Here is a 56,617-nt window from a genome sequence, read left to right as displayed (position 1 = left end):
CGCTCGGCGAAGAGGCGCACGTCGGTCGCATCGTCGAGGGCGCGCACCGCGGCGGCGGCGGACTCGACCTTCGGCCGTCCGATGGCGGATGGCGTGTGGATGGCCTGCCGCGGCAGGTTGCTGGGCTCGACGCGGTCGTCGTCGACGATCCCGATCGTCCCGAAGCCGGCCGAGGCGAGCAGCGGGAGCACGGCCGACCCGAGGCCGCCGGCGCCGACCACGAGCACCCGTGCGGCCTGAAGGCGGCGCTGTGCGACCGGCCCGAAGCCGGGCAGCTGTGTCGTGCGGGCGTAGCGCGCCGTGCGCTCCGGGGTGAGGGCGGGACCGGGTTCGACCAGCGGCGGAAGGGCCATGCCCTCAGCCAATCACACGCGCGGCCACGGTCACACCACCGTCACCTGGACCGTGTGCAGCCCGGTCGCTCCGTCGGGCACCACGTCGCGCTCGGCGGAGGTCTGCACCTTCCCGTTCGCGTCGGTGGCCCGCACCCGCAGGGTGTGGGAGCCGGGCGTCGCGTCCCAGGCGAACTTCCACTGCCGCCAGGTGTCCGCCGAGATCGCGTCGGCGAGCGTCGCATCCTGCCAGGGCCCGTCGTCGACCCGGACCTGCACCGCCTTCACTCCGACGTGCTGCGACCAGGCGACCCCGGCCACGGCGACCGTGCCCGCCTTCACCTGCCGTCCGGCCGCGGGCACGTCGATGCGGGACGACAGTTTCACCGGTCCGTGGTCCGACCAGCCGCGCGAGGTCCAGTACGCCGTGTGCTTGTCGAACCGGGTGACCTCCAGCGACACCACCCACTTGGTGGCGGACACGTAGCCGTAGAGCCCGGGGACGACCATCCGCACCGGGTAGCCGTGCTCCAGGGGCAGCGGCTGCCCGTTCATCCCGACCGCGAGGATGGCGTTGCGCTCGTCGGTGAGTGTCTCGATGGGCGTGCTCGCGGTCCAGCCGTCCTGGCTCGTGGAGAACACCATGTCGGCGTCGGCCGACGGCTTCGCGCGAGCCAGCAGGTGACGGATCGGGTAGCCGAGCCAGGTCGCGTTGCCGATCAGGTCGCCGCCGACCTCGTTGGAGACGCAGGTGAGCGTCGTCGTCGACTCCTCGAGCGGGAGGTCCAGGAGTTGGGCGAAGGTCAGTTCCACCTCGTTCTCCACCATCCCGAAGATGTGCAGCTTCCAGTCGTTGGGCTCGATGCCGGGGATCTGCAGCGCGGTGTCGATGCGGTAGAAGTCGGCGTTCGGCGTGACGATCGGCGAGAGCCCGGGAACGTCGAAGGAGGCGCCCGGCGGGATCGGGGGAGCCGTGGTCTGCGGCGCCGGGAGCTTGACGGCCGCCCGCGCGGCCGTGGCGGCGCGGAAGCCGCCCGCGACCATCTGACCGATGAGGAGCGCGAGCGCGCCGCCCGCCGCCGTGGCCGCGGTCGAGCCGACGAAGCGGCGCCGGCTCACCCGTCCGCGCGGAGCGGCCCGCGTCGGCTCGGTGTCGCGCAGCATCCCGATCAGCCAGCCGAGCAGCAGGACGGCCACCAGAGCGGCCAGGGCGGAGGGAATCGCATCCACGATCCCGTTGCCCGCCCGCGTGAGCGCCGCCAGCACGCCGACAGCGCCGCCGATCCCGATCAGGATGCGACCGAACGGCGGCCGCACCCGCTCCAGCCACCCGGCGAGACCGGCGCCGACGAGCACCACGACCGCGAGCGAGACGATGAGGAACGCCTTGTCGCCCGTCCCGAACAGGCCGATCACGGCCTCCTTCAGCCACGGGGGCGCCAGGTCGATCAGCAGCGAGCCGACGGTGAGGACAGGGCTGCCGTTCTGCACGAGGAAGGCGCTCACCAGTTCGGCGGCGCCGACGCCCGCGACGACGCTCGCGACGCCGGCCCCGACCGGCCGCCAGAAGTCCGACATGCCGCAAACCTAGGGCCGCCGCCTGTGCGCGCGCCAATAGCGGACGCCGCGAGACGACGCCGGGACGTGGGAGGCTGGACGCATCATGTCCGACACCACCGCGTCCACCGACCGACGCCTCCGCCTCGAGGACATCCCCGGATGGTCCGGCCCCGGCTCCGTCAGCGAGGACGACGTGTACGACACCTTCGTCGCCTGGGTGGAGGCGGGCGGCATCCGGCTCTACCCGGCGCAGGACGAATCGGTCATCGAGGTCGTCGGCGGGTCGAACCTGATCCTGAGCACTCCCACAGGCACCGGCAAGTCCCTGGTGGCCGTCGGAGCGCACTTCGCGGCGCTCGCCCGCGGGGAACGCACGTACTACACCGCCCCGATCAAAGCGCTCGTGTCGGAGAAGTTCTTCGCGCTGGTCGACATCTTCGGGGCCGAGAACGTCGGCATGACGACCGGCGACTCCGCCGTGAACGCCGACGCGCCGATCGTCTGCGCGACGGCGGAGATCCTCGCCAACGTGGCTCTGCGGCACGGCGACGAGACGCCGGTCGGGCAGGTCGTCATGGACGAGTTCCACTTCTACTCCGACCCGGACCGGGGCTGGGCGTGGCAGGTCCCGCTGCTGACGCTGCCGCACACGCAGTTCGTGCTCATGTCGGCGACGCTCGGCGACGTGACGGCGCTCGCCGACGACCTCGAGCGGCGCACCGGCAGGCCGACTGCCACGGTGACGGGCGTCGAGCGGCCGGTGCCGCTGCACTACTACTACGAGCTCACGCCGGTGCACGAGACGATCGAGGACCTGCTCAGCACGGGGCAGGCCCCCGTCTACGTCGTCCACTTCTCGCAGCTGGCGGCGCTGGAGCGCGCGCAGTCGCTGTCCAGCGCCAAGATCGCCAGCCGGGAGCAGCGGGATGCGATCGCCGAGCTGATCGGCGACTTCCGGTTCACCACCGCGTTCGGCAAGACGCTCTCGCGCCTCCTCCGGCAGGGGATCGGCGTGCACCACGCGGGGATGCTGCCCAAGTACCGGCGCCTGGTCGAGCAGCTGGCGCAGCGGGGGATGCTGCGCGTCATCTGCGGCACGGACACGCTGGGTGTCGGCATCAACGTCCCCATCCGCACGGTGCTGCTCACCGCGCTCACCAAGTTCGACGGCACGCGGATGCGGCAGCTGAACGCGCGCGAGTTCCACCAGATCGCCGGCCGCGCAGGCCGGGCGGGCTACGACACCGCCGGAACGGTGGTGGCGCAGGCGCCCGAGCACGAGTCCGAGAATCTGAAGGCGATCGAGAAGGCCGGCGACGACCCGAAGAAGCGGCGCAAGATCGTGCGCAAGAAGGCCCCGGAGGGGTTCGTGTCGTGGGGCGAGCCGTCGTTCCGCAAGCTGATCGAGGCGGAGCCGGAGACCCTGACCTCCTCCATGCAGATCACCAGCGCCATGCTCATCAACGTGATCGGGCGCGGGGGAGACGTGTACGGGCACGTCCGCGCCCTCGTCTTCGACAACCACGAGCCCTGGAAGCGGCAGCTGGCGCTCGCCCGGCGCGCGATCGAACTGTACCGGTCGCTCCTCACCGCGGGCGTGGTGGAGGCCGTGCGCACCGGCGACGATGTGGAGGTCCGGCTCACCGTCGATCTGCAGCCGAACTTCGCGCTCAATCAGCCGCTGTCCCCGTTCGCGCTCGCCGCCTTCGAGCTGTTCGACATCGAGTCGCCCGTCTACGCCCTCGACATCGTGTCCGTCGTCGAGGCGACCCTCGACGACCCGCGCCCGGTGCTCTCCTCGCAGCAGTTCCAGGCGCGCGGCGAGGCCGTCGCCGCGATGAAGGCGGAAGGGATCGAGTACGAGGAGCGGATGGAGGCGCTCGAAGAGGTGACGCATCCCAAGCCCCACGACCTGCTGCTGCACGAGGCCTTCGCCACCTACGCCTCCAGCCAGCCGTGGGTCGCGGACTTCGAACTGCGCCCCAAGTCGGTCGTGCGCGACCTGTACGAGCGGGCCATGACCTTCGGCGAGTTCGTCGCCTTCTACCGGCTCGCGCGGTCAGAAGGCGTCGTGCTCCGCTACCTCTCCGACGCATACCGCGCGCTCAACCAGACCGTTCCCCTCGAAGCGCGCACCGAAGACCTCCGCGACATCATCGAGTGGCTGGGGGAGCTGGTCCGCCAGGTCGACTCCAGCCTCCTCGACGAGTGGGAGGAGCTGGTCCATCCCGACGCCGCCAAGCACGCGGCCGAGTCGGGGGAGCTGGCGCCGCCCGCCCCGCGCAACGTCACCACCAACCGCCGGGCCTTCTTCGTGCTGGTGCGCAACGAGCTGTTCCGCCGTGTGCAGCTGGCGGCGCTCGACCGGGTGGACGAGCTCGGGGCCTTGGAGGCAGAGGCGGCGACACTGGCCGGCGGCGTCTCTCCCTCGCTCACCGCGGCGCAGTGGGATGCGGCGCTGGAGGACTACTACGCGGAGCACGACGAGATCCTGACCGACGCCTCCGCTCGTTCCGCATCCATGATCCTGGTCGACGAGAAGCCGGAGGGGGCGGAGGGCGTCTGGCGCGTGCGCCAGATCATCGCCGACCCGGAGGGCGACCACGACTGGGGGATCACCGCCGACGTGCTGCTGGAGGACTCGGCGCGCGAGGGGGTCGCGGTCATCCGGGTCACGGCGGTCGGCATGCTGGGCGAGGCGTGATCCGATCGGTTTGACCGACGCACCGTGGCGTGTGAGTATCGTCACGGTGTCTGAACAGCGCCAGGTCCCTTGCGTGAACCCCCGATGAAGTATTCGGTCGGGAGGGACGCATCCGACGACACGAGAAAGTAAACGGTGGACCTCCCCCTCATCGTCGTGCTGGTCATTCTGCTGGCGCTCTTCTTCGACTTCACGAACGGCTTCCACGACACCGCGAACGCGATGGCGACGCCGATCGCGACCGGCGCGATGCGGCCGAAAGTGGCCGTGGCGCTCGCCGCGGTGCTCAACCTGGTCGGTGCCTTCCTGTCCACCGAGGTGGCGAAGACCATCTCCGGCGGCATTATCAAGGAAGGGGACGGCGGGGTCCAGATCACGCCGGTGCTCATCTTCGCCGGGCTCGTAGGCGCGATCGTCTGGAACATGGTGACCTGGCTGTTCGGACTGCCGTCGTCGTCGAGTCATGCGCTGTTCGGCGGACTGATCGGTGCGGCCATCGTCGGCGCGGGCATCCAATCCGTCGACTTCCTGGTGGTGCTCGACAAGGTGATCCTGCCCGCGGTCATCGCGCCGTTCACTGCCGGGCTGGTCGCCTGGAGCGCCACGAAACTGGCCTACTGGATCACCCGCCGCTATGACGGGCGGCCCGACGGCCGCGGCGGTTTCCGCTACGGCCAGATCTTCTCCTCCTCGCTGGTCGCCCTCTCCCACGGCACCAACGACGCCCAGAAGACCATGGGCGTCATCACGCTCACCCTCATCTCGGCGGGCCTGCAGCCGCTCGGCTCCGGTCCGGAGATCTGGGTGGTCATCGCCTGCGCGCTCGCCATCGCCCTCGGCACGTATTCGGGCGGCTGGCGGATCATCCGCACCCTCGGGCGCGGCCTGACCGAGGTGAAGCCGGCGCAGGGCTTCGCGGCGGAGACCAGCACCGCCGCCACCATCCTCGCCTCCAGCCACCTCGGCTTCGCCCTGTCGACGACGCAGGTGGCCTCCGGCTCGGTCATCGGGTCGGGGCTGGGCCGTCGCGGCGCATCCGTCCGCTGGGGAACCGCGGGCCGCATCGCCGTCGGCTGGCTGCTGACCCTCCCGTCGGCCGCGATCGTCGGCGCCGTCGCCGCCCTGATCGCCGACATCGGCCCCGTCGGGGTCCTCATCGACACGGTCATCGGCGCGGCCGTCGTGACCTACATCTTCTGGCGCGCCCGCCGCAACCGCGTCAGCAGCGAGAACGCAGTCCGCCCCGTGCCGCTGCAGGGCAAGAGCGAGGTCGCCGCCTCCGGCAAGGCGGTCAAGATCGCCAAGGTCAAGCCGCTGCGGCGCGACCGGCCCCGGAAGGAGTCCGCATGATCGACTGGGCAGCCTTCGTGCTGGTCTTCGCCACCTCGCTGCTGGGCGCCTGCTTCGTCGTGGCGTTCTACGCCCTGGGCACGCGGCTCCTGGCCGTCGCCGGGCGCGCGCTGTTCGTCGAGCCGGTGGAGTTCACGGATGCGATCACCGTCCTCACGCCCGAGAGGGCGGCGAAGCTGCAGCGCAAGGCCGAGAAGGCGCAGCGCAAGAGCCCGCTGACCGCGGCACAGAAGCGCCTCGCCCTGACCGGCGCCTATGCGTGCTTCACCGCCTGCGGACTGGCGGTCCTCTACGGCCTGTACCTGATCATCCCGTACTTCCACCAGTAGCCACTGGCGCTGCGTCGGCACCGCGCAGATTTGCGCCAATTCATCGTAATGCGGCGCGTTTACCCGAGATTTGGCGCAAATCGTCGGGGCTCAGGCGGTGCCGCGCACCCGCGAGATCGCGTTCATCACGTGGTAGACCACGATCGCGGCGATCGCGCCCAGGGCGATCCCGTTGAACGTCAGCTGCCCGAGGTTCAGCGTGAAGTCTCCGATGCCGATGATCAGCGCGGTCGCGGCCGTGAACTGGTTCGTCGGCTTGGAGAAGTCGACCTTGTTGTCGAGCCAGATCTTGACGCCGATGATCCCGATGAGGCCGTACAGCGCCGTCGTCACACCGCCGAGCACGCCCGCCGGGATCGTGTTGATGACGGCGCCGACCTTGGGCGAGAGGCCGAGCAGGATGGCGACGATGCCGGCCACCCAGTAGGCGGCGGTCGAGTAGACGCGCGTCGCAGCCATCACGCCGATGTTCTCGCCGTACGTCGTCGTCCCGGACCCGCCGAAGAAGCCGGCGATCGTGGTCGCGAGCCCGTCGGCGAAGAGCGCACGCCCGGTGAGGCGGTTCACCGACGGGTCGGTGAGCTGCGCGACGCCGCGGATGTGGCCGACGTTCTCGGCGATGAGCACCAGGACGACGGGAAGGAACGCCGGCAGGATGCCCCAGGTCGAGGCGGGGGACGTGAACGGGTTGGCGGGCAGGGTGAACTGCGGCAGGCCGATCCACGCCGCCTTGGCGACACCGCTGAAGTCCACCTGGCCGACGATCACGGCGAAGACGTAGCCGACGGCGACGCCGAGGAAGATGGACAGCCTCCCGAGCATCCCGCGGAAGAACACCGTGCACAGGATGACGGCGGCGAGCGTCACGAGTGCCGTGACCGGGGCCTTGGCGAAGTTCGCGCCGGCCGCCGGGGCCAGGTTGAAGCCGATCAAGGCGACGATGGCGCCGGCGACGATCGGGGGCATCAGGCCGTCGATCCAGCGGGTCCCGGTCGCGACGACGATGAGCCCGACGACGGCGAGGAGGATGCCGGTGACCACGATGCCGAACAGAGCGGACGGCATCCCGTTCGCCTTCGTCGCGGCGACGATCGGGACGATGAAGGCGAACGACGAACCGAGGTAGCTCGGCAGCCGGTTGCCGGTGATGACGAGGAACAGCAGCGTGCCGACGCCCGAGAACAGCAGCGTCGTCGCCGGCGGGAAGCCGGTCAGCAGTGGGACGAGGAACGTCGCGCCGAACATCGCCACGACGTGCTGGGCGCCGAGCCCGATGGTGCGCGGCCAGGTCAGCCGTTCGCCGGGCAGCACGATCTCGTGAGCGCCGACCTTTTTTCCATCGCCGTGCAGCGTCCAGGGCAGAGCCATTCGTGTCCTTCGGAGGTCTCGAGTCGGAATAAACTTGGTGCTGCGCATTCGCGCATTACTCGACGGACCTGAGTCTTCGCCGTCCACCGCCCACCGATCTTACGGGAGTCACCATTTCCGCTTCGACCAGCGCGCCCCCCACCTCCAAAGGGCGCCTCGACCGCTTCTTCGAGATCAGCGCCCGTGGCACGACGTGGGGGACGGAGGTGCGCGGCGGCGTCCTGACGTTCGTCACCATGGCGTACATCGTCATCCTGAACCCGCTCATCCTCGGCGGGACCAAGGACGTCGTGGGTCACACGCTCGGCACCTCGCAGGTCGCCGCGGTGACCGCCCTCAGCGCCGGCGTGATGACCGTGCTGTTCGGACTCGTCGCTCGGCTGCCCTTCGCGTTCGCGGCCGGCCTCGGGATCAACTCGTTCCTCGCCGTCAACGTGGTCAAGGTGCTGACCTGGCAGGAGGCGATGGGTCTCGTCGTCATCAACGGCATCATCATCGTGCTGCTGTCGGCGACCGGGCTCCGGAAGCTGATCTTCAACGCCGTCCCGGCGCCGCTGAAGACGGCGATCACCGTCGGCATCGGTCTGTTCATCGCGTTCATCGGATTCGTGGACAGCGGTTTTGTCCGTACGACTACCCTCTCGTCGCCGCCCGTGCAGCTCGGTGAGGCCGGCTCCATCGCAACGCTCCCGACGATCACCTTCCTGGTCGCGCTGATCATCATGGGCGTGCTGATGGCTCGCAAGGTGAAGGGCGCGCTGCTCATCGGCATCGTCGCGGCCACCGTCGTCGCGATCATCGGAGAGGCCATCTGGCACGTCGGCCCGTCGATGGGGAAGAACCCGGCGGGCTGGAACCTCACGGTCCCGCAGCTGCCCACCTCGCTCGTGTCGCTGCCCGACCTCAGCCTGGTCGGCAACGTCGACCTGTTCGGCGCCTTCGGACGCATCGGCGCCCTCGCGGCGACGATGCTCATCTTCACCCTCGTCTTCACCAACTTCTTCGACGCCATGGGCTCGATGACCGGTCTGGCGCGCAGCGCGGGACTGTCGAACGAGGACGGCACGTTCCCGCGCCTCCAGTCGGCCCTGATCGTCGAGGGTGTCGGCGCCATCGTCGGCGGTGGCACCTCGGCGTCGTCCAATACGGTGTTCGTCGAGTCGGCCTCCGGCATCGGGGAGGGCGCCAAGACCGGCTTCGCGAGCGTCGTCACCGGCGCGCTGTTCCTGCTGGCGATGTTCTTCACGCCGCTCACCCAGGTGGTCCCGCTCGAGGTCGCCGCGGCCGCGCTCGTCATCGTCGGTGCGCTGATGGTGGTGCAGATCCGTCACATCGACTTCAGCGAGTTCTCGGTGGTGCTGCCGGTGTTCCTGACGATCATCGTCATGCCGCTCACCTACTCGATCGCCAACGGGATCGGCGTCGGCTTCATCAGCTGGGTGCTCATCCGCTCGCTCGCCGGCAAGGGTCGGCAGATCAGCCCGCTGCTGTGGATCGTCGCGGCCGGCTTCCTGATCTACTTCGCCCGTGGTCCGATCGAGGGGCTGCTCGGGCAGGTCTGAGCCCCCTCCCCTCTTCGCGATTCGTGCCGAATGTGCGCTATTCGTGACGAATAGCGCACATTCGGCACGAATCCTTGAGTGGTGGGTGGGCCTCAGGGTCGAATCGGGGGTTATCCGGATACCGGGCGATGGCGCGTGCCGCTTGACTGGATCCATGACCACCACCACTGAAACGTCCTACTCCACCGTCGCACCCGTCCGCACGCTCAGCATCACCAGCCTCGCGCTGGGCATCGCCTCGATCGTGTTCGGGTGGACCCTCGTCGCACCCGTCGCCGGCCTCGTCGTCGGCATCCTGGCGCTCAAGCAGGAGCCGCTCGGCAAGACCTACGCCGTGTGGGGCATCGTCCTGAACGCGGTGATGCTCGTCGGCATCGCGTTCGTCGCGCTGCTCACGCTGGTCGGCATCGGGATCGGGTTCGCCGCGCTGCCGTTCGCATTCAACTGATCTCCACCGCGCTGCGACAATAGAGGGATGGAACCATCCCCGCTCGTCCGGCCCCGCAGTTTCGTCGTCCGCGGGCGCAAGACCGAGGCACAGTCCCGCGCGATCGACGAGCTGTGGCCCACTTTCGGCATCGACTTCGACGGCTCGCCGCTCGACCTCGACGCCGCCTTCGGGCGGACAGCTCCGCGGGTCGTCGAGATCGGCTTCGGCAACGGCGAGAATCTGCTCACGCTCGCCGAGCGTCACCCCGACCGCGACTTCCTCGGGATCGAGGTGCACGGCGCCGGCATCGGCCGGGTGCTGGGCGGGATGCGGGATCGCGGGCTCCACAACATCCGGATCATCCGCCACGACGCCGTCGAGGTCTTCGAGCGGGGACTGGCTGAGCGCTCGGTGGACGAGATCCTCGTCTTCTTCCCGGACCCGTGGCCGAAGGCCCGGCATCACCGCCGGCGGCTCATCCAGCCGGAGGTCGGCCGGCTGCTCGCCGCAGCGCTCGCGGACGACGGCGTGCTGCGGCTCGCTACCGACTGGGAGCCCTACGCCGAGCACATGATCGAGGTGCTGGATGCGGAGCCGGGGCTCACGAACGTGGCCGGCGACGCGCACTTCGTCCCCCGCCCCGACGACCGCCCCGTCACCAAGTTCGAGCGCCGGGGCGAGCGCCTCGGCCACGCCATCTTCGATCTGGCGTACCGCCCCGCGCGCTGACCGCAGCGGTCGTTCGTAGGATGGGCGCATGACGCATGCCCGTACCGTCGACGCCCTCCGCTCCGCGTTCGATCGCGGCACCACGAAGCCGCTGGCCTGGCGCCTGGCGCAGCTGAAGGCTCTGCGGAGGATGCTCACCGAGCGGGCCGCCGACTTCGAGGATGCGCTGCTCGCCGACCTCGCCAAGAACCCCACCGAGTCGCAGATCGCCGAACTCGGGTTCGTCGTGGGCGAGATCGACCACACGCTGAAGCACCTGCGCCGCTGGCTGCGGCCGCGCCGCGTTCCGGTTCCCGGCGCGCTGATGCCGGCCCGCGCATCCACGATCCTCGAGCCGGTCGGGGTGGTGCTCGTCATCGCACCATGGAACTACCCGGTCCAGCTGCTCCTCGCACCGCTCGTCGGCGCGCTCGCGGCGGGGAACGCCGTCGTGCTCAAGCCCAGCGAACTCGCCCCGGCCACGTCGGCGGCGATGGCCCGCTTCATCCCGCAGTACCTGGATGCCCGGGCGGTCGCGGTCGTCGAGGGCGGGGTGGAGGAGACCACCGACCTGCTCGCGCAGCGCTTCGACCACATCTTCTACACCGGCAACGGCCGGGTCGGACGGATCGTGGCGGCGGCGGCCGTCGAGCACCTCACGCCTGTGACCTTGGAGCTGGGCGGCAAGTCGCCCGTCTACGTCGACGGCACCGTCGACGTCGCGGCCGCCGCGCGGCGCATCGCCTGGGGCAAGTTCATGAACGCCGGCCAGACCTGCGTCGCACCCGACTACGTCCTCGCCGACCGCTCCGTCGTGCCGCGCCTCACCGACGCACTCCGGGACGCCGTGCGCGACCTCTACGGCGACGACCCGGCGCAGAGCCCCGACTACGGCCGGATCGTCAACGACCGCCAGTTCGACCGCCTGACCGGGATGCTCGGCTCCGGCACCGCAGCCGTCGGCGGCGGGCACGACGCCACCGGCCGCTACCTGGCGCCGACCGTCCTGACCGAGGTCGCGCCGGACTCGCCCGTCATGGCGGAGGAGATCTTCGGCCCGATCCTGCCGATCCTCCCGGTCGACCGGCTCGACGACGCCATCCGTTTCATCCGCGCCGGGGACAAGCCGCTCGCGCTGTACGTCTTCACCTCGAGCGCGACGGTACGCCGCCGCATCCTCACCGAGACGAGCTCCGGCGCGGTCGGCTTCGGCGTCCCCGCGGCGCACCTGGCGGTGGCGGGACTGCCGTTCGGCGGCGTGGGGGAGAGCGGCGCCGGCGCGTACCACGGCGAGCGTTCGCTGCGCACGTTCAGCCACGAGAAGGCAGTGCTCAGCAAGGCGCTCAGCCCGGACACGCTGCGCCTGATCTACCCGCCGTACACCGAGGCGAAGGACCGCTTCGCGCGCGGGCTGCTGCGCAAGCTGGGCTGATCGACACCGTGTCGAAGCGGCGGCCTGACGCGGTACAGGGTGTCCACCGGGCCTCCGATGCCCAGGGGTAGGCTCGGCACTGCCGGAGGCCACGAACATCCGGCGCGAACGCATGCCAACGCACAACGAGAGGCAACGGTGCCAACCGTGAACCCGACAGCAACCATGGACGAGTCGAAGACAGCCCCCATCCCCGTCGTCACCGCCGAGGTGACCGACGCGTCCGAGAACGTCTCCGACGTCCCGACCCCCAGCGCCGACGGCCGCGCCACGCGCACCGAGACCGACTCCCTCGGCAGCCGCGAGATCCCCGCCGACGCCTACTGGGGCGTCCACACCTCGCGGGCGCTCGAGAACTTCCCGATCGCCAAGCGCCCCATCTCCGTCTACCCGGACCTCATCGTCGCGCTGGCCGCCGTCAAGCAGGCCGCCGCCCGGGCGAACCTCGAGATCGGCGTGCTCGAACCGCACAAGGCCGACCTGATCGACCAGGCCTGCCAGCTCATCATCGACGGCCGCTTCCACGACCAGTTCGTCGTCGGCGTCATGCAGGGCGGCGCGGGCACCTCGACCAACATGAACGCCAACGAGGTCATCGCCAACATCGCGCTCGAGCTCGACGGCCACCCCAAGGGCGACTACGCGCACATCCATCCGATCGACGACGTCAACCGCAGCCAGAGCACCAACGACACGTACCCGACCGCCATCAAGATCGGACTCACCTTCGCGCTCGGCCACCTGCTCGACGAGCTCGCCCTGCTGCGCGACTCGTTCGCGCACAAGGCGGAGGAGTTCCGCAACATCCTCAAGGTCGGCCGCACCCAGTTGCAGGACGCCGTGCCGATGACGCTCGGGCAGGAGTTCCACGGCTTCGCGACGACCCTCACCGAGGATCACGCACGCCTCACCGAGACGAAGTGGCTCCTCGCCGAGATCAACCTCGGCGCGACCGCGATCGGAACCGGGATCACCGCGGACCCCGGCTACGCGGCCGCCGCGGTCCGGCACCTCAACGTGATCACCGGGCTCAACCTCGAGACCGCCCCCGACCTCATCGAGTCGACCAGCGACGCCGGCGCCTTCATGTCGTTCTCCGGCTCGCTGAAGCGCAGCGCGATCAAGCTGTCCAAGATCTGCAACGACCTCCGGCTGCTCTCCTCGGGACCGCAGGCCGGTCTCGGCGAGATCAATCTCCCGCCGCGCCAGGCGGGCTCCAGCATCATGCCCGGCAAGGTCAACCCGGTCATCCCCGAGGTCGTCAACCAGGTCGCCTTCTCGGTGGCCGGCGCGGATGTGACGGTCACCATGGCGGCGGAGGGCGGCCAGCTGCAGCTCAACGCCTTCGAACCGGTCATCGCCCACTCCCTGCTGCAGAGCATCACCTGGATGGCGCAGGCGTTCCACACCCTCCGCATCAACTGCGTCGACGGCATCACCGCGAACGAGGAGCGCCTCGGGGCGATGGTCGGCTCGTCGGTGGGCGTCATCACCGCTCTCACCCCGCACATCGGCTACGCGGCCGCGGCGGCGCTGGCGAAGTCCGCCCTGCTCACCGGGCACAACGTCGCCGACCTGGTCGTGGATGCGAAGCTCATGAGCCGCGAGGAGGTCACGCGCCTGCTGTCGCCCGCCCGCCTGAGCGGACTCGAGGTCATCACGACCGCGATCCCGGTCATCGAGTCGGATGCGGTGCTCGAGGCGCGGGTCGACGGCGACGAGCAGCCGACGCACTACTAGGCAATTGGCCCATCGGGCGCGAGACTGGTCCCGGGCCTCCACAGAGGTCGTCACGCCTGACGTGACGACAAGGGAGCCGGCGCGTTGAGTCTCGCTGCACCGAGCGCCGGCACCCGCCCGGCCCGGCCGGGCGGGTGCTCAGCGCCCAGCGGAGGTCACTGGAACGGGGCCCACTCCTCGAGGTCGTACTCGAGTTCGATCCCGGAGTAGAGGCGGACGCGCCAGACGTGGCCGTTGCCCCCTAGGAACTGCCCGCGGGCGGTCTGCATGGCCCATTCGCCGTCGCCGGTGCGCTGCCAGCGGATCATCCCGACGTGTTCGCGCAGACGCGGGGGGTGAGGCGGGTGAATGAAGTCGTCTTCCTGCATTTCCGCATCCGTCCTCCTCGCTGCCCGGTCATTCTGCGTCGGCCGGTAGGAGCGGGACTATCCCCCCAAACGGGGGACGGGCCCGGGTGGGATGCGGCGCCTCATTACGCGCGCCCCTCCGCCTCCCGGAACAGCGCGATCATGTCGCGCCCGAGCTGGTGCGGCGCGGTCTCGCAGGGGCTGTGGCCGGTGCGGTAGACCGCCAGCCGGGCGCCGAGCGCCTGCGCGTTCGCGGCGTGCATGTGCGTGGGCCAGAGGTCGTGGTCGCCGGTGGCGACCAGCACCGGGACGCCGCTGCGGGCGACGCGGGACCGGACATCCGGCACCCGCTTCATGAGCCCCACGATGTCGTCGACGCTCGAGCGGCGCGTCAGCGCGAAGCGCGCGCGGACGAAGGCCAGCCGACTGTCCGACACGCGGTTCTTGTTCGTCGTGATGCCCCAGATCATCAGCCCCGCTCCCTGATGCGCGGTCGTCAGCCAGCTCAGCCAGCCGATGACGCGTACCCCGCGGAACGCCTGCCCGGGCTCCGGCGGCGCGGTAAGCAGCGTGAGCGAGCGGAACAGCTCGGGATGCTCCACCAGAGCCAGCTCGGAGAGGATGCCCGCGAACGAGTAGCCGAGCACATGGGCCGGTCCGCCGTCGCGGAGGAAGGCGAGGACGTCGGCGACCAGCAGTCCGTAGGTGTAGCGTCCGCCCGGGACAGGCCCGGCGGCGGCCGATTCGTACTGCCCCGCCATGTCGAAGCTCTGCACGTAGTAGCCGGCCGCGACCAGGATGGGCGCGAGCAGGTAGAAGTCCTCTTTCGATCCCGTCACGCCGGGGATGAGGACGACCCGCGGGTCGGCCGGGTCGCCGAGCGAGGCGACCGCCAGCTCGCCGCTCGGGGCACGGAAGCGGGAGAACACGGTCCCGACCGGCGCGATGGACCAGTCGATATCGGGCAGCGCGGCGTCGAGGCGTGCAGCCTCGTCGTCCCCGCCCGTGACCGGACGCCGCTCCCCGATGGACACGAAGGTACGATAGCCCACCTCGGGCCGGGACGTCGTCAGGTGACGCGGCAGTACGTGGTGAGGTAGCCGATCCCGCCGATCGACACGGTCACGATGGAGCGGTCGCGGAGGAACACCGGCGGGGTGCGCGAGTATCCCGCACCGCCCGGGCTGCCCGTCGAGATCAGCGTCCCGGGCGGGATGGTCGCGGAGCGCGACAGGAACTCGATCAGCTCGGGGACACTGCGCACCATGTCGGCCGTGGACGCATCCTGCAGGATCGCGCCGTCGACGTTGGTGGTCAGCCACAGGTCCTGCGGGTCGGGGATCTCGTCGGCGGTGACGACGACGGGACCGGTGGGGGTGAAGCCGTCGAACGACTTGCAGCGGGACCACTGCGCCTCGGAGAACTGCAGGTCGCGCGCCGTGATGTCGTTGACGACCGTGTAGCCCCAGACGTGATCGAGCGCGTCGCGCACCGAGACGTTGCGGGCGGGCTTGCCGATGATCACGCCGAGCTCGGCCTCGTAGTCGACCTGGGTGGAGAGGTCGGCCGGCCAGGTGGTGGTGCCGCCGTGACCCGCGAGCGAGTTCGGCCAGAGGTTGAAGACGGTGGCGGCCTTCTCGCTGCGCAGCTTCAGCTCGGAGGCGTGCGCGGCGTAGTTGGCGCCGATCGCGATGACGTGCGGTGGACGCAGCACCGCGGAGGCGTGACGCAGTTCGTGGACGGGCGGCAGTTCGCGGCCGTCGGCCTCGGCCTCCGCGACGACACCGCGAACCTCGGCGAGCCCCTCATCGCCCCGCTCGATCAGTTCCTGCAGGTCCCGTGGCGGCTGGGCCATCACCTCGTCGAGGAAGAGTGCTCCGTCTGCGATGACGGCGGCCAGGCGGGGCCCGGGATCTGCGGCGGTGCTGAGGTGCGAGAATCTCACGCTCCCAGGCTATCGGGCCAGCGGCGCGCGACCGAACCGGAGGCGGGTGGCGCGCAACCCTCTCAGTCGGTGCTGGTCAGGCGACGCCCGGGACGTCGCGCTCCTGCTCATGTGCGCGCCGCCGGCGGTCGACCCGGCGCCGCCACGGCGACTGCTCGGGCAGGTGCATGGCCAGCGTCGTGTACGCCCATCCCAGCCGGCGGCCGAAGCCGCGCCAGGTGGAGAAGGGACGCGCGGAGATGCCGACGGTCAGGCGCTCGTCGTAGCGGACGATGACGTCGAGGCCCAGGTGGAAGGAGAGGTCGAGGTCGTCGTGGATGTCGCTGCGATCACGGTGCACGCGGCTCCGGGCGTCCAGCCACACCTCCCGCCGCATGGCGAAGTTGGAGCCGAAGACCGGCGCGTTCCCGAGCCACAGCCCCATCGACCAGAAGTACCCGCCGATGTAGAGCACCTGGCCGAGACCCGCGACGACGGTGCTCCCGTCGTAGAAGACGCCGGGGCCGGTCAGCACGCCGACCTCCGGGGCGTCGAGGAGCTCGGCCTCGATGTGGAGCAGCCAGTCGGCGGGCGGGCGCGAGTCCGCATCCAATCGGGCGATGATGTCGCCGGTGGCGGCGTCGTACCCGGTGGATGCGGCGGGCCAGATGCCGCGCCGGGGCTGCTCGACCACGCGGGCGCCTGCCGCGCGCGCGACGGCCGCAGTGTCGTCCGTGCTGCCGTTGTCGACCACGATGATCTCCTCGGCCGGCCGCAACTGCGCCGCCAGCGCAGTCAGGCACTGCGAGAGCATCTCCGCGTCGTCGAGAGCGGGGATCACGACCGAGACGGTGGGCACGTGGTGATCGTACCCTTTCAGCTCCTCCACAAGTGGAGGCCCGCGTAGCTGCGCCACGGCGCCCATCGAGTCCCGTACTCGGCCAGCGCGCGCGGCTCGGACGGCAGGCCGAGCCGCGTGGCTCCCTGCCGCAGGGCGAGGTCGCCGGTGAGCAGCACGTCGGGGCTGCCGAGCACCCGGAGGGCGATGTACCCGGCGGTCCACGGCCCGACGCCGGGGAGGGCGAGCAGCCGCTGCTCGAGGTCGTCGCGCGACTCCCCGACGTCGATCACGAGCCGTCCCTCCGCGAGTTCGGTGGCGACGCCGATGATCGCGTCGACCCGCCGCGCGGGGCCGCGCAGCACCTCCCGGCCGCGCTCGGCGATGGCAGCGGCGGTCGGGAAGAGCCGGGTGAACGTGCCGTCGCCTCCCGGGACGGGGAGGGCGATGGGTTCGCCCAGCGCGTCGGTGAGCCGGGTGAGCGCGGTCCGCGCCGCCGCCACGGACACCTGCTGCCCGATGAGCGCGCGGAACACGATCTCCTCCGCATCCACCGCGCCGGGGAGGCGCAGCCCGGGCGACGCCGCGACGCGGGGGGCGAGGGCGGGGTCGGAGGCGAGCACCGCGTCGATCGCCTCCGCGTCGGCGTCCAGGTCGAGCAGCCGGCGCACGCGTGCGACGAGCGGCGCGAGGTCGGCGATGTCGGCGAGCGCCGCCTCGCACTGGACCGCCGGTACGGCGGGAGTGCCGGTCAGGGTGAGCCGCACGGCCGCCGGCCCGTGCGGCAGGCGCAGGGCGCGTGCGTACTCGGCGCCGGCGGTGCCGGACGACTCCATCCCCTCGATGGCGCGCGCGCCCAGGAACCCGAGGACCGACGCTCCGTCGAACGGCGCCCGCGCCGGGAGCCGCAGGCTGAGCGTCACCGCCCCCGGTCCGCGGTGCGCGGCCGCCGGCGAGCGGCGCGCGGCCGTGCGGATGGCGCCGGGCGTCAACCGGTAGACCTCGGCCATCGTCTCGTTGAACTGGCGGACGCTGCTGAAGCCCGCGGCGAAGGCCACATCGGTGATCGGCAGATCGGTGCCCGTGAGCAGCAGGCGCGCCGTCTGGGCCCGGTGCGCTCGAGCGAGAGCGAGCGGACCCGCACCCAGCTCGGCGGTGAGCACGCGGTTCAGGTGCCGCGGCGTGTAGCCGAGCCGCCGCGCGAGGCCGGGGACGCCCTCCCGTTCGACCGTGCCGTCGGCGATGAGGCGCATGGCGCGGGCGGCGAGGTCGTCGCGGATGTTCCACTCGGGCGAGCCGGGAACGGCATCCGGGAGGCATCGCTTGCAGGCGCGCAGGCCGGCCTCGTGCGCGGCGGCAGCCGTGAGGTAGAAGCTGACGTTGCCGGGCTTCGGGGTGACGGCCGGGCAGCTGGGCCGGCAGTAGATCCCGGTGGAGTGCACGCCGGTGATGAACTGCCCGTCGAAGCGCGCATCCCTGGCACTCATCGCCCGGTACCGCTCCGCGAATACGGGGTCGGCGGAAACGGGCTCGGTGACGTCATGGCGGGCGGTGCTCATGCCTCCACCCTGCCACCCGCCACCGACCCCTGATAGCGGAAATCGGACACGACCGCGCGCCCTTGCGACGTCCCCCCTCGACGATTTGCGCCAAATCGTGGCTATCGCGGCCGCTTTCCCGAGATTTGGCGCAAATCTTCGGCCGCGGGCGGGGGAGGGAGACGTCGTGAGGCCCGTCGGTAGCCTGGACGCATGGATGTTCTCGACTGGCTCACCGCCGCGCTCGGCGAGGAGGCGCTCGCCGCGGGCGTGCTCACGACCGACCCCGCCCTCCTCGAGGCGGCCCGCACCGACCGCTCGGGCTGGGTCGCGGACGGGACGCCCCTCGCGATCGTCACCGCGCGGTCGGTGGAGCACGTGCAGGCGACGCTCCGGGCGGCGAGCGAGTTCCGCGTCCCCGTCGTCCCCCGCGGCGCGGGCACCGGTCTCGCGGGCGGAGCGAACGGGACGGACGGGTCGATCGTGCTCGACGTGTCGGGGATGAACCGCATCGTCGAGATCTCCGCCGAGGACCAGCTCGCCGTCGTCGAGCCCGGCGTCGTGAACAGCGACCTGAACGCGGCGCTGGAGCCGTACGGCCTCTTCTTCGCGCCGGACCCAGCCAGCAAGGCGATCTCGACCGTCGGCGGCAACATCGCGACGAACGCCGGCGGCCTGCTGTGCGCGAAGTACGGCGTGACCCGGGAGGCGGTGCTCGGCCTCGAGGTCGTCCTCGCGGACGGACGCCTCCTGCGAACCGGGCACCGCACCGTCAAGGGTGTAACCGGCTACGACCTGACGGCGCTGTTCGTCGGGTCGGAGGGCACCCTCGGCGTCATCGTCGGCGCCACCGTGCGCGCGCAGCCCATCCCGCCGGGCGAACCGGTCACCCTGGGCGCGCTCTTCGCCGACGTGCGGGCAGCCGCGGCCGCAGCCGCCCGGATCACGGCGGCGCAGTTGCGCCCCGCGGTCATGGAGCTGCTCGACGCGCCCGCGCTCGAACGCATCTCCGCCTACCTGGGCCGTGAGCAGATCGCCGAGGCGTTCGGCGCCACCGAAGGCGCCGCGTATCTGCTGGTGCAGTTCGACGGCCCGACGGCCTCCGCGGACGCCGACGCCGCTGGCCGGCTGGTCGCCGAGACCGGCGGCACCGTCCGCGTCGCCGCCGACGCCGAGCAGGGGGAGCGGCTGCTCGCCCTGCGCCGCGCCTTCCACCCGGCCCTCGCCTCGACCGGTGAGGTGCTGATCGAGGATGTCGCGGTTCCGCGATCCCGCATGCCGGAGATGTTCGAGGCGATCGAGCGCATCTCGCAGAAGTACGGCATCCCGATCCCGACCGTCGCCCATGCCGGGGACGGCAACCTGCATCCCAACTTCGTCTACAGCGGGGACACGGTGCCGGACGCGGTGTGGGATGCGGCGAACGACTTGTTCCGCACGGCGATCGAGCTGGGCGGCACGCTCACCGGCGAGCACGGCGTCGGCGTGCTCAAGCGGCGCTGGCTCGCGGACGAACTGGGACCGGACTCCTACGAGCTCCAGGTGAAGCTGAAGTCGGTGTTCGACCCGCTCGGGATCCTCAACCCCGGCAAGGTCTTCGGGGGCCGTTAACTGACTCGACCCCCGGTGGTGCGGCGATGCCTGCAGCGCTCCCGGGGGATCGAGTTATGCGTCAAGGATGCCCCCGCCGCGCGGCGAGCGCAACCCCTGAATCCGCCGGCCGGCGAATCGCCGGCGCACGAGGCCCGTCTCCGGCTGCGCGGTGAGCGAACGGGCTTTGACGCCGAACCCCCGCACCGGTTGGATGGACGCATGGCAGAGAACACCAACCAGAAGCCCGAAGTCGACGCCCCCGAGGGCCCGGCTCCCGAGACGCTCGAGATCGTCGACATCGTCGAGGGCACCGGCCCGGAAGCCTCCGCCGGCTCGAAGGTCGACGTGCACTACCTCGGCGTCGAGTACGAGACCGGCGAGGAGTTCGACTCGTCCTGGAGCCGCGGCCAGTCGATCAACTTCCCGCTGAACAACCTCATCAAGGGCTGGCAGGAGGGCATCCCCGGCATGAAGGTCGGCGGACGCCGCAAGCTGACGGTCCCGCCGGCGCTCGCCTACGGTCCGGCCGGTGGCGGTCACCCGCTGTCGGGCAAGACCCTGATCTTCGTGATCGACCTGCTCGGCGTGAGCTGAGCCTCCCGACCCGCACGACCTGAAGCGCTCCCTCGGCCGACGCCGGGGGAGCGCTTCGTCGTGTGTGGCGGGCGGTCAGAGGCTCGGCGGCTGCATGTGCGTCGGGATGGCGATCCGGTTCCACACGTTGATGGTCGCGATGGCGAGCAGGAGGTTCGACAGTCCCTCCTCGCCGAACTCGGCCAGCGCACGCTGGTAGAGATCGTCGGAGACGCCGCCCTGGTGGATGAGCGTCACCGCCTCGGTGAGCTCGAGGGCGGTGCGCTCGCGGTCGGTGAACCACGGCGACTCGCGCCAGGCCGAGACGGCGAACACCTTCCGCAGCGGCATCCCGCGACCCTGGAGGTCGACGGAGTGCATGTCGACGCAGTAGGTGCAGCCGTTGATCTGGGATGCCCGGAGCTTGATCAGGTCGCCGAGGGGTTCCTCGATCTTCGTGCCGACGTAGCCGTCGAGGTTGATCACCTTGCGGTAGCCCTCGGGGACGAGCGTGGGGAGCTGGATGCGTTCTGTCATGTCCTCCACGCTAGGGAGGCGATTGGTCCTGGGTAAGATCCATTCCACGTGATTCCGATCAGGCCATTCGGGAGGACCCGTGGAACTGCACGTCGCGATCGACGGGCGCGGCGACCGCGCCGAGCGCATCTACCGGCAGCTGCGCGATGCGATCGTCGACGGCCGCCTGCGCCGGGGCGAGCGTCTCCCGGCCACCCGCGAGTTCGCCGACCAGCTGCAGGTCTCCCGGACGACCGTCTCGACCGCGTACGAGCGCCTGACCGCGGAGGGGTACCTCGCGGCCCGCGTCGGCGCCGGGACCTTCGTCGCCTACACCGGCGCTTCGCACGCCGCCGCGCCGTCCAGCAGGCGGGGAGGCGCCGCACAACCGACCGCCCTCTGGCGCGACCTCGACGACCCGCTGTGGACCGAGCCGCGGCCGGTCGCCTTCGACTTCAGCATCGGCTCCCCGGATCCCATGCTGTTCCCGCTGGACACCTGGCGCCGCTACGTGACCGCCGAGCTGCGCGGCGGCTTCGTCCGTTCCGCCCACTACGCCGACCCGGCGGGGGTGGAGCGGCTCCGGGAGGGGATCGCCCGCCACCTGGGGCTCGCCCGGTCCGTCGAGGCCGGTCCCGATGACGTGCTCGTGACCAGTGGCGCCCAGCAGGCGTTCGACCTCATCGCGCGGGTGCTGCTGCGCCCCGGCGACACGGTCGTCGTGGAGGACCCGGGCTATCCGCCCGTCCGGCAGCTGTTCGAGACCACGGGCGCCCGCGTCGTCCCCGTCCCGGTGGACGAGCACGGCCTGCGGGTCGACGAACTTCCGCCGGCCAGGCTGGTCTACCTGACGCCGTCGCACCAGTTCCCGCTCGGAGGCGTGCTCCCGCTCGAGCGCCGGGTCGCGCTGCTCGAGTGGGCGGCGCGCCACGACGCCGTCGTCATCGAGGACGACTACGACAGCGAGTACCGCTTCGGTGCGCGGGCGCTCGACCCGTTGCAGCGACTGGATGCGGACGGCCGCGTCGTCTACGTCGGCACCTTCTCGAAGACCATGGCCCCGGCGCTCCGTCTCGGCTTCCTGGTCGCGCCGCCGGCCCTGCTGCCCGCGCTGCGGAACGCCAAGCGGCTGACCGACTGGCACAACGACGTGGTGACGCAGCGGGCGATGGCGCGGTTCCTGGACACGGGAGGTTTCGCTCGTCACGTGCGGGTCGCCACCCGCGCCTACGAGGAGCGTCACCGCGTCCTGACGGAGGCGGTCGGCGGGATGCTCCCGGGGCTGTCGCTGGTGCCGTCCGCCGCCGGCCTCCATCTCGCGCTCCTGGCCGACGGGACGGCCGCTACCGGCTTCGACGGCCGGCGCGTGGCGGAGCGGGCAGCCGTTGCCGGCGTCTCGGTGCAGCCGGTCTCGCGGTTCCGGGTGCGGCCGGGACCGGACGGCCTGCTCCTGGGCTTCGGCGGCATCCCCGCCGAGCAGATCCCGGACGGCCTGCGCATCCTGGCCGAGGCCGTCGAACGCGAGCGCACCTCGCACCCGGCCGATCCGGTGCCATGATCGGAGGATGACTCCGCCCGAGCCCTCCGCCGCCCCGCGCCGTCGGGGACGCCCGACGGACGTCGACCCCGAGCGGGTGGCGCTCCTCGCGCTGCGCCACTTCGACGAGCACGGCTACGAGCAGACGACGATGGACGACATCGCCCGCGTCGCCGGGATCGGGCGGAGGACGCTGTTCCGGTACTTCCCGAGCAAGCCGGCGCTGGTGTGGGGTGGGCTGGAGCCGGTGGTCGGCCGCATGAACGACGTGCTCGAAGCGGCCGGCGACGACGAACCGGTGCGCGACGTGCTCGCCCGGGCCGTCGGCGAGTCGCTGACGCTGACGCCGGAGGCGGAGGAGGCGACCCGCCGCAGGCTCGCGCTGATGGGCACGCATCCCGCGCTCATCGGGTTCGGCCTGACCGCGATCGCCGCGAACCGGGACATCCTAGCCGGCTTCCTCGCCCGGCGCCTCGGAGCGGATGTGCAGAGCCTCCGCGTCCAGGTGCTCTCCGACGCCATCGGGTCCGCCGACTTCTCCGCCCTGCTCTGGTGGGCGCGCAACGGCGGCGGGTCGCCGGCCGAGGTCGTCGTCACCGCGATGGACGAGGTGCTGCGGGGCGTCTGACCGGGCGCATCCGCTCTAGAACCGCGACACCGGCGGCGAGTAGCGTGTGGCCATGCCGATCGAAGACGCATTCCCGCAGGGCACGCCGGTCTGGATCGACCTCCAGAGCGCCGATCAGCCCGCCGCCGCCACCTACTACCGTTCGCTGTTCGGGTGGGATGTGGGACCGGCGCTCGCCGAGACGGGCGGCTTCTCGCTGGCGTCCGCCCGCGGTGTGCCCGTGACCGCGCTCGGCCCGCTGCCGTTCGAGGACGCTCCGACGGTGTGGACCGTCTACTTCTCGGTCGACGACCTGGAGGCGACGGCCGCCGCGGTGACCTCCGCCGGCGGCTCGGTGCTCCTGGAGCCGGGGGAGCCGGTGCCGGGCATCCGCCTCGCCATCGTCGCCGACCCGGCCGGCGCCGTCTTCGGCCTGTGGCAGCGGCGCGAGCACGGCGACCCGTGGCTGCGCGACGAGCCCGGCGCGGTGGACTGGCTGGAGCTGGTGGCGGAGGATCCCGCATCCACCTTCCCGTTCTACGAGTCCGTGCTCGGTGTCGGCATCAGCGAGATGCGCGTCGGCGACGAGCCGTACGGCCTGTTCGACGTGGGGGAGACCAGCGTGGCGGGCGCCTACCGCTCCGACGGGACCGAACCCGCGCACTGGCTGGTGTACTTCAACGTCGCCGACTTGGATGCCGCGGTCGTGCGGGCCACGGAGCTCGGCGGCACGCTGCGCACCGAGCCGCAGTCGGCTCCGGGGGTCGGCCGCTGGGCCGAGATCCTCGACCCGCAGGGCGCCGGTTTCGCGCTCCTGGAGCCGGAGCCCGAGCCCGCCTGACGCCTGCCCGCGCGGGAAGTCCGCCCCGGTGCTTCTGGTAGACTCTTCCAGTTGCCGTCTAACGGCCGCGGATCAAGAGAGCCCAGGCATTCGGCCCCGGGCACCGCGCAACGAGCAGGAAGGGGATCCCTCTATGGCGCTGGATGCAGACACCAAGAAGGCGATCATCGAAGAATACGCAACCCACCCGGGTGACACCGGATCCCCCGAGGTGCAGGTCGCGATCCTCACCAAGCGGATCAAGGACCTCACCGAGCACCTCAAGGAGCACAAGCACGACCACCACTCGCGTCGTGGCCTGCTTCTGCTCGTGGGTCAGCGTCGCCGTCTGCTGGGTTACCTGGCCGACATCGACATCAGCCGTTACCGCTCGCTCATCGAGCGTCTCGGCCTGCGTCGCTAACTTCGAGCGACACCGCGAACTTCTTGACGAACGGGTCGTCACCTCCGGGTGGCGGCCCGTTCCGTCGTTGACGTCCATCGACCGGGATCCGGTGTATTCCGCACGGCCCCCTCCCGGAGGCACGATGTCCGCGAGAGGTCGGCCGCCGGGGCGGACCCAGGGACGAAAGCGGGCAGCACCATGGCAGCGGACAAGAACCTCATCCTGGTCGTCGGGACGTACGCCGACGCCGCGGCGGCATCGAGCGACTATGCGGTGCTCAAGTCCGGCGAGGACGACGGCGACTACAAGGTGGACGGCGCCGTCGTGATCAGCCGCGACGCGGAGGGCAAGGTCTCCGTCCACGAGCACGACACCGGCAAGGTGGGCCGCGGCGTGGGGATCGGCGCGGGCGCCGGCATCGTCGTCGGCCTGTTCGCGCCTCCACTGCTCCTCGCCACGGCGCTCGGCGCGGGCATCGGTGCGGGTATCGGTGCGCTGCAGAAGCGACACGACGAGAAGAAGCTGGGCCTCGACGTGGACGAGTACCTGCCGCCGGGATCGTCGGCAGTCGTCGCAGTGGTGGACGACACGTGGGCCGACAAGGTGGAGGCGGCCCTCGTGAAGGCGGACAAGCGCATCGCCAAGGCCATCGACGAGGACGACTACGAGGAGCTGCAACAGGCCGTCGCGAAGTCGGAGGACGAGGTCTCGAAGGCTGCCGGCTCGTAGCGGAAGTCTTCTCTTCGGCTTTACAGCGCTGTAGCGTGTGACGCACGTCACGACTCGAAGGGGAGCTGCGGTCATGCGTCATGCGTTCAAGGGGTTCATCTCGGCGGTTACAGCGCTGGCGCTCGGCGTCGCGGTACCCGCGGTCATCGCGCCCGCATCCACGGCGGCGACGGTGCCGCAGGCCGCGGCGGCCACGTACTCGAACCCGCTGAAACTCGACCTGGGCGGGGGCCGCACCGCCGAGCAGTGCGCCGATCCTGACGTCATCCGCTCGCACGACGCGGCGGATCCCGCCTGGTACCTGTACTGCACGCGCGACGTCATCGACTCGTCGCTGCGCAACCCGGACGGATCGCTCGTATTCTCCAGCATCCCGTCGTACCGCTCCACCGACCTGGTGCACTGGTCCTTCGTCGGGGAGGCGCTGCCCACCCGGCCGGCGTGGATCGGCAGCGGCGACATGTGGGCGCCCGACGTCGCGTACGTCGGCGGTCGCTACCTGCTCTACTACACCGCCACCAACACCATCACGCCGGGCGGCGGGTCCGCGATCGGGGTCGCCACCAGCAGCAGCCCCGCCGGGCCCTGGGTCGACTCGGGCGGACCGGTCGTCGAGCCGATGCCGACGCCCGGCAGCACCGATCCCAACGACCGCCGCTGGGTCTACGATCCCGAGCTGCTGACGGTCGGCGGCCAGAACTACCTCTACTTCGGCAGCTACTACGGCGGCCTGTCCGTGCGTCGCGTGAGCGCCGACGGCCTGCACTCCGACCCGGCGAGCCAGGTGCAGGTCGCCATCCCGAACCGTTACGAGGGCACGCACATCATCCGGCACGGCGGGTACTTCTACCTGCTCGGCTCCGCGACCAACTGCTGCAACGGGCCGCTGACGGGGTACGGCGTCTTCGCCGGTCGTTCCACCTCGCCGACGGGTCCGTTCGTCGACCGCACCGGTGCCTCGCTGCTCGACTCCCGGGTCGGCGGCACCCCCGTGCTGCACCAGAACGGCAACCGGTGGGTCGGACCGGGCCACGTCACCAGCACCGTCGACGCGACCGGCCAGGAGTGGATGCTGTACCACGCGGTCGACCGCACCGACCCGTATGTGGCGGGCGCCGGGACGTACACCAAGCGCCCGGTGCTGATGGACCCGCTCGACTGGAAGGACGGCTGGCCGGTGGTCCGCGGAGGAGCCGGACCCTCGGACAGCCCGCAGCCCGCGCCGACGGTCGTGGCCGGGCCGCCGCCCGCCTACCGCCCCGCCTTCGTTCAGCTCCCCGCCCGCGGACCGAAGCTGCCGGGCTACTCCGACGAGTTCGGCGGCCACCGGATGGACGCGGCCTGGACCTGGCTGCGCGACCCGGGCGCATCCACCCGGTCGGTCTCCGGCGGCGCGCTGCACTGGCAGATGCAGCAGGCCGACCTCGGGCCGGACGCGGGTGCCGCCGGGCTGCCGCTGCGGGCGCTGCCGAGCGGCGACTACACCGTCGAGACCCGCGTCTCGACGACGGTGCCGCGCTCCGGATGCTGTCAGAACTACGCCCAGGGCGGCCTGGTGATCTACCAGGACGACGCGAACTTCGTGAAGCTCGCCGTGACCTCCATCTGGGAGACCCGGCAGACCGAGTTCGGCAAGCGCGAGACCCCGGAAGCCCCCGGCTACCCCAGCTACGGCAACTCCGTCGGCGGCCCGGTCGCCGAGTGGACGACGCTCCGGCTGGTGAGGACGCACACCGCCACGGAGAACCTCTACACCGCCTACACCAGCGTGGACGACGGCGCGACGTGGGACCAGGCCGGAACCTGGACGACGCCGCTCTCGGCGACCCCGCCCCGGCTGGGGCTGGTCTCGATGGCGGCCGCCGGGTTCACCTCGAACTTCGATTACGTGCGCGTGTACGGGGCGCCCCGCGGCCACGGCGGTTGACGACGGTCAGCGGTGCTCCGGGTCGGTGCCCGGACGCACCGCTGCGTCGGCGCGCAGGTCGATGCGGCGGCGGCCGTCGTCCCCCTCGCTGACGTCGATGCGCGGATCCGCATCGCTCTCGTCGGCGGCGGGCGCGGTGGTCAGCTGGTCGGCGCGGTCGTCACGGTGGCTCATGCGTCGACTCTCCCGCGGGGCGCGGCGGCGGGCAAGGGGCTCGGGATGACGGTGTCGGTGTCAGGACGCGGCGTCGCCGGTGACGGCGGCGGCCTTGCGCCCGGCGATCGACTGGTCGAGCAGTGTGAACGCCACGAGGGCGGCCGCCACCAGCGCGATCCCGATGGTCACCCCGACCAGCCCGATCGCCGGTGAGGCGAGAGGGAGGAGCAGCACCAGCAGCAGGGCGGCCCCGGTCTTGAGCGGCCGCACCACCACCTCCTCCACCAGCGGTGCGTGCAGCACGTAGAGCATGAGCAGGAACACCGCCAAGGGCACGGCGATCGCGTACTCGACCGCCGTGTTCGACGCCTCGGTGTGCGCCGCGCCTGCCTGCACCGCGACCTCGAGACCGGCGCCGAGTGCTGCCAGCGACGCGAACACGAAGTAGTGCCCGTAGCCCCAGTAGAACGACAGCTGGCGGCGTGTCCTCAGGCCCTCGGCCGCAGGCTCCAGGAAGTACAGCCACCACAGCGCGAACAGCAGCACCAGGCCCGCAACTGCGATCCACACCAGCGCTGCCGAGAAGCCGGACTGCGCGAGGGCGCTCTGCACCCCGATCGCCGACGCGGACACCGACTCACCGAGCACGATGATCGTGAACAGGCCGTAGCGTTCGGCGATGTGGTGCGGATGCCAGCTCGTCATCCCCGGCCGCTCCGCCCAGAGCGGCACGGCGAGTTCGAGGGCGGCGCCGAGCACGAACGTGGCGACTGCAAGCTGCGGCGGGAGGAATCCCCACGCCACCCACAGCACCTGCACCGCCGCGATCCCGACGGCATACCGGAGCGCGGTCTTACGGCCTTCCGGGTGCTCCACCGCAGCGCGGATCCACTGGCCGATGAGCGCCAGCCGCATGATCAGGTAGCCGACGATGATCGCCGTGAAGCTCTCGTGCTCGAACGCGGCGGGCACGCCCGCCGTGAGCACAAGGACCCCGCCCATCTGGATGAGCGTCATCAGCCGGTAGGGCACGTCGTCGGTGTCGTACGCCGAGGCGAACCACGTGAAGTTCATCCACGCCCACCAGATCGCGAAGAACACCATGAGGTACAGCGGCAAACGGTCGATCACGTGCCCCTGCTCCTCCGCATGCGCCAGCTGCCCGGCGACCTGCGCGATGGCGACGACGAATGTCAGGTCGAACAGCAGTTCCAGGGGGCTGGAGACCCGGTGCCGCTCATCGAGGGATCGTCCGGTCATCGGGATGCGGAACGCACTGGCCATGTGCGCCAGCATAGGAGGATGCGCCGACGTGTCGTGCTCCCTGCCCTGATCGTGGTGTACTTGGCCGTCGTCGCCTACATCACGCTCAACCCGGCCCCGGCGAACCCGGCAGGGAACCCGCTGCTGCGTTCCCTGCTCCGCGCTCTCTCGCAGGTGCCCGCGCTCGCCTGGGTGAACTACTCCGTGGTGGAGTTCACCGCGAACATCCTGCTGTTCGTGCCGATGGGCGTGCTGTTCACGGTGCTGCTCGGGCGCTGGCGCTGGTGGCTGGCGCTCGGGGTCGGTGTCGTGGCGACCCTCGTGATCGAGTTCACGCAGCTGTTCCTCCCGGCCCGGGTCAGCGACTGGCGCGACCTGCTCGCCAACACTCTCGGCACGCTGATCGGCATCGCGATCGTGTTCGCCCTCCCGCGCTCGCGGCGTTAGCAGCCGGGGATCGCACGCGGCGGACGTAGGGTGGCGGCGTGGAGACGGTGGTCAAGGAGCGGGCGGATGCGCCTGCAGGCTTCTTCGAGGCCGAGGCGGCGGGACTGCGCTGGCTGGGCGAAGCCGAGACGGACGGGGGAGCGCGGGTCGTCCGCGTCGCCTCGGTGCGGCCCGGCCGGATCGAGCTGGAGCGCATCCGCGAGTCGCGGCCGACGCCCGACGATGCCCGCCGGTTCGGCGCCGCTCTGGCGGTGACGCACGCGGCCGGAGCCGACGCCTTCGGCGCACCGCCCGACGGCTGGGACGGCCCGCTCTTCATCGGCAAGCGCCCGCTGCCGGTCGCGCGGGAGTCGAGCTGGGGACGGTTCTACGCGCGGGACCGGGTGCTCCCGTACCTCCGGACAGCGGTGGATGCGGGCAGCGTCACGTCCGCGCAGCTCCCGGTGATCCAGGAGGCGGTCGACCGCGTCGCCTCCGGGGAGTTGGACGACGACGAACCGCCCGCGCGCATCCACGGCGACCTCTGGGCGGGCAACCTGCTGTGGGATGCGCGCGGCGGGGTGCTGATCGACCCCGCGGCCCACGGCGGCCACCGCGAGACCGACCTGGCGATGCTCGCCCTCTTCGGCGCGCCCCACCTGGACGAGCTCACCGCGGGGTACGACGAGGCCCGGCCGCTGCGCGCCGGATGGCAGGAGCGCACCCCGCTGCACCAGTTGCATCCGCTCGCCGTCCACGCCGCCGGTCACGGCCCGTCGTACGGCCGGGCACTGACGGACGCGGCGCGGGCGACGATCGCGCTGTGATCAGCCCATTCCCGGCCCCCGGCTGATAGGCTTGTCGGTGGTCGGCCGCGTGCCGCCCATCCAACTCAATACCGAGATGGAACCCGGAGCAGGCTGGCAGGAGCTGGTCCTCGGTGGTGGTATCCGGATGCGTCCGCTGCGAACAGCGCGAGAGCAACCGTGTATTTCTACTGATGGCCAGACGGGCTCAGCCCACGCACCCGCTTGGGATGCCGCGTACACACGACGTGTCGAACTGCCTGTTCCTGCTCCTTGGATGAAGTCGCGTCCACACGGGACCGCGACGTTAAACAAAGGAGAAAGACCTCTTGGAAGGTCCTGAAATCAAATTCGCCGAAGCCGTTCTCGACAACGGCCGCTTCGGCACCCGCACCGTCCGGTTCGAGACCGGACGTCTCGCGCAGCAGGCGCAGGGCGCCGTCGCCGCGTACCTCGACGAGGAGACGATGCTGCTGAGCGCCACCAGCGCCAGCAAGCACCCGAAGGACAACTTCGACTTCTTCCCGCTGACGGTCGACGTCGAGGAGCGCTCGTACGCCGCCGGCAAGATCCCCGGTTCGTTCTTCCGCCGCGAAGGCCGCCCCTCCACCGAGGCGATCCTCGTCTGCCGCCTGATCGACCGCCCGCTGCGCCCGTCGTTCGTCGACGGCCTCCGCAACGAGGTCCAGATCGTCATCACCGTCCTGAGCATCGCTCCGGACGAGTTCTACGACGCGCTCGCGATCAACGCGGCCAGCGCCTCCACGCAGATCTCCGGTCTGCCCTTCTCCGGCCCGATCGCCGGTGTGCGCCTCGCGCTCATCCCCGGCAACGGTGCTCACGAGGACCAGTGGATCGCGTTCCCGAAGGCTTCGCAGCTCGAGGAGGCCGTGTTCGACCTCATCGTCGCCGGTCGCGTGCTCACCAACGAGGACGGCTCCGAGGGCGACGTCGCGATCATGATGGTCGAGGCCGAGGCCACCGAGAACAGCTGGAACCTCATCCAGGGCGGCGCCGTGAAGCCGAGCGAGGAGATCGTGGCCCAGGGCCTCGAGGCGGCCAAGCCGTTCATCCGTCAGCTCGTCGGCGCGCAGAACGTCATCGCCGAGCAGGCCGCCAAGGCCATCGCCGACTACCCGGTGTTCCTGCCCTACTCGCAGGCCACCTACGACAACGTCGCCGGCCTCGCCTACGACGAACTGGTCAACGTGTACCAGATCGCCGACAAGATCGAGCGCCAGAACGCCGACGACGCCCTCAAGCAGCGCGTCAAGGCGGCCCTCGCCGAGAAGGTGGAGGCGGGTGTCCTCGAGCCCGAGGTCCTCACCCAGTTCTCCGCGGCCTACAAGTCGGTCTCGAAGGTGGTCATGCGCGGCCGTGTGCTGCGCGAGGGCATCCGCATCGACGGCCGTGGCCTGACCGACATCCGTCCGCTCGACGCCGAGGTGCAGGTCATCCCGCGCGTCCACGGTTCGGCGATCTTCCAGCGCGGCGAGACCCAGATCCTGGGCGTCACCACGCTGAACATGCTCAAGATGGAGCAGCAGATCGACTCCCTGTCGCCGGTCACCAAGAAGCGCTACCTGCACCACTACAACTTCCCGCCCTACTCGACCGGTGAGACCGGCCGCGTGGGTTCGCCGAAGCGTCGCGAGATCGGGCACGGCTTCCTCGCCGAGCGCGCCCTCGTGCCGGTGCTGCCCAGCCGCGAGGAGTTCCCGTACGCCATCCGTCAGGTGTCCGAGGCTCTGAGCTCCAACGGCTCCACGTCGATGGGCTCCGTCTGCGCCTCCACCCTGTCGCTGCTGAACGCCGGTGTGCCGCTGCGCGCCCCGGTCGCCGGCATCGCCATGGGCCTGATCTCCGACGTCGTCGACGGTGAGACCCGCTACGCGGCGCTCACCGACATCCTGGGCGCAGAGGACGCGCTCGGCGACATGGACTTCAAGGTCGCCGGTACCAGCGAGTTCGTCACCGCGATCCAGCTCGACACGAAGCTCGACGGCATTCCGTCGTCGGTGCTCGCCGGCGCGCTGAAGCAGGCGAAGGACGCGCGGACCACCATCCTGAGCGTGCTGAACGCCGCGATCGACCGTCCGGACGAGATGGCCCCGACCGCGCCCCGCGTGATCTCGGTCCAGATCCCGGTCGACAAGATCGGTGAGTTGATCGGCCCGAAGGGCAAGACGATCAACGCCATCCAGGACGAGACCGGCGCCGACATCTCCATCGAGGAGGACGGCACCGTCTACATCGGCGCCGTCGACGGCCCGTCGGCCGAGGCGGCCCGCGCCCAGGTCAACGCGATCGCGAACCCCACCAACCCGGAGGTCGGCGAGCAGTTCCTCGGAACCGTCGTCAAGATCGCCGCGTTCGGTGCGTTCGTGTCGCTGCTCCCGGGCAAGGACGGCCTGCTGCACATCTCCGAGGTCCGCAAGCTCGCCGGTGGCAAGCGCGTGGAGAACGTCGAGGATGTGCTCAGCGTCGGCCAGAAGGTCCTGGTCGAGATCACCAAGATCGACGACCGCGGAAAGCTGTCGCTCGCCCCGGTGATCGCCGAGGAGGCTGCTGCCGAGGCTCCGGCCGAGGCCGCCCCCGCGGAGGCCCCCGCCGAGGCGTAACGCTCTCGCACCACACGAAGGCCGCGTCGACTCTGTCGGCGCGGCCTTCGCGCATCCTGCGCTCGAAGGCGGCTAGGCGTCTCGGGTGAGGAGGGGGCGGAGGCGGTAGGGGATGAGCTCGCCCATGTCGAGGGACGTCTCGGCGCGGTCGACGCCCTCCGTCGACTGGATGATGCCCGTGATGCGGAACAGGTCCTCCGCGTCGACGCACACCACCCGCAGCAGCAGGTCCGACGGCCCCGAGAGTCCGTGTGCCTGCACGATCTCCGGGATGGCGGCGAGGCTCTCGACCACGGCGGCGAGCCGCTGCTGCTGCACGTGCACGTCGACGAACGCCGCCAGCGGGTACCCGGCGACGCGGGCGGAGATGCGCCGCTCGAACGACAGGAACGCTCCGTTCCGCTCCAGCTCGGCGACCCGGGCCTGCACGGTGTTGCGGCTCAACCCGAGGCGGTCGGCCAGCGAGACGTTGGTCGATCGCGGATCGTCGGCGAGGGCCATCAGGATGCGGCGATCGGTGTTGTCGAAGCTGCGCATAGTGTGAAAACTAGCAGCCGCCGAGGCTGCCGGATAGTGCATCCTGCTCGGTCGACACGCCGATGGTTGTGCGCGCTGATCCCGCAGCGTAGCCTTCGGGTAATTCCGGCAAGGAGGCCGGAAGCCGGTCGTGCGCGCCACAAGCTGCGTCGGCCGGGCGCGAGAGTGAAGGTTGCGTGAACCGTGACGATCGACAATCAGCCTGCCACCCGTCGGGGCGGCTCCGACACCGAACTGGGTTCCCTCAGCGGTCTGGGCCTCGGCGAGATCGACCTCGTCCGTCTGCTCGATGCGGACGGCGTCCGTCATGAAGACGACCGCTTCGACGCCTGGGTCTCCGACATCGGAACCGACCAGCTCCTCGCCCTCTACGAGGACATGCGCGTCATCCGTCGCATCGACTCCGAAGCCACCGCGCTGCAGCGCCAGGGCGAGCTGGGCCTGTGGCCGCCCCTCCTTGGCCAGGAGGCTGCGCAGATCGGCTCCGGCCGTGCCCTGCGCGCCGACGACTTCGTCTTCTCCAGCTACCGCGAGCACGGCGTGGCGTACTGCCGCGGCGCGGGCCTCGTCGACCTGCTGCGCGTCTGGCGCGGCACCACGCAGAGCGGCTGGAACCCGTACGACATCAACATGGCTACGCCGCAGGTCATCATCGGGGCGCAGACGCTGCACGCGACCGGTTATGCCCTCGGCATCCAGGCCGACGGCACGGATGCGGTGGCGGTCGCCTACTTCGGCGACGGCGCCACCAGCGAGGGGGATGTGAACGAGGCGCTGATCTTCGCCGCGACCTACGCCGCCCCCGTCATCTTCTTCTGCCAGAACAACCAGTACGCGATCTCCGAGCCGGTGTCGCTGCAGGCGCAGCGTCCCATCGCCGACCGCGCGCCGGGCTTCGGCGTGCCGAGCGTTCGGGTGGATGGCAACGACGTGCTCGCCGTGCTCGCCGTCACCCGGGCGGCCCTCGACCGCGCGCGTTCGGGAGGCGGCCCCACGTTCATCGAGGCCGTCACCTACCGCATGGGACCGCACACCACCGCCGACGACCCCACGCGCTACCGCGACGCCGCGGAGCTCGATCAGTGGCGGGCGAAGGACCCGGTGTCGCGGGTGGAGGCGTACCTCACTGCGCAGGGTGCGCTCACCGAGGAGCGCCTGGCGGCGATCGCCGCCAAGGCCGATGCGGTGGCCGCCGAGATGCGCGCCGGGATCACGACCCTCGCCGACCCCGACCCGCTGACCGTCTTCGACAACGTCTACGCAGAGCCGCACACCGGCATCGCCCGCCAGCGCGACCACTACTCGCGCTACCTGCGCACCTTCGTGGGGAGTGACGGACGATGACCTCCCTCAGCATGGCCAAGGCGATCAACGCCGGCCTCCGGCGCGCGCTCAGCGCGGACGACCGGGTCGTCCTGATGGGCGAGGACATCGGCACCCTCGGCGGAGTGTTCCGTGTCACCGACGGACTGCAGACCGAGTTCGGTCCGCGCCGGGTGATGGATTCGCCGCTCGCCGAGTCCGGCATCCTCGGCACCGCGGTCGGAATGGCGTACCGCGGCTACCGTCCGGTGGTCGAGATCCAGTTCGACGGGTTCATCTACCCGGCATTCGACCAGATCGTGAACCAGGTCGCCCGCATGCACTACCGAACGCAGGGCGCCGTGCGGATGCCGATGGTCATCCGCGTGCCCTTCGCCGGAGGTATCGGCTCGGCCGAGCACCACTCCGACTCGCCGGAGGCGTACTTCGCGCACACGGCCGGCCTCCGCGTCGTCAGCCCGTCCGACCCGCAGGACGCCTTCACGCTCATCCAGCAGGCAATCGCCTCCGACGACCCCGTGCTGTTCTTCGAGCCCAAGCGCCGCTACCACACGAAGGGCGAGGTGGATGAGGACGCCCCGCTCGCGGATGCCCGCCCGATGGGGACGGCCCGCGTCCTCGCGCAGGGCACGGACGTCACGCTGGTGACGTACGGCGGCCTCGTGCAGCTGGCCCGGGATGCGGCGGTCGCGGCCGGCGATGACGGCGTCTCGGTGGAGGTCATCGACCTGCGCTCGCTCTCTCCGCTCGACCTCGACACCGTCGTCGCATCGGTCAAGCGGACCGGCCGGCTCGTCGTGACCCACGAGGCCGCGCTGTCCGGCGGCCTCGCGGCGGAGATCTCCGCCTCCATCACGGAGCGCTGCTTCTACCACCTGGAGCACGCGCCGGTGCGCGTGACCGGGCACGACATCCCGTACCCGCCTGCCAAGCTCGAGTCGGCGCACCTGCCCGACCTCGACCGCATCCTGGACGGCATCGACCGCGCCATGGACCGGCCGAACTCGCTGAGCGGGGTGGAGGACTGATGGCGGTCCGGGAGTTCGCGCTGCCCGACCTCGGCGAGGGACTGACCGAGTCGGAGCTCGTCACGTGGAAGGTCGCGGTCGGCGACACCGTGCACCTCAACCAGATCATCGCGGAGGTCGAGACGGCGAAGGCGCTGGTCGAGCTGCCCGCGCCGTACGACGGCCGCGTGTCGCGGCTCTTCGTGGAGCCCGGGGTGACGGTGGCGGTGGGGGAGCCGCTGGTCGCCTTCGAGGTGGATGCGGGGGAGACGGCCGAGGATGCGCCGGGGACCCCGGGTGCGCCGGGGGACGCCGGTGCGCCGACGGAGCCGGTTGACGACACGCGTGAGCCGACGTTGGTCGGATACGGTGCCAGGGCGGAGTCCGGCGCGCGGCCCGCGCGGCGTCCGCGTCCGGGGCTGGCTGGGGGAGCACCGCAGCGCCCCGACGTCGCCGCCGTCGTGACCGCGCCGACGATCGCCCCGACCGCTCTCGCCGAGCGCCCGCGCGCGACCCCGCCGGTGCGGAAGTTCGCCCGCGAACTCGGCGTCGACCTGGCCTCGGTCACCGGGTCGGGCGAACGCGGGCTCATCACCCGCAATGACGTCCAGGCATACGTCGGTGCGGCGGACGCACCGCAGGAGCCGTCACGGTCCGCAGCGGTCGCGGACGGCTCGCGCGAGAAGCGCATCCCGATCCGCGGCGTGCGAAAGGCGACCGCCGAGGCGATGGTGCGCAGTGCGTTCGGCGCGCCGCAGGCGACCGTGTTCCTGACCGTGGATGCGACGGCTGCGATGGACCTCTCGACGCGGCTCCGGGCGCAGCCCGAGTTCGCCGAGGCGCGTCCGGGGCTGCTCGCGATCGTCGCCAAGGCGCTGCTGCTGGCGGTGCGACGGACGCCCGAGGTGAACTCGCGCTGGGACGACGCCGCCAACGAGATCGTGCAGACCGAGTACGTGCACCTGGGGATCGCCGCGGCGACGCCGCGCGGGCTCATGGTCCCGGTGATCCGCGACGCCGACGGGCTGTCGCTCGCGAGGGTCGCGGGCGCGATCCGTCAGCTCGCCGAGACGGCCCGGGCGGGACGCACGGCGCCCGCCGACCTCAGCGGCGGCACGATCACCATCACGAACGTCGGCGTGTTCGGCGTGGATGCGGGGACGCCCATCCTGACGCCCGGCGAGGCCGCCATCCTCGCCGTCGGGGCGGTCCGGCGTCAGCCCTGGGAGCACGACGGCGGCATCGCGCTGCGTCAGGTGCTGACCCTCGCCCTGACCTTCGACCACCGGATCGTCGACGGCGAGCAGGCCTCGCGCTTCCTCGCCGACATCGGCCGCATCCTGACCGACCCCGCCTCCGTGCTAGCGATGATCTGACCCAGCCGTCGAGCACAGGAGAAACGTCGCGGAATCGACGAATCCGCGACGTTTTTCCTGTGCTCGGCGGTCAGGCGTGCAGCGCGGCGTTCAGCTCGACGCCGACGCCGGCTCGGCGGAGCACCTCGACCGCCCCCGTCAGCGAGTTGCGGCGGAACAGCAGCCCGGGCACGCCGGACAGCTCCGCGGCCTTCACCGTCTGCGGGAGTCCGTCCGCCGTGGGCGCTTCGCCGACCACGACGACCTTCGTGCCCGCTGTCACGTAGAGGCCCGCCTCGACGACCGAGTCGTCGCCGATCGAGATGCCGATGCCCGAGTTCGCGCCCAGCAGCGCCCGCTCGCCGATGGAGACCCGGTGCGTCCCGCCGCCGGACAGCGTCCCCATGATGGATGCGCCGCCGCCGATGTCCGAGCCGTCGCCGACCACGACGCCCTGCGAGATGCGGCCTTCGACCATGGAGGTGCCGAGCGTCCCGGCGTTGAAATTCACGAAGCCTTCGTGCATGACCGTCGTCCCCGGCGCGAGGTGCGCACCGAGGCGTACGCGGGAGGCGTCGGCGATCCGCACGCGCTCCGGCGTCACGTAGTCGAGCAGCCGCGGGAATTTGTCGATGCCCGACACCTGGATGCCCGCGCGCTGCAGCCGCGGACGCAGCCGGTCGAGGTCGGCCGGATTGACCGGTCCTGCGTTCGTCCACGCGACGGTCGGCAGGTGGGCGAAGATCCCGTCCAGATTCAGGCCGTTCGGCTGCACCAGCAGGTGCGAGAGCAGGTGCAGGCGCAGATAGGCGTCGGGCGTCGACGCGGGAGACGCATCCAGCTCGATCTCCACCGTCACGATGTCGACCCGGACGGCACGACGCGCATCCTCGCCCGCCAGCTCCTCCAGCTCGGCAGGGGCGATCCAGCGGTCCCGGCGGGCCGGCAGCGTGCCGAGCTTCGGCTCGGGGAACCAGGTGTCCAGCACGGTGCCGTCGGCGGCCACGGTGGCGAGGCCGTAGCCCCAGGCGGAGCGGGGCGCGGCAGAACTTTCAGACACGTCGGAAGGCATGCCCCTAGGTTAGTAGGGTGCAGATCAGCAGCGTTCCCCTCGACCTCACCGCCTCGTCCATCGACCTGACCCGCCAGCTGTGCGACATCGAGTCGGTCTCCGGAAACGAGGGCACCCTCGCCGACGCCATCGAGGCGGCGCTGAGCGGACTGCCGCACCTCGAACTGATCCGCGACGGCGACACGATCGTCGCGCGCACGAACCTCGGCCGTGAGCGCCGCGCCCTGATCGCCGGGCACATCGACACGGTCCCGCTCAACGACAACCTGCCGACCCGGTTCGAGGACCACGACGGCATCCGCTACCTCTGGGGGCGCGGGACCGTCGACATGAAGGCGGGCGTCGCCGTGCAGCTGAAGCTCGCCGCCGAGCTGAGCGACCCGGCGGTCGACGTGACGTGGATGTGGTACGACCACGAGGAGGTCAACGCCGAGCTGAACGGCCTCGGCCGCCTGGCCCGCAACCGCCCCGACCTGTTCGTGGGCGACTTCGGCATCCTCGGCGAGCCGAGCAACGGCGTCGTCGAGGGCGGCTGCAACGGCAACCTGCGCATCGAGGTCCGCACCTACGGCCTGCGGGCGCACTCCGCGCGCGGCTGGGTCGGCGACAACGCCATCCACAAGGCCGCGCCGATCCTCGACATCCTCGCCGGCTATCAGGCGCGCGAGGTCGAGGTCGACGGCCTGGTCTACAAGGAGGGGCTGAACGCGGTCGGCATCTCCGGGGGAGTGGCCGGCAACATCATCCCGGACGAGTGCATGGTGCACATCAACTACCGGTTCGCGCCGTCGCGCAGCTCGCAGGAGGCCATCGACCACATGCACGAGCTGTTCGGCGACTACGAGATCACGGTCGTCGACCGCGCCGACGGCGCCCGGCCGGGACTGGATGCGCCGCTCGCGCAGCAGTTCGTGGCCGCGGTCGGCGGCGTGGCGAAGCCGAAGTACGGGTGGACGGACGTGGCCCGCTTCAGCGCGATGGGCATCCCGGCGGTCAACTACGGCCCGGGCGACCCGCTGAAGGCGCACGCCGACGACGAGCGCGTCGACGTGGAGCAGATCGTCGCCGTCGAGGAGGGTCTGCGTGCGTGGCTCACCGGCGCCGGCGGCCGCTGAGCCGACGGCGCTCACCGAGGAGGTCGGCGGACTGACCGCGGGCGGCCCCTGGTGGACGCTGTGGTGGGTGCGGGTCCTCGGGGTATACCTCGGGGCGCGTGTCGTAACCACCGTCATCCTGCTGAGCTTCGCGGCGGCGGAGGGCGCGAACGCCTGGACCGCCGCATCCCCCGACTACTTCTCCTTCGCCAACCTCTGGGACGGCCGCTGGTACGAGATCGTCGCGGGCGGCGGCTACCCGGCGTCGCTCCCGACGGGCGACGGCGTGCACGTCAGCGAGAACGCCTGGGCGTTCCTGCCGGGGTATCCGTGGCTGGTGGATGCGGTCATGTTCGTCACGCGCCTGCCCTGGGCGCCGGCGGCGGTGCTGGTGTCGTTCGTCGCCGGTGCCGGCGCCGCGCTGGTCTTCCACCAGCTGATGCGGCGGGTCGGGCTGGGACGCTCGGCGAGCCTGTTCGCGGTGGTGCTGTTCTGCTTCTCCCCGGTGTCCCCGCTGTTCCAGGTCGCGTACGCCGAGTCGCTGTACCTGCTGCTGCTCGCTACGGCTCTGCTCCTGCTGGTCGAACGACGCTACGGCTGGCTCTTCCCGGTCGTGCTCGCCATGGCGTTCACGCGCCCGTCCGGTCTCGCCTTCGCGCTCGCCCTCGTCCTCCACGTCGGCTACCGCTGGTGGCGGCGGCGCGACGACCCGTTCCCGGTCCGCGAACGCGTGCTGAGCGTGACGCTCGCCGCCTTCAGCGGCCTGGCGGGAGTGGCGTGGCCGGCCATCGCCGGGGCGGCGACAGGATCGTGGACGGCCTACACCGACACCGAGCTCGCCTGGCGCGCACCGTACATCGGCTATACCCATCTGCTGCCGTTCGCCCCGTGGTTCCAGGGGGCGGACTGGTGGGCGAGCGCGATGCTGGGCATCCCCGGCTGGGTGGGCGTGGTCGCGCTGGTCGTCATCGTGGCGCTGTTCGGCGTCCTGCTGTTCTCTCCCGCGGTGCGGCGCCTGGGCGTCGACCTGCGGTTCTGGATCGCCGCCTACTCGCTCTACCTGTTCGCGGTGTTCTTCCCGCAGTCGAGCACGTTCCGCCTGCTCATGCCGCTGTTCCCCCTGCTCGGCGCGCTCGCGCTCCCGCGCAGCAGGGTCTACCGGGTCGGGATGGTCGTGCTCTTCGTGGCCCTGCAGATCGGCTGGGTGGCCATCTGCTGGACGATCGACGGATACGACTGGTCACCCCCGTGATACCTGCGATTTCCGCACGTCGGCAACGATGTCGGATAATAGAAGGACATCCACGAAAGGGGAGCTGCATGGCGGCCATGAAGCCGAGGACCGGGGACGGCCCGATGGAGGCTGTGAAGGAGGGACGGCTCATCATCGTGCGTGTGCCGCTCGAGGGTGGGGGACGACTGGTGGTCTCCGTCAATGACGCGGAAGCCAAAGAGCTCCACGACGCACTCGCGAGTGTCGTCACCTCCGCCTGATCCGCTCTACCGAAAAGGGCCCCGAAGAATCGGGGCCCTTTTCGCGTCCCGGCGACCTGCCCGGGAGGCGGACTTCAGGGTGCGAGCTTGATGATCTGCAGCAGACCCTCGCCCACCGGCGAGAGCGCGCTGATGACGGCGCCGGAGGCGGACGTCTCGGTGATGAGCGTGCGGAAGCCGGTGGCCACGTCGTCCCGCGCGGCGGGGTCGGCGACGCGTCCGCGCCACAGCGCACGGGCCACGAGCACGGTGCCGCCCGGGCGCACCAGGCGCAGGCCGTGCTCGACGTACTCGATGACCGACTGCGGGTCGGCGTCGATGAAGACGATGTCGTAGGAGTTCTCGTTCATCCGCGGCAGCACCTCGAGGGCACGGCCCGGGATGAGACGCACGCGGTTCGATGGGACGCCCGCCTCCGTGAAGAACGAGCGCGCGTGCTGCTGGTACTCCACCTCCACGTCGATCGAGGTCAGCTGCGCCTCGGCGCCGCCGGTGAGCAGCCACAGCCCCGACACTCCCACGCCGGTGCCGATCTCGACGATGTTCTCGGCGTGCGTCGCGGCGACGACCACTGCCGCCTGCGCGCCGGTCGCCGGCGAGATCGGTTCGATGCCGAGCTCCAGCGACTGCTGCCTGGCTCGCGCGACCACGTCGCTCTCGACGACCACGTCGTCGGCGAACCTCCAGTTCGAGTCTTTGTCTGACACAGCTCTCCCGTCGGTCTCTGTTCAGGATACGGTCGGCCTACGCAGCATCCGTGCAGGCACCGCCGCGATACCCTGGAAAGGTGTTCGGGCTCACCTTCGACAAGCTGCTGATCGTGGCGGTCATCGCCGCGTTCGTCATCGGCCCCGAACGGCTGCCCGCGTACGCGGCCAAGCTGGGCTCGATGGTCCGCTCACTGCGCGATTTCGCCAACGGGGCGAAGGACCGCATGCGCGACGAGATGGGCCCGGAATTCGACGACGTCGACTGGAAGAAGCTCGACCCGCGCCAGTACGACCCGCGCCGCATCATCCGCGAGGCGCTGCTGGAGGACTCCGCCGAACCGGGCGCCGCGATCAAGCCGGTGACCCAGTCGGCGTATGCGCAGCGGAAGATGCCGCTGACGGCGGGCGCGGTGCCGCCGTACGACACCGAGTCCACCTAGCGGGCAACGCGGCGCGCGCGGGCGCGCATCCACTACGCTGCGGACATGATCGCAACGGAGCAGTCGCTCACCCGGGCGACCGTCGCGCGCTACGCCGTCGGGTCTCTCGGCACCGGCGGGTTCGCGACCCTTCCCGGCCTCGTTCTCGTCTACTACCTGACCGACTCGCTCGGTGTCGCCGCCATCGTGGCCGGTGTGGTCGTGACGGTCGCGAAGGTGTGGGACGTCGTCATCGATCCGGTGATCGGCGCCCGCAGCGACCGGATGCTCGCGGTGCACGGTTCCCGCCGGCCGATGATGCTGCTCGGCGCGATCGCCCTTCCGGTGTTCTTCCTGCTGACGTTCGCGGTTCCGCCGGGCACCGCGCCGGGCGCGGCCGCCCTCTGGGTGCTGCTGGCGTTCGTGCTCACGGCGACCGCGTTCAGCCTGTTCCAGGTGCCGTACATCGCGCTCCCGGCCGAGCTCGCCTCCGGTTACGACCAGCGGACGCGCCTGCTGACCTGGCGTGTGGTGGTGCTCACCTTCGCCATCCTGCTGTTCGGCGCGGGCGGACCGGCCCTGCGGTCGCTCGGCGGCGGCAACTCGTTCGCCGGGTACCTGCTGATGGCGCTGGTCGCGGGCGTCGTCATCGGCGCAGGGATGCTCGTCTCCGCCTTCGTCGCACCGCGCGGACTGCCTGCTGCCGCCCGGCCGCCGCGCGAGAGCGTGCTGACCACCCTCCGCTCCAACTACGCGGCCGGGGCGCGGGTGCTGCGCGACAGCCAGCCCTTCCGTGCGCTGCTGCTCACGTTCCTGCTGCAGGGGCTCGCGACGGGGCTGATGCTGGCCGGCGCCAACTACGTCGCCACCTGGGTGCTGCACTCGGAGGATGCGGTGACCTTCCTCTTCGTCGCGCTCATCGGTCCGGCGCTGATCGTCACGCCGCTGTGGGGCGTGGTGGCGCGACGGGTCGGCAAGGAGCGCGGCTTCGTCGCGGCGAGCATCCTGTTCGCCGTCGCCGCGCTCTCGATGACGGCGTTGCTGTGGGCGCCGGGCGCGTGGGTGTACGCGCCCGTTGCCGTCGCGGGCGCCGCGTACGCGGGCATGCAGTCGCTGCCGATGGCCATGCTCCCCGACGTCATCTCGCACGACGCGCGTCGCAACGGCGACGGGCGCGCCGGGACGTTCGGCGGGATGTGGACGGCGGGGGAGACCACCGGGATGGCGCTCGGAGCGACCGTCCTCAGCATCGTGCTGGCGGTCAGCGGCTATGTCTCGCGCAGCGCGGCGGCCGACGTCGGCGCCACCCAGCCGGGGACCGCGGTCGCGGGCATCGCGCTGAGCTTCAGCCTCATCCCGGCGGCGATCGTCGCGATCAGCCTGGTGCCGCTGGCACGGTACCGGCTGCGGAAGGGAGACATCGATGGTCTCGTTTGACGCGCGGGCCATCCTGGCCCGCCTGTCGGCCCTGCGGGAAGCGGATGCGCCGACGCACGGCGGACGCGTGCTCAGCTACGTCTACGACTCGGGCGTGCCCGAGATCGACGCGCTGGCGGCGGAGGCGATGCGCCTGGTCCAGCCGGTCAACGGACTCGACCCGACGACGTTCACCTCGGTCGCCGTCATGGAGCGCGAGGTCGTCGGGTTCGCGCGCGAACTGCTGCACGGCGGCGACGAGGTCGTCGGCTCGGTGACCTCGGGAGGGACGGAGTCGTGCCTGCTCGCAGTGAAGACCGCCCGCGACGTCTGGCGCTCCGCCGGAGGGACCGGCACTCCGCGACTGGTCGCGCCCGTGACGGTGCATGCGGCGTTCCAGAAGGCGGCAGCGCTGTTCGACCTGACGCTCGACCTGGTGCCGGTGGATCCGCAGAGCGGGCGGCTCGACGCATCCCTCCTCACCGCACGGCTCGGGCCGGATGTCGCGCTGGTCGTCGTCTCGGCTCCCTCGTATCCCTACGCGACGCTCGACCCGGTCGAGGAGGTGGCCGCCGCGTGCGAGGAGGCGGGTGTCGCCTGCCACGTCGATGCGTGCATCGGCGGATGGATCCTGCCGTTCTGGCGTGCCGCGGACGGCGCAGCACTCCCACTGTGGGACTTCCGCGTCGGCGGGGTGACCAGCGTGTCGGCCGACCTCCACAAGTACGGCTACGCGCCGAAGGGCGCCAGCGTCCTGCTGCAACGCGATCGCGACCGGCAGCGCCACCAGTACTTCGCAACGACCGGATGGCCCGGGTACCCGGTCGTGAACTCCACACTGCTCGGGTCGAAGTCCGCCGGAGCCCTCGCGGCATCCTGGGCGATCGTCCAGGCGCTGGGCGCCCGCGGCTTCGCAGGCCTGGCCGAGTCGTGCCGCCGTGCGACGCGGGGGCTGCAGGACATCGTGGCCGACATCGAAGGGCTGCGGGTGGTCGGCGATCCGACGGGACCGCTGCTGGCCGTCGCGACGGACGAATCCGTCGCGCCCGAGCGCCGCGTCGATCCGCACCACTGGGCGGACCGGGTCCGCCGCCGCGGCTGGATCCTGCAGCTGCAGCCGGGGCTGACGCAGCCGGACGGCACGCATCTCCCGCACACGACCCACCTCACCATCACGCCCGTCACGGAGGCGCGCATCGACGAGCTCGAGGCGGCGCTGCGCGGGGCGGCGCAGGAGGCGCGCGGTGTGCCGCCGGTCGATCGGGAGGCGGTACTCGCGTCCCTGCCCGGCGACGTGGGCGGGACAGAACTCGACTCGGCGACCGCGGCGCACATCCTGGGCTCGCTCGGGCTCGCGGGAGGCGGGACGCCCGGGCTGCCGGACGACCAGGCGCCCCTGCTCGCCCTCGTCGAGGCGCTGCCGCGCCCCGTCGCCGAACGACTACTCGTCGAACTGCTCGCCCGCGCCGTCGAGCCTCCCGACGCCTGACGCTGCGTCAGAGGACGGAGAGGCCCAGCTTGCGGCCGGCGAGGCCGCGGCTCCGCGTCGCGAGCCGCTCGGCGACCACACGGATCGCCGCCGCCGCCGGATCGCCCGGGTCGGTCACGACGATCGGCGCGCCGCTGTCGCCGCCGGCCCGCAGCGGGATGCTGAGCGGCACGCTGGCGAGCAGCGGTACCTCCTCGTCCTGACCGGCCGACAGCCGCCGCGCGACCTCCGCGCCTCCGCCGGAGCCGAACAGGTCGAGCACGCTCCCGTCCGGCTGCACGAGACCGGCCATGTTCTCGATCACGCCGATCACGCGCTGCCCGGTCTGCCGGGCGACCACGCCGCTGCGCTCCGCGACGTCGGCGGCGGCCGGCTGAGGCGTCGTCACGACGAGCACCTCGGCGCCGGGCAGCAGCTGGCCGACCGAGATGGCCACGTCGCCGGTGCCCGGCGGTAGGTCGAGGAGCAGCACATCGAGGTCGCCGAAGAACACGTCCGACAGGAACTGCTGGATGGTGCGGTGCAGCATCGGCCCGCGCCAGGCGACGGCCGCGGACGCCGAATCGACGAACATGCCGATCGACACCACCTTCACGCCGTAGGCGACCGGCGGAAGGATCATGTCGTCCACCCGGGTGGGCCGCGGTGCGACGCCGTTCTCGTCGGTCAGGCCGAGGATGCCGGGGATCGAGAAGCCGTGGACGTCCGCATCCACGATCCCCACCCGGAGCCCGCGCTCAGCCAGGGCGACGGCGAGGTTCGCGGTCAGGGTCGACTTGCCCACGCCGCCCTTCCCGCTGGTCACGGCGTAGACGTGCGTCAGCGACTCGGGGCCGAACTGCTGCCCGCGGGCCGGACGCCCGGCGCGCAGCTTCTCGGTAAGCGCGCGGCGCTCGGCGGGCGTCATCACGGAGACGTCGACCGCGACCTCCGTGACGCCGGGCACGCCCGCGACGGCCGTCCGCACATCCCGCTCGATCCGGTCGGCCGCGGGGCAGCCGACGATCGTCAGCTTGATGCCGACCTCGGCGCGTCCGCCCGCATCCACCGACACGCCGCCCACCATGTCGAGCTCGGTGATCGGCTTGCGGATCTCGGGGTCGAGCACCGCCGCCAGGGCGCTGAGCACCGCGCTGGAGAGCGCGTCCTCAGGCACGGGCCTGCTCGCCGTCCCCCGCGTCGCTCCTCTCGAGGTCCTCGAGCAGCGACCGGAGCTCGGCGCGGATGAAGTCCTTCGTGGCCATGTCCTTCACCGCCAGCCGCAGGGCGACCACTTCGCGGGCGAGGTACTCGGTGTCGGCGAGGTTGCGCTCGGCCCGCTGGCGGTCCTGCTCGATCTGCACGCGGTCGCGGTCGTCCTGCCGGTTCTGGGCGAGCAGGATGAGCGGCGCGGCGTACGACGCCTGCAGCGACAGCACGAGGGTCAGGGCGATGAAGCCCAGCGCGGCCGAGTCGAACCGCCAGGCCTCCGGGGCCAGCGTGTTCCACGCCATCCACGCGATGACGAAGACGGTCAGCCCGAGCACGAACCACGGCGTGCCCATGGCGCGGGCGATCCACTCGGTGAACCGGCCGAAACGGTCGCTCGACTCGACGCGGTCGCGTCGCAGCACCGGCGTGCGGAGTCCCTTCGGGGCGTCCAGACGGGTGTCCTGCCTACCTCGTGCCACTTCCGCCCCTCCTTCCGTTCACGATGCGGATGCTGCCGGTCTCGTCGGACGGCGCCGTGCGTTTCACGGGGTCGTCCTCGTCTTGACTTCGCCAGTCGTCGGGGAGCAGGTAGTCGAGGATGTCGTCGATGGTCACCACCCCGACGAGACGGTACTTGTCGTCGACCACAGGGACGGAGACGAGGTTGTACGAGGCGAGGATGCGCGACACCTCGGCTGCGGAGGTGTCGGCGGTCACCGGCTCGAGGCTCTGGTCGAGCAGCGTGCCGAGGCGCACGTGCGGCGGGTAGCGCAGCATCCGCTGGAAGTGCACGATCCCGAGGAAGCGGCCGGTCGGCGGCTCGTACGGCGGCAGGGTGACGCACACCGCGGCGCCGAGGGCGGGGGCGAGCTCGTGCCGGCGGATGAGTGCGAGGCCCTCCGCGACGGTCGCGTCGGCCGAGACGATGATCGGCTCGGTCGTCATCAGACCGCCCGCCGTGTCCGGGTTGTAGCTCAGGAGCATGCGGACGTCGTCCGCCTCCTCCGGCTCCATCAGCTCGAGCAGGTGCTCGCCGCGCTCGTCGGAGAGCTGTGCGATCAGGTCGGCGGCGTCGTCCGGCTGCATCTGGTCGAGCACGTCGGCCGCGCGGTCGTCGTCGAGCTTCGTGAGGATCTGCACCTGCTCGCTCTCGGGCATCTCCTCGAGCACATCCGCCAGGCGGTCGTCCGGGAGCTCTTCCGCGACCTCGAGCATCCGCTGCGGGGGAAGGTCGAGCAGGGTGTTCGCCAGGTCGGCCGGCTTCAGCTCGGAGTAGGTGGCGATCAGCTGCTCCGCCGACTGCGCCTCGCCCAGCATCTGCTTCTCGCGCACCTCGTTCCACGAGACGAACGTGGTGGCGCCCTTCGCGAAGGGCGAACCTCCGGCCTTCGGCTTGCGGACGAAGAGCTGGCTGACCGCCCAGTCGCCGGTGTCTGTCTCCTCGATCGCGACGTCCTCGATCGTGGCCTCGCCGCCGCCGTCGGTGAAGACGACGCGGCGGCCCAGAAGCTCGGCGATCACGCGGACCTCGCCGCCGCGCTGCTCGAAGCGGCGCATGTTGATGATGCCGTTGGTGATGATCTGGCCGCTGCCGATGCTGGTGACCCGGCCGATGGAGAGGAAGACGCGGCGCTTGCCGGGGATCTCGACGATCAGGCCGACGACGCGCGGCGGGTCGTTCTTCCGGTACACCACCAGGACGTCGCGGACCTTGCCGACCCGGTCACCCACGGGATCGAACACGGTCGTCCCGGCGAGGCGGGCGACGAAGACTCTGGCGGAACTCACCCTAATAACCTAGCCCTCGCAGGTGAATGAGGGCTGTTTGGCGGCGCATCCCCGTGCCGTGGGCGACCCTGGATGGAACAATGGACACATGAGCACATCCGGGCCGTTGAACGGACGCAACCGTCTTCTCTTTCCGACCCTGCCGCGGGGCGAGGTGGTGGCCACCTTCGAGAGCTACCCCGCAGCGCAGGAGGCGGTCGACGTGCTCGCCCGCGCCGACTTCCCGGTCGACAAGGTGTCGATCATCGGCAGCGACCTGAAGAGCGTCGAGCGGGTCACGGGCAAGCTGACCTGGGGACGCGTCGCTCTCGCCGGCGCGGCATCCGGAGCCTGGCTGGGCATCTTCTTCGGGCTGCTGCTCATCATCTTCTCGCCGAGCGTGAGCCTGGGCTTCGTCCTCGCCGCCCTGCTGATCGGCGCCGGCTTCGGGATGCTGTGGGGCGTCGCGACGTACGCCATCAACCGCCGCCGCCGCGACTTCACCTCGGTCCAGCAGGTGATCGCGACCAGCTACTCCGTGCTCGTCGACTCGGAGCTGGGGAACCGCGCCCGCAACCTCCTCGGCGAAGGGGGAGCGGAGGCGCCGGCCGCAGCAGCCACGGGATGGACGCCGCCGGCGCAGCCGCAGCATCCCTCCGACCCGCCGCCTGCGCCGCCCGCGGCCGCGCCGCCGATCGTTCCGCCCGCCGGCGACGAGCGCCCACCCGCCCCCTCCGCCTGACCCTCCGCGGCGCGGCGCGTCTCCCCCCAATGCAAAAGGGAGGAGTCTGCGACTCCACCGGCGGGGACTCTCCGCCGTTTCCTGCGACACGCCGCCTGCCGCGGGTCATCCTCCTCCGTTCTCGACCGAGGCGGTGACGGAGAAGAACGGCCTCAGCCCTGCGACAGCCGCCGCACCCAGGCCTCGACGTCGTCGGCGGTGCGCGGGATGGCGGCGGAGAGATTCTCCGCGCCGTCCTCGGTGACGAGGATGTTGTCCTCGATCCGCACGCCGATGCCGCGGAAGGCCTCCGGCACCGTCAGGTCGTCCGGCTGGAAGTACAGTCCCGGCTCGATCGTGAACACCATCCCCGGCTGCAGCACGCCGTCGAGGTAGAGCTCGCGCCGCGCCTGGGCGCAGTCGTGCACATCGAGGCCGAGGTGGTGGCTCGTGCCGTGCACCATGTAGCGGCGGTGCTGCTGGTTGTCCGCCTCCAGCGCCTGCTCCGCGCTGACCGGCAGCAGGCCCCACTCGGCGGTGCGGCTGGCGATGACGGCCATGGCGGTCGCGTGGATCTCGCGGAAGCGGATGCCGGGCCGCACGATCGCGAACGCCGCGTCGGCCGCCTCCCGCACCGCCTCGTAGATCAGCCGCTGGGTCTCGGTGAAGGTGCCGTCTACGGGCAAGGTGCGGGTGATGTCGGCGGTGTAGTAGCTGTCCAGCTCGACCCCCGCATCCATCAGGATGAGGTCGCCCGGCACCACGGGCCCGTCGTTGCGGGTCCAGTGCAGGATGCACGCGTGCGGTCCGCTGGCCGCGATCGTGTCGTAACCGACCGCGTTGCCGTCGGCGCGGGCACGTCCGTAGAAGACGCCCTCGACCAGGCGTTCGCCGCGCGGGTGCGCGGTGATGCGCGGCAGGTCGGCGATCACGTCGTCGAAACCGCGGGCCGTCGCGTCGACCGCAGCGCGGAGCTCGGCCACCTCGAAGTCGTCCTTCACCAGGCGCAGCTCCGAGAGGTCGCGGGCGAGACGGTCGTCCTCGTCGTGGTCCTCGGGGTCGAGGTCGGCGTCGCCGTCGCTGTCCGCGCCGAGCAGCAGCCGGGCCGCATCCACCTCGTCGGTGATCGAACGGTCGGCCTCGCGCAGCACCACGGTGTCGGCGTCGACACCGTCGAGCACCGAGCGCACGTCGGCGATGCCGCGGGTGGCGATCGCGAGGTCGCCGGCGACCTGGGCGAGAGAGGGCCGAGGGCCGATCCAGAACTCGCCGATCTCGGGATTCGCGTAGAACTCGTCGGAGTCGCGCCCGGCCCGCTCACGGAAGTACAGCGTCGCCTCGTGACCGTTGCCCGACGGCTCCAGCACGAGCACGCTCCCGGGCTCGGAATCGGAGCCCCATCCGGTCAGGTGTGCGAACGCGGAGTGCGCACGGAACGGATAGTCGGTGTCGTTCGAGCGCTGAGCGAGACGTCCGGCGGGGATGATGAGGCGCTTGCCGGGGAACAGCTCGGACACGCGCGCCCGCCGCGCCGCCGCGTACTGAGCCTGCCTGCGCGGCTCGGGGACGACCTCCTCACGCTCCGCCCATCCGCTGCCGATGTACCGGCGGAAGGCGTCGGAGCCTGGCGTGGTCGAGCGGTTCTGCGTCGCGCGCGGCGCCTGGTCGGTCTCGGCGGGGGCGGCGGTCTCGGACGTCGCCGCGACGGCGGCGGCGTCCGCGGTGGTGGAGCTGGTCGGCTGGGAGGACATGGCGTCCATTCTTCCACCCGCCGACCGCGTGCGCCCGGCCGGACGGCGCCCTCCTAGGATGGCAGCATGGCTGATGCGCGACGGTTCCGTGGTCCCGTCGACCTCCACACGCACTCGAGCGTGTCGGATGGCACGGAGACCCCGGCCGAGCTGGTCCGGGCGGCCGCCGCGGCGGGCCTCGGCACGGTCGCGCTCACCGATCACGACTCCACCGCCGGCTGGGCCGACGCGGCAGCGGAGGGCGCGCGCGTCGGCGTCACGGTCGTCCCCGGCATGGAGCTGTCCACGCGCATCGAGTTCGCGAGCGTCCACATGCTCGGCTACCTCTTCGACCCGACGAACGCGGCGCTCGTCGCGGAGACCAAGCGCATCCGGGACGGGCGGATGCGCCGGGCGGAGGACATGGTGCGCCGCATCTCCGAGGACTACGACGTCACCTGGGACGACGTGCTCGCGCAGGCGACCGAGGGCGCGACGGTCGGTCGTCCGCACATCGCGGACGCGCTGGTCGCGCGAGGACTCGCGTCCGATCGCAGCGCGGCTTTCGAGGGCATCCTGCACTGGCGGAGCGGCTACTTCCAGCCGCACTACGCGCCGGAGCCGTTGACCGGGGTCCGGCTGATCCGCGGTGCGGGCGGTCTGCCGGTGCTCGCGCATCCGGCGACGGGAGGGCGCGGGCGCGTCATCCCGGAGGACCGCCTGAAGCGCCTCGTCGACGCCGGGCTCTTCGGCCTGGAGCTCGATCACCGCGAGAACCGGCCCGATGGCGTGGAGCGCCTCCGGGAACTGGCCGCGCGCTACAGCCTCCGGATCACGGGGTCCAGCGACTACCACGGTGCCGGGAAGCCCAACCGGCTCGGGGAGAACACCACCGATCCGGCCGTCCTCGACGCGATGATCGAAGAAGCGACAGGCGCGGCGCCTTTCTACGCTCCGTGACGACCTGCCCCTAGCCTGGAGGACGGGGTCCATCAGGTGGTCGGGGTGAGAGGGCGAGGTGCGCGGGTGAGACGGTTCTGGCGAGGATCAGCGGTCGCTGCCGCTCTGACGGTGGCTCTGGTGGTCTCGGCAGGAGTCGCTCCGGCCAGCGCCGACAGCTACCCGTCGTGGGACGACGTCCAGGCGGCGAAGAGCAACGCGACGGCCGCCCAGGCCGAGGTGGACCGCATCAACGGGCTGCTGCAGGGCCTCCAGACCGCGGCGAACGCGGCCGGCGACCTCGCGGTGAAGCGCCTCGGCGAGTACGGAAAGGCCGAAGCGGAGCTGCAGACCGCGACGCAGAAGGCCCAGAGTCTGGCGCAGAAGGCGCAGGAGGCCTCGGCCAAGGCGGACGAGCTCAAAGCGCAGAGCGGGAAGCTCGCCGAACAGCTCACGCGAGCCGGGACGTCATCGGTGTCGCTGCGGCTGTTCCTGAGCCCGGATGCGACCCGGTCGGAGTCGCTGCTGTACCAGCTGGGCGCCGTGTCCAAGCTCGCCGACCAGTCCAGCACCCTCTTCGCCCAGGCCAATGAGCAGAAGAACGTCGCCGCCTCGCTGAGCGCGCAGGCGACCGACGCCCAGCACATCCGCGACCAGCTCGCCGTCGCGGCGAAGAAGGCCCTGGAGGTCGCGACCGCCGCCAAGGCCGCCGCCGACGCGGAGCTCGCGTCCCAGAAGCAGCACGCCAACACGCTGTACGCGCAACTCGCGTCGCTCAAGAACACGGTGGCCTCGGTCGAGCAGAAATACGCGGAGGGCGTCGCTGCCGCACAGGCGGCGGCCAGCCGCGCGAACACCGGTGGCGGGTCGGACGGCTTCGCGCCGCCGCCCGGCATGGTCGTCGATCCCGCGGGGGCGCAGGCGTACGCCTCCAGCCGCCTGGCCGCCTTCGGCTGGGGAGGCGACCAGATGCCCTGCCTCATCAAGCTGTGGAACCACGAGTCCGGCTGGCGCGCGAACGCGTACAACTCCGACAGCGGCGCCTACGGCATCCCGCAGTCGCTTCCCGCGAGCAAGATGGCGTCGGCCGGAAGCGACTGGATGACGAACCAGAACACGCAGGTCAACTGGGGTCTCGACTACATCAACCGCGCCTACGGCTCTCCGTGCGCGGCGTGGAACTTCGAGATGAGCCACGACCCCAACTGGTACTGACCGGTCCCGTACCGGGCCAGAACGACGAGAGCTCCTGCGATCTTCGCAGGAGCTCTCGGCGTGTGACGGGGTGCGTCAGCGGGTCAGCTGGCGGGCGTCGCGGCCGAGCCGCCGCGCGAGCGACGACGGCGGCGGCGCGGAGCGCTGTTGCCGTCGCGGTGCTGCGAGCCGCCTCCGTCGTGCGTGCCGGCGGCCGCCTTCGCTTCGGCGCCCTCGGCGGCGGGGGAGTCCGTCGGAGCCGTGGCGGCGTCGCCCTGGGACGCGCCCTGCGACGAGCCCTGGCCGGAACCGCCCTGGCCCGATCCGCCGCGCGTGCGGCGACGGCCGCGGCTGCCGGAGCGGTCGCCGTCGGGGCCGGTGGAGTCGGTGCGGCCGCCCCGGGGCACGTCCGCCACCTTGACGGCGGGGGTCGGCTTCAGCCGGCCCTTGACGCCCTGCGGGATGTCGAGGTCGGTGTAGAGGTGCGGCGACGACGAGTAGGTCTCGGTCGGCTCCGGCTGCCCGAACTCCAGCGCCCGGTTGATGAGGGCCCACTTGTGCAGGTCCTCCCAGTCGACGAACGTCACGGCGATGCCGGTCTTGCCGGCGCGGCCGGTGCGGCCGGCGCGGTGCAGGTAGGTCTTCTCGTCGTCCGGGATGGTGTGGTTGATGACGTGGGTGACGTCATCCACGTCGATGCCGCGGGCCGCGACGTCGGTGGCGATCAGGATGTCCTTCTTGCCCGCCTTGAAGGCGGCCATGGCGCGCTCGCGCTGCTCCTGGTTGAGGTCGCCGTGGACGGCGGCGGCGTTGAAGCCGCGGTCGTTGAGCTCCTCGACCAGCTTGGCGGCGGCGCGCTTGGTGCGCGTGAAGACGACGGTCTTGCCGCGGCCCTCGGCCTGGAGGATGCGCGCGATGACCTCGTCCTTGTCCATCGAATGCGCCCGGTAGATCAGGTGCTTGATGTTCGCCTGGATCTGGCCCTCGTCGGGGTCGGACGCGCGGATGTGCACAGGACGCGTCATGAAGCGGCGCGCCAGGGCGACGATCGGGCCCGGCATCGTGGCAGAGAAGAGCATGGTGTGGCGCGTGGCCGGGGTCTGCGCGAACAGCTTCTCGATGTCGGAGAGGAAGCCGAGGTCGAGCATCTTGTCGGCCTCGTCGAGCACCATCTCCTGCACGCCGCCGAGGTTCAGCAGGCGCTGACCGGCGAGGTCGAGGAGGCGGCCGGGGGTTCCGACGACGATCTGGGCGCCGCCCTTGAGCTGTGCGATCTGACCTTCGTACGCCTTGCCTCCGTAGATGCTGGCGATGGAGGTGGGGCGGCCGGCGGCGGCCGTTTCGAGGTCTTCGTAGACCTGGATGGCGAGCTCGCGCGTCGGCACGACGACAAGGGCCTTCACGCCGGGCTCGGGGTTGAGCCCGAGGCGCTGGATGAGCGGCAGGCCGAAGCCGAGGGTCTTTCCGGTACCGGTCTTGGCCTGACCGATGATGTCCTGGCCGGTGAGGGCGAGGGGGATGGTCTGCGTCTGGATCGGGAACGGCTCGATGATGCCCTTTGCGGCGAGCGCGTCCACCATGTCCTGGTCGATGTTGAGTTCTGAGAAAGTCACTGGTGAATTGCCTGTCGATTCGATTGGAGTGTCCACGCCCTGTTCGATGTCGCAGGCGTAGGGCCGTCGATCCTGCGCCGACGGCGGTTCAAGCCTACTGGACGGTCCCGATACACTGCTGAGCGTGTCAACTTGGTTCACCCGGCGGCGGCCCTCCGGCGAGCTCCCGCGCCTGACGCCCCGGCCGCGCCCGGTCGCGACCGTCCGGGTCGACCTGCACGAGGTGATGCCGGATCTGCTGCCCTATCTCGGCCAGGCCGCGTACCTGCAGCTGGAGCAGTTCGAGACGCTGTCGCGGGTGGCCGGCGAATCCGACGACCTGCGCGCCAAGGGGCTCGTCTCGGCAGCGGCCGGCCATGCACTGTCGAAGCACCAGGGCATCGTCGCCGAGATCCGTCGCCGCGGGGACGACCCGGCCGAGGCGATGAAGCCGTTCGCCGACGAGATCGAGGGCTTCAGCGCCCTCATCGTCGGAGCGGACTGGCGCGAGACCCTGCTCTCGGCGCTGGTGACCGGCGGACTGCTCGATGACTTCTTCATCCGCCTCGCCGCGGGACTTCCGGGCGACGTGGGACCGCGTCTCGCGCACCTGCTCGGCTCGGAGTCCGGTCAGGAGGGGATCCTGGAGGTGCTGCGGGAGCAGATCGCCGCAGACCCGCTGCTCGCCTCGCGGCTCGCGATGTGGGGCCGCCGGCTCGTGGGCGACACGCTGCTCGTCGCGCGGTCCGCCCTCCACCTGTCGGGCAACCGCGCGACAGACGAGGAGCGGATCGAGCCGATCTTCACCGAGCTGATCGCGGCGCACACCCGGCGGATGGATGCGCTCGGCCTGACGGCCTGAGTCGCGGCTCGGTGCGCCGCACAGCGGCGCGGGCCGGAGGCGTCAGCGAACGACCGCGCCCTTCGTCAGCGCGTGCAGCATCCGCTCGTCGCTCGCCGTGCGCAGGCGGCCGACCGTGAGGTCGGTGACCGCGACGATGGCGGCTGTGCCGAGGAGCGTGATCCACCAGATCCAGCCGCCGTCCCACTTCAGGCCGGCCCAGGTGAGCGCGACCCAGAGCACCGCGGAGGCGATCACGCCCACCGCGGGCACGAGGACGGAGCCGTGTGTGTGGCGGTCCGGAAGGAGGTAGCGTCCGGCAAGGCCGATGATGGCGCCGCCGAGGACGACGAAGAGCAGTTCCACGAGAGGGAGGCTAGCCGACGAAGCCGATCCGGCGCGATTCCTCTGTGCCGATCTCGACATATGCGATGCCCGCGGTCGGGACGACGTACAGCCGGCCCTTGTCGTCGGTGAGCTGCAGGACACCGGTGCCGCTGCTCAGCGCGCTCTGCACCTGCCCCACCAGCTCCTCAGCCGACTGCGAGGTCTCGAAGTTGAGCTCGCGGGGGGCGTTGACGATTCCGATGCGGATCTCCACGTGGGTGCCTTTCGAATCTGACCGGCGGGTGTGAGTTCAGACTACGGCACACGGCTCGCGGCCCCCGCTCGCGTTCTCTGTCGGCGGACGCCGATAGCGTGAAAGGCATGATCGCTCGAGGCTTCCGGATGCGCGCTCCGGGCACCCTCGCATCCACCGCCGTCGCGCTCGACGCGGCCCAGTCCGAGGTGCTCGGGCTGCCGGACGGCACCTCCGCGGCAGTGCTGGGCGCACCGGGCACGGGCAAGACCAGCACCCTGGTCGAGGCGATGGCCGAGCGGGTCCTCGACCGGGGCTACGGCACGGACGAGGTGCTCGCTCTGAGCGCCTCCCGCACGGCCGCCACCGCCCTGCGCGACCGTGTCGCGCTGCGACTCGGCGTGCCGACGAACGGCCCCCTCGCCCGCACGGCGACATCCCTCGCGTTCCAGCTGGTGGGGGAGCGCGCGCGTCGCGACGGTCTCGAGCCGCCGCGGTTGCTCACCGGCGGCGAGCAGGACCAGATCATCGCCGAACTGCTCAGCGGCCACATGGAGGACGGATCCGGTCCGGTCTGGCCCGAGCCGCTGGTGGAGGAGGTGCGTGCCCTCCGTGGGTTCCGGACCGAGCTGCGCGAGCTGATGGCGCGCTGCGCAGAGAGGGGCGTCTCGGCGTCCCGCCTCTCCGAGCTCGGTGCGATCACGGGGCACGACGAATGGCGCGCGGCCGCGCGGTTCATGGCCGAGTACCAGCTCGTCGTGGACAGCTACCGCGGCGGCTTCGTCGACTCCGCCGAACTCATCGCGTCGGCGGTGACCGTCGTCCGCGACGGGAGCTCGCTCGACCGGCTGCGGGTCGTGTTCGTCGACGACCTGCAGGAGGCGACGGTCGCGACGCTCGCGCTGCTGCGCGCGCTCGCCCGGCGCGGCGTCGCGGTCGTCGCCTTCGGCGATCCGGACGTCGCGTCCACCACATTCCGCGGGGCCGAGGCCACGGCGCTCGGGCAGCTCGAGGCACGACTCGGCGTGCCGGTGTCGCGGTTCGTGCTGACGACCGCCCACCGGCAGACCCCGACCCTCCGTGAGCTCACGGCGCGCGCCACCGAGCGGATCGGTGCGGCCGCGGCCGGGGTGCAGCGCATGGCGGCAGCGGGTCGGCCGGATCCGAAGCCTACGTCGGAGGAGGCGGAGACCCGTCCCGAGGTGGTTCGGCTCGTCGCCGTGTCGGCGCCGAGCGAGGCGGCGCGGCTCGCGCGCAAACTCCGGGAACGGCACCTGCTCGACGGAGTCCCGTGGAGCGACATGGCCGTCATCGTGCGCTCCGGCGCCCACGTGCCCGCGCTCTCGCGGGCCCTCGCGGTCGCGGAGGTGCCCACCACGACCAGCATCGCCGGGCGGCCGCTGCGCGACGACTTCGCGGCACGGCAGCTGGTGACCATCGCCGGCGTCCAGCTGGGTTCCCTCGAGCTCACGCCGCTCGTCGCCACCGAGCTGCTGCTCGGTCCTTTCGGCGGGCTCGACAGCATCAGCCTGCGACGCCTGCGGCTGGCGCTCCGCCAGGAGGAGCTCGCCGGCGACGGCAACCGCCCGGGCGACGAACTGCTCGTGGAGGCGCTGCAGCATCCCGCCCATCTGGCCACCATCGATGCCTCGCCCGCCCGGCGCGCGGGGCGCCTGGCGGAGACCCTGCGCTCCGGTCGCGAGAAGGCCGCGGCAGGGGCCTCCATCGAGGAACTCCTCTGGCACGTCTGGGAGCGCAGCGGGCTGGCCGCGCGCTGGCTCGAGCACTCGGAGCGCACCGGCATCGTCGCCGACGAGGCGAACCGCCACTTGGACGGCGTGGTCGCCCTCTTCACCGCCGCGCGCCGCTTCGTCGAGCGCTACCCGGAGCGGCCGGCCTCCGACTTCGTCGTTGAACTGCTGGGTGCGGAGGTGCCGGAGGACACTCTCGCCGCCCGCACCGCGGGCGACGCCGTGCTGGTCTGCACGCCGAGCGCTGCCATTG

54 protein-coding genes (2 of these 54 cut by a window edge) are annotated in these 56,617 nt (G+C 71.2%); 33 read left to right on the top strand and 21 right to left on the bottom strand.

Features of this window, described 5'->3' with window-relative positions; all coding sequences use genetic code 11:
* On the bottom strand, positions 1-353 hold the 5' portion of the coding sequence (locus tag QRN40_RS00540; RefSeq protein ID WP_285113472.1) for a ThiF family adenylyltransferase. It extends 778 nt beyond the left edge of the window; the window shows 353 of its 1,131 coding nt (coding positions 1-353); it begins with the start codon at positions 351-353; the stop codon falls past the left edge of the window.
* A gap of 30 nt (positions 354-383) precedes the next feature.
* Positions 384-1,910: a molybdopterin-dependent oxidoreductase gene (locus QRN40_RS00535; RefSeq protein ID WP_285113470.1), complete on the bottom strand. Its 1,527-nt coding sequence runs from the start codon at positions 1,908-1,910 to the stop codon at positions 384-386.
* Between the two features lie 85 nt (positions 1,911-1,995).
* Here QRN40_RS00535 and QRN40_RS00530 point away from each other — a divergent pair, with 85 nt between their 5' ends.
* From QRN40_RS00530 to QRN40_RS00520, 3 genes are all read left to right on the top strand, one after another.
* Complete coding sequence (locus QRN40_RS00530; protein ID WP_285113468.1) at positions 1,996-4,596, top strand: DEAD/DEAH box helicase; 2,601 nt, start codon at positions 1,996-1,998, stop codon at positions 4,594-4,596.
* Between the two features lie 135 nt (positions 4,597-4,731).
* A complete protein-coding gene (locus QRN40_RS00525; protein ID WP_285113466.1) occupies positions 4,732-5,946 on the top strand; it encodes an inorganic phosphate transporter in 1,215 nt (404 codons plus the stop codon).
* Positions 5,943-6,275 carry a peptidase gene (locus QRN40_RS00520; RefSeq protein ID WP_285113464.1) on the top strand — a complete coding sequence of 111 codons (333 nt, stop codon included), beginning with the start codon at positions 5,943-5,945 and terminating at the stop codon, positions 6,273-6,275. Before QRN40_RS00525 ends, QRN40_RS00520 begins: the two co-directional genes overlap by 4 nt.
* Positions 6,276-6,365: 90 nt before the next feature.
* Here QRN40_RS00520 and QRN40_RS00515 read toward each other — a convergent pair whose 3' ends face one another.
* Complete coding sequence (locus tag QRN40_RS00515; RefSeq protein ID WP_285113462.1) at positions 6,366-7,643, bottom strand: uracil-xanthine permease family protein; 1,278 nt, start codon at positions 7,641-7,643, stop codon at positions 6,366-6,368.
* 113 nt (positions 7,644-7,756) lie between these two features.
* Here QRN40_RS00515 and QRN40_RS00510 point away from each other — a divergent pair, with 113 nt between their 5' ends.
* The 5 genes from QRN40_RS00510 (at position 7,757) to QRN40_RS00490 (ending at position 13,515) form a co-directional block, all read left to right on the top strand.
* The gene (locus QRN40_RS00510; protein WP_285117414.1) at positions 7,757-9,205 is read left to right on the top strand and encodes an NCS2 family permease; all 1,449 of its coding nucleotides are present in this window, start codon (positions 7,757-7,759) and stop codon (positions 9,203-9,205) included.
* A 154-nt stretch (positions 9,206-9,359) separates the two neighbouring features.
* Complete coding sequence (locus QRN40_RS00505) at positions 9,360-9,653, top strand: hypothetical protein (RefSeq protein WP_285113460.1); 294 nt, start codon at positions 9,360-9,362, stop codon at positions 9,651-9,653.
* Positions 9,654-9,680: 27 nt separating this feature from the next.
* On the top strand, positions 9,681-10,364 hold the full coding sequence (gene trmB / locus QRN40_RS00500) for a tRNA (guanosine(46)-N7)-methyltransferase TrmB (RefSeq protein ID WP_285113458.1): 684 nt from the start codon (positions 9,681-9,683) through the stop codon (positions 10,362-10,364).
* Between the two features lie 28 nt (positions 10,365-10,392).
* Positions 10,393-11,775, top strand: coding sequence for an aldehyde dehydrogenase family protein (locus QRN40_RS00495; RefSeq protein ID WP_285113457.1), 1,383 nt, complete (start codon positions 10,393-10,395; stop codon positions 11,773-11,775).
* Between the two features lie 165 nt (positions 11,776-11,940).
* Positions 11,941-13,515 carry an aspartate ammonia-lyase gene (locus QRN40_RS00490; protein ID WP_285117413.1) on the top strand — a complete coding sequence of 525 codons (1,575 nt, stop codon included), beginning with the start codon at positions 11,941-11,943 and terminating at the stop codon, positions 13,513-13,515.
* A 155-nt stretch (positions 13,516-13,670) separates the two neighbouring features.
* On the opposite strand, the gene QRN40_RS00485 is transcribed toward QRN40_RS00490, so the two are convergent.
* The 5 genes from QRN40_RS00485 to QRN40_RS00465 form a co-directional block, all read right to left on the bottom strand.
* Complete coding sequence (locus QRN40_RS00485) at positions 13,671-13,823, bottom strand: hypothetical protein (RefSeq protein WP_285113454.1); 153 nt, start codon at positions 13,821-13,823, stop codon at positions 13,671-13,673.
* 164 nt (positions 13,824-13,987) lie between these two features.
* Positions 13,988-14,896 carry an alpha/beta fold hydrolase gene (locus QRN40_RS00480; protein ID WP_285113452.1) on the bottom strand — a complete coding sequence of 303 codons (909 nt, stop codon included), beginning with the start codon at positions 14,894-14,896 and terminating at the stop codon, positions 13,988-13,990.
* 35 nt (positions 14,897-14,931) lie between these two features.
* Positions 14,932-15,807: a fumarylacetoacetate hydrolase family protein gene (locus QRN40_RS00475; RefSeq protein WP_285113450.1), complete on the bottom strand. Its 876-nt coding sequence runs from the start codon at positions 15,805-15,807 to the stop codon at positions 14,932-14,934.
* A gap of 76 nt (positions 15,808-15,883) precedes the next feature.
* On the bottom strand, positions 15,884-16,645 hold the full coding sequence (locus QRN40_RS00470; protein WP_285113449.1) for a glycosyltransferase family 2 protein: 762 nt from the start codon (positions 16,643-16,645) through the stop codon (positions 15,884-15,886).
* Between the two features lie 17 nt (positions 16,646-16,662).
* The gene (locus QRN40_RS00465) at positions 16,663-18,183 is read right to left on the bottom strand and encodes a DNA-3-methyladenine glycosylase 2 family protein (RefSeq protein ID WP_285113447.1); all 1,521 of its coding nucleotides are present in this window, start codon (positions 18,181-18,183) and stop codon (positions 16,663-16,665) included.
* Positions 18,184-18,375: 192 nt separating this feature from the next.
* Between QRN40_RS00465 and QRN40_RS00460 the strand changes: the two genes are divergently transcribed.
* Positions 18,376-19,773: an FAD-binding oxidoreductase gene (locus QRN40_RS00460; RefSeq protein WP_285113446.1), complete on the top strand. Its 1,398-nt coding sequence runs from the start codon at positions 18,376-18,378 to the stop codon at positions 19,771-19,773.
* Positions 19,774-19,974: 201 nt separating this feature from the next.
* The gene (locus QRN40_RS00455; RefSeq protein WP_285113445.1) at positions 19,975-20,349 is read left to right on the top strand and encodes an FKBP-type peptidyl-prolyl cis-trans isomerase; all 375 of its coding nucleotides are present in this window, start codon (positions 19,975-19,977) and stop codon (positions 20,347-20,349) included.
* A gap of 75 nt (positions 20,350-20,424) precedes the next feature.
* Here QRN40_RS00455 and QRN40_RS00450 read toward each other — a convergent pair whose 3' ends face one another.
* Positions 20,425-20,865, bottom strand: coding sequence for a carboxymuconolactone decarboxylase family protein (locus tag QRN40_RS00450; RefSeq protein WP_285113443.1), 441 nt, complete (start codon positions 20,863-20,865; stop codon positions 20,425-20,427).
* 79 nt (positions 20,866-20,944) lie between these two features.
* On the opposite strand from QRN40_RS00450, the gene pdxR reads away from it, so the two are divergent.
* The 6 genes from pdxR to QRN40_RS00420 all read left to right on the top strand — a co-directional run bounded on the left by pdxR (position 20,945) and on the right by QRN40_RS00420 (position 26,870).
* Positions 20,945-22,402, top strand: a complete 1,458-nt coding sequence (gene pdxR, locus QRN40_RS00445) for a MocR-like pyridoxine biosynthesis transcription factor PdxR (RefSeq protein ID WP_285113440.1) — start codon at positions 20,945-20,947, stop codon at positions 22,400-22,402.
* Between the two features lie 7 nt (positions 22,403-22,409).
* Positions 22,410-23,009 (top strand): acyl-CoA-like ligand-binding transcription factor, encoded by a 600-nt coding sequence (locus tag QRN40_RS00440; RefSeq protein ID WP_285113436.1) that lies wholly within the window; start codon positions 22,410-22,412, stop codon positions 23,007-23,009.
* A gap of 52 nt (positions 23,010-23,061) precedes the next feature.
* Positions 23,062-23,829, top strand: a complete 768-nt coding sequence (locus tag QRN40_RS00435; RefSeq protein ID WP_285113435.1) for a VOC family protein — start codon at positions 23,062-23,064, stop codon at positions 23,827-23,829.
* A 133-nt stretch (positions 23,830-23,962) separates the two neighbouring features.
* Positions 23,963-24,232 (top strand): 30S ribosomal protein S15, encoded by a 270-nt coding sequence (rpsO, locus tag QRN40_RS00430; RefSeq protein WP_090036365.1) that lies wholly within the window; start codon positions 23,963-23,965, stop codon positions 24,230-24,232.
* Between the two features lie 180 nt (positions 24,233-24,412).
* Complete coding sequence (locus QRN40_RS00425; protein ID WP_285113429.1) at positions 24,413-24,943, top strand: DUF1269 domain-containing protein; 531 nt, start codon at positions 24,413-24,415, stop codon at positions 24,941-24,943.
* A 73-nt stretch (positions 24,944-25,016) separates the two neighbouring features.
* Positions 25,017-26,870, top strand: a complete 1,854-nt coding sequence (locus tag QRN40_RS00420) for a family 43 glycosylhydrolase (RefSeq protein ID WP_285113427.1) — start codon at positions 25,017-25,019, stop codon at positions 26,868-26,870.
* Positions 26,871-26,876: 6 nt separating this feature from the next.
* Here the strand turns inward: QRN40_RS00420 and QRN40_RS00415 are convergent, their stop codons facing one another.
* Together QRN40_RS00415 and QRN40_RS00410 are read right to left on the bottom strand one after the other, a co-directional pair.
* Positions 26,877-27,044: a hypothetical protein gene (locus QRN40_RS00415; protein WP_285113425.1), complete on the bottom strand. Its 168-nt coding sequence runs from the start codon at positions 27,042-27,044 to the stop codon at positions 26,877-26,879.
* A 60-nt stretch (positions 27,045-27,104) separates the two neighbouring features.
* Entirely contained in the window at positions 27,105-28,310 is a 1,206-nt protein-coding gene (locus QRN40_RS00410; protein WP_285113423.1) for a low temperature requirement protein A, read from the bottom strand.
* An 18-nt stretch (positions 28,311-28,328) separates the two neighbouring features.
* On the opposite strand from QRN40_RS00410, the gene QRN40_RS00405 reads away from it, so the two are divergent.
* The 3 genes from QRN40_RS00405 to QRN40_RS00395 all read left to right on the top strand — a co-directional run bounded on the left by QRN40_RS00405 (position 28,329) and on the right by QRN40_RS00395 (position 32,142).
* The gene (locus QRN40_RS00405; RefSeq protein WP_285113421.1) at positions 28,329-28,736 is read left to right on the top strand and encodes a VanZ family protein; all 408 of its coding nucleotides are present in this window, start codon (positions 28,329-28,331) and stop codon (positions 28,734-28,736) included.
* Positions 28,737-28,783: 47 nt separating this feature from the next.
* On the top strand, positions 28,784-29,542 hold the full coding sequence (locus tag QRN40_RS00400) for a fructosamine kinase family protein (protein ID WP_285117412.1): 759 nt from the start codon (positions 28,784-28,786) through the stop codon (positions 29,540-29,542).
* Positions 29,543-29,850: 308 nt separating this feature from the next.
* Positions 29,851-32,142, top strand: coding sequence for a polyribonucleotide nucleotidyltransferase (locus tag QRN40_RS00395; RefSeq protein ID WP_285113419.1), 2,292 nt, complete (start codon positions 29,851-29,853; stop codon positions 32,140-32,142).
* Positions 32,143-32,214: 72 nt separating this feature from the next.
* On the opposite strand, the gene QRN40_RS00390 is transcribed toward QRN40_RS00395, so the two are convergent.
* Complete coding sequence (locus tag QRN40_RS00390; protein ID WP_285113418.1) at positions 32,215-32,679, bottom strand: Lrp/AsnC family transcriptional regulator; 465 nt, start codon at positions 32,677-32,679, stop codon at positions 32,215-32,217.
* A 183-nt stretch (positions 32,680-32,862) separates the two neighbouring features.
* Here QRN40_RS00390 and pdhA point away from each other — a divergent pair, with 183 nt between their 5' ends.
* Genes pdhA through QRN40_RS00375 form a run of 3 tightly spaced genes read left to right on the top strand, consistent with a single transcriptional unit; the run spans position 32,863 to position 36,385 of the window.
* Entirely contained in the window at positions 32,863-34,023 is a 1,161-nt protein-coding gene (gene pdhA / locus QRN40_RS00385) for a pyruvate dehydrogenase (acetyl-transferring) E1 component subunit alpha (protein ID WP_285113416.1), read from the top strand.
* Positions 34,020-35,030, top strand: a complete 1,011-nt coding sequence (locus QRN40_RS00380) for an alpha-ketoacid dehydrogenase subunit beta (protein WP_285113414.1) — start codon at positions 34,020-34,022, stop codon at positions 35,028-35,030. Before pdhA ends, QRN40_RS00380 begins: the two co-directional genes overlap by 4 nt.
* Positions 35,030-36,385, top strand: coding sequence for a dihydrolipoamide acetyltransferase family protein (locus QRN40_RS00375; protein ID WP_285113412.1), 1,356 nt, complete (start codon positions 35,030-35,032; stop codon positions 36,383-36,385). Before QRN40_RS00380 ends, QRN40_RS00375 begins: the two co-directional genes overlap by 1 nt.
* A gap of 70 nt (positions 36,386-36,455) precedes the next feature.
* Here the strand turns inward: QRN40_RS00375 and dapD are convergent, their stop codons facing one another.
* Positions 36,456-37,436, bottom strand: coding sequence for a 2,3,4,5-tetrahydropyridine-2,6-dicarboxylate N-succinyltransferase (gene dapD / locus QRN40_RS00370; RefSeq protein WP_285113410.1), 981 nt, complete (start codon positions 37,434-37,436; stop codon positions 36,456-36,458).
* Positions 37,437-37,453: 17 nt separating this feature from the next.
* Here dapD and dapE point away from each other — a divergent pair, with 17 nt between their 5' ends.
* The 3 genes from dapE (at position 37,454) to QRN40_RS00355 (ending at position 40,024) form a co-directional block, all read left to right on the top strand.
* A complete protein-coding gene (gene dapE / locus QRN40_RS00365) occupies positions 37,454-38,551 on the top strand; it encodes a succinyl-diaminopimelate desuccinylase (protein WP_285113409.1) in 1,098 nt (365 codons plus the stop codon).
* Complete coding sequence (locus tag QRN40_RS00360) at positions 38,520-39,782, top strand: putative hexosyltransferase (RefSeq protein ID WP_285113407.1); 1,263 nt, start codon at positions 38,520-38,522, stop codon at positions 39,780-39,782. The genes dapE and QRN40_RS00360 overlap by 32 nt, the downstream gene beginning before the upstream one ends.
* A 68-nt stretch (positions 39,783-39,850) precedes the next feature.
* Positions 39,851-40,024: a DUF3117 domain-containing protein gene (locus QRN40_RS00355; RefSeq protein WP_018190460.1), complete on the top strand. Its 174-nt coding sequence runs from the start codon at positions 39,851-39,853 to the stop codon at positions 40,022-40,024.
* A gap of 74 nt (positions 40,025-40,098) precedes the next feature.
* Here QRN40_RS00355 and QRN40_RS00350 read toward each other — a convergent pair whose 3' ends face one another.
* Positions 40,099-40,731, bottom strand: coding sequence for an O-methyltransferase (locus QRN40_RS00350; protein ID WP_285113403.1), 633 nt, complete (start codon positions 40,729-40,731; stop codon positions 40,099-40,101).
* Positions 40,732-40,811: 80 nt separating this feature from the next.
* On the opposite strand from QRN40_RS00350, the gene QRN40_RS00345 reads away from it, so the two are divergent.
* The 3 genes from QRN40_RS00345 to QRN40_RS00335 are packed head-to-tail and all read left to right on the top strand — an operon-like array spanning position 40,812 to position 44,058.
* The gene (locus QRN40_RS00345) at positions 40,812-41,174 is read left to right on the top strand and encodes a twin-arginine translocase TatA/TatE family subunit (protein ID WP_285113401.1); all 363 of its coding nucleotides are present in this window, start codon (positions 40,812-40,814) and stop codon (positions 41,172-41,174) included.
* Between the two features lie 45 nt (positions 41,175-41,219).
* The gene (locus QRN40_RS00340; protein ID WP_285113398.1) at positions 41,220-42,590 is read left to right on the top strand and encodes an MFS transporter; all 1,371 of its coding nucleotides are present in this window, start codon (positions 41,220-41,222) and stop codon (positions 42,588-42,590) included.
* Positions 42,577-44,058, top strand: coding sequence for a pyridoxal phosphate-dependent decarboxylase family protein (locus tag QRN40_RS00335; RefSeq protein WP_285113396.1), 1,482 nt, complete (start codon positions 42,577-42,579; stop codon positions 44,056-44,058). Before QRN40_RS00340 ends, QRN40_RS00335 begins: the two co-directional genes overlap by 14 nt.
* Positions 44,059-44,065: 7 nt before the next feature.
* Here the strand turns inward: QRN40_RS00335 and QRN40_RS00330 are convergent, their stop codons facing one another.
* Genes QRN40_RS00330 through QRN40_RS00320 form a run of 3 tightly spaced genes read right to left on the bottom strand, consistent with a single transcriptional unit; the run spans position 44,066 to position 47,037 of the window.
* The gene (locus tag QRN40_RS00330) at positions 44,066-45,214 is read right to left on the bottom strand and encodes an Mrp/NBP35 family ATP-binding protein (protein WP_285113393.1); all 1,149 of its coding nucleotides are present in this window, start codon (positions 45,212-45,214) and stop codon (positions 44,066-44,068) included.
* Positions 45,207-45,728 (bottom strand): DUF1003 domain-containing protein, encoded by a 522-nt coding sequence (locus tag QRN40_RS00325; protein ID WP_285113391.1) that lies wholly within the window; start codon positions 45,726-45,728, stop codon positions 45,207-45,209. The genes QRN40_RS00330 and QRN40_RS00325 overlap by 8 nt, the downstream gene beginning before the upstream one ends.
* Complete coding sequence (locus QRN40_RS00320) at positions 45,715-47,037, bottom strand: magnesium transporter MgtE N-terminal domain-containing protein (RefSeq protein WP_285113389.1); 1,323 nt, start codon at positions 47,035-47,037, stop codon at positions 45,715-45,717. The genes QRN40_RS00325 and QRN40_RS00320 overlap by 14 nt, the downstream gene beginning before the upstream one ends.
* 88 nt (positions 47,038-47,125) lie before the next feature.
* On the opposite strand from QRN40_RS00320, the gene QRN40_RS00315 reads away from it, so the two are divergent.
* Positions 47,126-47,758 (top strand): YflT domain-containing protein, encoded by a 633-nt coding sequence (locus QRN40_RS00315; protein WP_285113387.1) that lies wholly within the window; start codon positions 47,126-47,128, stop codon positions 47,756-47,758.
* 152 nt (positions 47,759-47,910) lie between these two features.
* Here the strand turns inward: QRN40_RS00315 and QRN40_RS00310 are convergent, their stop codons facing one another.
* Entirely contained in the window at positions 47,911-49,497 is a 1,587-nt protein-coding gene (locus tag QRN40_RS00310; RefSeq protein WP_285113385.1) for an aminopeptidase P family protein, read from the bottom strand.
* Between the two features lie 57 nt (positions 49,498-49,554).
* Between QRN40_RS00310 and QRN40_RS00305 the strand changes: the two genes are divergently transcribed.
* Together QRN40_RS00305 and QRN40_RS00300 are read left to right on the top strand one after the other, a co-directional pair.
* Complete coding sequence (locus tag QRN40_RS00305; protein ID WP_285113384.1) at positions 49,555-50,427, top strand: PHP domain-containing protein; 873 nt, start codon at positions 49,555-49,557, stop codon at positions 50,425-50,427.
* Between the two features lie 120 nt (positions 50,428-50,547).
* The gene (locus QRN40_RS00300; protein WP_285113383.1) at positions 50,548-51,621 is read left to right on the top strand and encodes an aggregation-promoting factor C-terminal-like domain-containing protein; all 1,074 of its coding nucleotides are present in this window, start codon (positions 50,548-50,550) and stop codon (positions 51,619-51,621) included.
* 83 nt (positions 51,622-51,704) lie between these two features.
* On the opposite strand, the gene QRN40_RS00295 is transcribed toward QRN40_RS00300, so the two are convergent.
* Positions 51,705-53,213: a DEAD/DEAH box helicase gene (locus QRN40_RS00295; protein ID WP_285113382.1), complete on the bottom strand. Its 1,509-nt coding sequence runs from the start codon at positions 53,211-53,213 to the stop codon at positions 51,705-51,707.
* 124 nt (positions 53,214-53,337) lie between these two features.
* On the opposite strand from QRN40_RS00295, the gene QRN40_RS00290 reads away from it, so the two are divergent.
* Positions 53,338-54,054, top strand: a complete 717-nt coding sequence (locus tag QRN40_RS00290; RefSeq protein WP_285113380.1) for a ferritin-like fold-containing protein — start codon at positions 53,338-53,340, stop codon at positions 54,052-54,054.
* Between the two features lie 42 nt (positions 54,055-54,096).
* On the opposite strand, the gene QRN40_RS00285 is transcribed toward QRN40_RS00290, so the two are convergent.
* Positions 54,097-54,399 carry a hypothetical protein gene (locus QRN40_RS00285; protein ID WP_285113379.1) on the bottom strand — a complete coding sequence of 101 codons (303 nt, stop codon included), beginning with the start codon at positions 54,397-54,399 and terminating at the stop codon, positions 54,097-54,099.
* A gap of 10 nt (positions 54,400-54,409) precedes the next feature.
* Positions 54,410-54,634 carry a DUF3107 domain-containing protein gene (locus QRN40_RS00280; RefSeq protein WP_285113377.1) on the bottom strand — a complete coding sequence of 75 codons (225 nt, stop codon included), beginning with the start codon at positions 54,632-54,634 and terminating at the stop codon, positions 54,410-54,412.
* 107 nt (positions 54,635-54,741) lie between these two features.
* On the opposite strand from QRN40_RS00280, the gene QRN40_RS00275 reads away from it, so the two are divergent.
* A protein-coding gene (locus QRN40_RS00275; RefSeq protein WP_285113374.1) for an ATP-dependent helicase crosses the window boundary here: on the top strand, positions 54,742-56,617 show its 5' portion. 1,274 nt of this gene lie beyond the right edge of the window; 1,876 of the gene's 3,150 nt are visible here — the first part of the coding sequence; its start codon is at positions 54,742-54,744; its stop codon lies beyond the right edge, outside the window.

Source organism: Leifsonia sp. fls2-241-R2A-40a (assembly GCF_030209575.1).
In the GTDB taxonomy this organism is placed as follows: domain Bacteria; phylum Actinomycetota; class Actinomycetes; order Actinomycetales; family Microbacteriaceae; genus Leifsonia.
The sequence above is the reverse complement of the archived record's forward strand: the minus strand, read 5'-3'. Positions and strand labels throughout refer to the sequence as shown.

Coding starts and splice junctions, on each gene's coding strand:
- QRN40_RS00410 (WP_285113423.1), bottom strand. CDS start 28,310: ATGGCCAGTGCGTTCCGCATCCCGATGACCGGACGATCCCTCGATGAG.
- QRN40_RS00415 (WP_285113425.1), bottom strand. CDS start 27,044: ATGAGCCACCGTGACGACCGCGCCGACCAGCTGACCACCGCGCCCGCC.
- QRN40_RS00515 (WP_285113462.1), bottom strand. CDS start 7,643: ATGGCTCTGCCCTGGACGCTGCACGGCGATGGAAAAAAGGTCGGCGCT.
- QRN40_RS00420 (WP_285113427.1), top strand. CDS start 25,017: ATGCGTCATGCGTTCAAGGGGTTCATCTCGGCGGTTACAGCGCTGGCG.
- QRN40_RS00530 (WP_285113468.1), top strand. CDS start 1,996: ATGTCCGACACCACCGCGTCCACCGACCGACGCCTCCGCCTCGAGGAC.
- dapD (WP_285113410.1), bottom strand. CDS start 37,436: ATGCCTTCCGACGTGTCTGAAAGTTCTGCCGCGCCCCGCTCCGCCTGG.
- QRN40_RS00405 (WP_285113421.1), top strand. CDS start 28,329: ATGCGCCGACGTGTCGTGCTCCCTGCCCTGATCGTGGTGTACTTGGCC.
- QRN40_RS00440 (WP_285113436.1), top strand. CDS start 22,410: ATGACTCCGCCCGAGCCCTCCGCCGCCCCGCGCCGTCGGGGACGCCCG.
- QRN40_RS00490 (WP_285117413.1), top strand. CDS start 11,941: ATGGACGAGTCGAAGACAGCCCCCATCCCCGTCGTCACCGCCGAGGTG.
- QRN40_RS00335 (WP_285113396.1), top strand. CDS start 42,577: ATGGTCTCGTTTGACGCGCGGGCCATCCTGGCCCGCCTGTCGGCCCTG.
- QRN40_RS00520 (WP_285113464.1), top strand. CDS start 5,943: ATGATCGACTGGGCAGCCTTCGTGCTGGTCTTCGCCACCTCGCTGCTG.
- QRN40_RS00305 (WP_285113384.1), top strand. CDS start 49,555: ATGGCTGATGCGCGACGGTTCCGTGGTCCCGTCGACCTCCACACGCAC.
- rpsO (WP_090036365.1), top strand. CDS start 23,963: ATGGCGCTGGATGCAGACACCAAGAAGGCGATCATCGAAGAATACGCA.
- QRN40_RS00495 (WP_285113457.1), top strand. CDS start 10,393: ATGACGCATGCCCGTACCGTCGACGCCCTCCGCTCCGCGTTCGATCGC.
- QRN40_RS00390 (WP_285113418.1), bottom strand. CDS start 32,679: ATGCGCAGCTTCGACAACACCGATCGCCGCATCCTGATGGCCCTCGCC.
- QRN40_RS00460 (WP_285113446.1), top strand. CDS start 18,376: ATGGATGTTCTCGACTGGCTCACCGCCGCGCTCGGCGAGGAGGCGCTC.
- QRN40_RS00310 (WP_285113385.1), bottom strand. CDS start 49,497: ATGGACGCCATGTCCTCCCAGCCGACCAGCTCCACCACCGCGGACGCC.
- QRN40_RS00505 (WP_285113460.1), top strand. CDS start 9,360: ATGACCACCACCACTGAAACGTCCTACTCCACCGTCGCACCCGTCCGC.
- QRN40_RS00535 (WP_285113470.1), bottom strand. CDS start 1,910: ATGTCGGACTTCTGGCGGCCGGTCGGGGCCGGCGTCGCGAGCGTCGTC.
- QRN40_RS00465 (WP_285113447.1), bottom strand. CDS start 18,183: ATGAGCACCGCCCGCCATGACGTCACCGAGCCCGTTTCCGCCGACCCC.
- QRN40_RS00425 (WP_285113429.1), top strand. CDS start 24,413: ATGGCAGCGGACAAGAACCTCATCCTGGTCGTCGGGACGTACGCCGAC.
- QRN40_RS00455 (WP_285113445.1), top strand. CDS start 19,975: ATGGCAGAGAACACCAACCAGAAGCCCGAAGTCGACGCCCCCGAGGGC.
- QRN40_RS00375 (WP_285113412.1), top strand. CDS start 35,030: ATGGCGGTCCGGGAGTTCGCGCTGCCCGACCTCGGCGAGGGACTGACC.
- QRN40_RS00485 (WP_285113454.1), bottom strand. CDS start 13,823: ATGATCCGCTGGCAGCGCACCGGCGACGGCGAATGGGCCATGCAGACC.
- QRN40_RS00340 (WP_285113398.1), top strand. CDS start 41,220: ATGATCGCAACGGAGCAGTCGCTCACCCGGGCGACCGTCGCGCGCTAC.
- QRN40_RS00435 (WP_285113435.1), top strand. CDS start 23,062: ATGCCGATCGAAGACGCATTCCCGCAGGGCACGCCGGTCTGGATCGAC.
- QRN40_RS00315 (WP_285113387.1), top strand. CDS start 47,126: ATGAGCACATCCGGGCCGTTGAACGGACGCAACCGTCTTCTCTTTCCG.
- QRN40_RS00355 (WP_018190460.1), top strand. CDS start 39,851: ATGGCGGCCATGAAGCCGAGGACCGGGGACGGCCCGATGGAGGCTGTG.
- trmB (WP_285113458.1), top strand. CDS start 9,681: ATGGAACCATCCCCGCTCGTCCGGCCCCGCAGTTTCGTCGTCCGCGGG.
- QRN40_RS00380 (WP_285113414.1), top strand. CDS start 34,020: ATGACCTCCCTCAGCATGGCCAAGGCGATCAACGCCGGCCTCCGGCGC.
- QRN40_RS00450 (WP_285113443.1), bottom strand. CDS start 20,865: ATGACAGAACGCATCCAGCTCCCCACGCTCGTCCCCGAGGGCTACCGC.